This window comes from Arthrobacter sp. MP_M4, assembly GCF_035984855.1.
Lineage (GTDB): Bacteria > Actinomycetota > Actinomycetes > Actinomycetales > Micrococcaceae > Arthrobacter.
Map to the genome: position 1 here is coordinate 57,672 of NZ_JAXCHX010000007.1, position 56,403 is coordinate 114,074.

General features: G+C 66.7%; 53 protein-coding genes and 1 tRNA gene (2 of these 54 running past the window's edge). 20 read left to right on the forward strand and 34 right to left on the reverse strand.

Going from position 1 to position 56,403, the window contains the following annotated elements; all coding sequences use genetic code 11:
- The 4 genes from RCH15_RS08000 to RCH15_RS08015 all read right to left on the reverse strand — a co-directional run.
- Positions 1–126: the 5' portion of a DUF3054 domain-containing protein gene (locus RCH15_RS08000; RefSeq protein ID WP_326959794.1), read on the reverse strand. 309 nt of this gene lie to the left of the window's left edge; the window shows 126 of its 435 coding nt (coding positions 1–126); it begins with the start codon at positions 124–126; its stop codon lies off the left edge, out of view.
- Between the two features lie 71 nt (positions 127–197).
- A complete protein-coding gene (locus RCH15_RS08005) occupies positions 198–1,217 on the reverse strand; it encodes a phytase (RefSeq protein WP_326959796.1) in 1,020 nt (339 codons plus the stop codon).
- A 293-nt stretch (positions 1,218–1,510) separates the two neighbouring features.
- Positions 1,511–1,852, reverse strand: coding sequence for a LuxR family transcriptional regulator (locus RCH15_RS08010; protein WP_326959798.1), 342 nt, complete (start codon positions 1,850–1,852; stop codon positions 1,511–1,513).
- 120 nt (positions 1,853–1,972) lie between these two features.
- On the reverse strand, positions 1,973–2,887 hold the full coding sequence (locus tag RCH15_RS08015; RefSeq protein ID WP_326959800.1) for an SRPBCC family protein: 915 nt from the start codon (positions 2,885–2,887) through the stop codon (positions 1,973–1,975).
- A gap of 583 nt (positions 2,888–3,470) precedes the next feature.
- Between RCH15_RS08015 and RCH15_RS08020 the strand changes: the two genes are divergently transcribed.
- From RCH15_RS08020 to RCH15_RS08035, 4 genes are all read left to right on the forward strand, one after another.
- Complete coding sequence (locus RCH15_RS08020) at positions 3,471–4,181, forward strand: TetR/AcrR family transcriptional regulator (protein ID WP_326959802.1); 711 nt, start codon at positions 3,471–3,473, stop codon at positions 4,179–4,181.
- 127 nt (positions 4,182–4,308) lie between these two features.
- Entirely contained in the window at positions 4,309–5,562 is a 1,254-nt protein-coding gene (locus tag RCH15_RS08025; protein WP_326959910.1) for an acyl-CoA dehydrogenase family protein, read from the forward strand.
- A gap of 35 nt (positions 5,563–5,597) precedes the next feature.
- Positions 5,598–6,794 carry an acetyl-CoA C-acyltransferase gene (locus RCH15_RS08030; protein WP_326959804.1) on the forward strand — a complete coding sequence of 399 codons (1,197 nt, stop codon included), beginning with the start codon at positions 5,598–5,600 and terminating at the stop codon, positions 6,792–6,794.
- A complete protein-coding gene (locus RCH15_RS08035) occupies positions 6,791–8,383 on the forward strand; it encodes a long-chain-fatty-acid--CoA ligase (protein WP_409017157.1) in 1,593 nt (530 codons plus the stop codon). Before RCH15_RS08030 ends, RCH15_RS08035 begins: the two co-directional genes overlap by 4 nt.
- A gap of 58 nt (positions 8,384–8,441) precedes the next feature.
- On the opposite strand, the gene RCH15_RS08040 is transcribed toward RCH15_RS08035, so the two are convergent.
- Positions 8,442–10,832 (reverse strand): excinuclease ABC subunit UvrA, encoded by a 2,391-nt coding sequence (locus RCH15_RS08040; RefSeq protein ID WP_326959805.1) that lies wholly within the window; start codon positions 10,830–10,832, stop codon positions 8,442–8,444.
- 111 nt (positions 10,833–10,943) lie between these two features.
- On the opposite strand from RCH15_RS08040, the gene RCH15_RS08045 reads away from it, so the two are divergent.
- Genes RCH15_RS08045 through RCH15_RS08065 form a run of 5 tightly spaced genes read left to right on the forward strand, consistent with a single transcriptional unit; the run spans position 10,944 to position 15,763 of the window.
- Positions 10,944–12,164, forward strand: a complete 1,221-nt coding sequence (locus tag RCH15_RS08045) for a type III polyketide synthase (protein ID WP_326959807.1) — start codon at positions 10,944–10,946, stop codon at positions 12,162–12,164.
- A 48-nt stretch (positions 12,165–12,212) separates the two neighbouring features.
- On the forward strand, positions 12,213–12,884 hold the full coding sequence (locus RCH15_RS08050; RefSeq protein WP_409017160.1) for a class I SAM-dependent methyltransferase: 672 nt from the start codon (positions 12,213–12,215) through the stop codon (positions 12,882–12,884).
- On the forward strand, positions 12,877–14,046 hold the full coding sequence (locus RCH15_RS08055; protein ID WP_326959811.1) for an FAD-dependent oxidoreductase: 1,170 nt from the start codon (positions 12,877–12,879) through the stop codon (positions 14,044–14,046). Before RCH15_RS08050 ends, RCH15_RS08055 begins: the two co-directional genes overlap by 8 nt.
- A 43-nt stretch (positions 14,047–14,089) precedes the next feature.
- Positions 14,090–15,076, forward strand: coding sequence for a hypothetical protein (locus tag RCH15_RS08060; RefSeq protein ID WP_326959813.1), 987 nt, complete (start codon positions 14,090–14,092; stop codon positions 15,074–15,076).
- A gap of 9 nt (positions 15,077–15,085) precedes the next feature.
- Positions 15,086–15,763 carry a peptide deformylase gene (locus RCH15_RS08065; protein WP_326959815.1) on the forward strand — a complete coding sequence of 226 codons (678 nt, stop codon included), beginning with the start codon at positions 15,086–15,088 and terminating at the stop codon, positions 15,761–15,763.
- 41 nt (positions 15,764–15,804) lie between these two features.
- On the opposite strand, the gene RCH15_RS08070 is transcribed toward RCH15_RS08065, so the two are convergent.
- Positions 15,805–17,886 carry a S9 family peptidase gene (locus RCH15_RS08070; protein WP_326959817.1) on the reverse strand — a complete coding sequence of 694 codons (2,082 nt, stop codon included), beginning with the start codon at positions 17,884–17,886 and terminating at the stop codon, positions 15,805–15,807.
- A gap of 107 nt (positions 17,887–17,993) precedes the next feature.
- Between RCH15_RS08070 and RCH15_RS08075 the strand changes: the two genes are divergently transcribed.
- The 4 genes from RCH15_RS08075 (at position 17,994) to RCH15_RS08090 (ending at position 21,225) form a co-directional block, all read left to right on the forward strand.
- Entirely contained in the window at positions 17,994–18,863 is an 870-nt protein-coding gene (locus RCH15_RS08075) for a methyltransferase domain-containing protein (protein WP_326959819.1), read from the forward strand.
- Positions 18,864–19,007: 144 nt separating this feature from the next.
- Positions 19,008–19,469 carry an NfeD family protein gene (locus tag RCH15_RS08080; RefSeq protein ID WP_326959821.1) on the forward strand — a complete coding sequence of 154 codons (462 nt, stop codon included), beginning with the start codon at positions 19,008–19,010 and terminating at the stop codon, positions 19,467–19,469.
- A 94-nt stretch (positions 19,470–19,563) separates the two neighbouring features.
- Complete coding sequence (locus RCH15_RS08085) at positions 19,564–20,592, forward strand: SPFH domain-containing protein (protein WP_326959823.1); 1,029 nt, start codon at positions 19,564–19,566, stop codon at positions 20,590–20,592.
- Between the two features lie 285 nt (positions 20,593–20,877).
- Positions 20,878–21,225 (forward strand): RNA polymerase-binding protein RbpA, encoded by a 348-nt coding sequence (locus tag RCH15_RS08090; protein ID WP_024367218.1) that lies wholly within the window; start codon positions 20,878–20,880, stop codon positions 21,223–21,225.
- Between the two features lie 88 nt (positions 21,226–21,313).
- On the opposite strand, the gene RCH15_RS08095 is transcribed toward RCH15_RS08090, so the two are convergent.
- The 18 genes from RCH15_RS08095 to RCH15_RS08180 all read right to left on the reverse strand — a co-directional run bounded on the left by RCH15_RS08095 (position 21,314) and on the right by RCH15_RS08180 (position 42,332).
- Complete coding sequence (locus RCH15_RS08095; protein ID WP_326959825.1) at positions 21,314–22,057, reverse strand: polyprenol monophosphomannose synthase; 744 nt, start codon at positions 22,055–22,057, stop codon at positions 21,314–21,316.
- 436 nt (positions 22,058–22,493) lie between these two features.
- A complete protein-coding gene (locus tag RCH15_RS08100; protein ID WP_326959826.1) occupies positions 22,494–24,146 on the reverse strand; it encodes an amidohydrolase in 1,653 nt (550 codons plus the stop codon).
- 84 nt (positions 24,147–24,230) lie between these two features.
- Complete coding sequence (locus RCH15_RS08105; RefSeq protein WP_326959828.1) at positions 24,231–27,125, reverse strand: DEAD/DEAH box helicase; 2,895 nt, start codon at positions 27,123–27,125, stop codon at positions 24,231–24,233.
- 24 nt (positions 27,126–27,149) lie between these two features.
- Positions 27,150–27,986 carry a twin-arginine translocase subunit TatC gene (tatC, locus tag RCH15_RS08110; protein ID WP_326959830.1) on the reverse strand — a complete coding sequence of 279 codons (837 nt, stop codon included), beginning with the start codon at positions 27,984–27,986 and terminating at the stop codon, positions 27,150–27,152.
- A 6-nt stretch (positions 27,987–27,992) separates the two neighbouring features.
- On the reverse strand, positions 27,993–28,262 hold the full coding sequence (gene tatA, locus RCH15_RS08115) for a Sec-independent protein translocase subunit TatA (RefSeq protein WP_326959832.1): 270 nt from the start codon (positions 28,260–28,262) through the stop codon (positions 27,993–27,995).
- Between the two features lie 36 nt (positions 28,263–28,298).
- Positions 28,299–28,652, reverse strand: a complete 354-nt coding sequence (locus tag RCH15_RS08120) for a hypothetical protein (protein ID WP_326959834.1) — start codon at positions 28,650–28,652, stop codon at positions 28,299–28,301.
- Between the two features lie 26 nt (positions 28,653–28,678).
- Complete coding sequence (locus RCH15_RS08125) at positions 28,679–30,697, reverse strand: helix-turn-helix transcriptional regulator (protein WP_326959836.1); 2,019 nt, start codon at positions 30,695–30,697, stop codon at positions 28,679–28,681.
- A gap of 139 nt (positions 30,698–30,836) precedes the next feature.
- Complete coding sequence (locus RCH15_RS08130; protein WP_326959838.1) at positions 30,837–31,232, reverse strand: FKBP-type peptidyl-prolyl cis-trans isomerase; 396 nt, start codon at positions 31,230–31,232, stop codon at positions 30,837–30,839.
- Positions 31,233–31,273: 41 nt separating this feature from the next.
- The gene (locus RCH15_RS08135) at positions 31,274–32,206 is read right to left on the reverse strand and encodes an FKBP-type peptidyl-prolyl cis-trans isomerase (protein WP_326959840.1); all 933 of its coding nucleotides are present in this window, start codon (positions 32,204–32,206) and stop codon (positions 31,274–31,276) included.
- Between the two features lie 111 nt (positions 32,207–32,317).
- Positions 32,318–33,682: a Pup--protein ligase gene (gene pafA, locus RCH15_RS08140; protein WP_326959842.1), complete on the reverse strand. Its 1,365-nt coding sequence runs from the start codon at positions 33,680–33,682 to the stop codon at positions 32,318–32,320.
- Between the two features lies 1 nt (position 33,683).
- The gene (gene prcA, locus RCH15_RS08145; protein ID WP_326959844.1) at positions 33,684–34,391 is read right to left on the reverse strand and encodes a proteasome subunit alpha; all 708 of its coding nucleotides are present in this window, start codon (positions 34,389–34,391) and stop codon (positions 33,684–33,686) included.
- A gap of 1 nt (position 34,392) precedes the next feature.
- Positions 34,393–35,226 (reverse strand): proteasome subunit beta, encoded by an 834-nt coding sequence (prcB, locus tag RCH15_RS08150; protein WP_326959845.1) that lies wholly within the window; start codon positions 35,224–35,226, stop codon positions 34,393–34,395.
- Between the two features lie 87 nt (positions 35,227–35,313).
- Positions 35,314–35,517: a ubiquitin-like protein Pup gene (locus tag RCH15_RS08155; protein ID WP_211881074.1), complete on the reverse strand. Its 204-nt coding sequence runs from the start codon at positions 35,515–35,517 to the stop codon at positions 35,314–35,316.
- A gap of 90 nt (positions 35,518–35,607) precedes the next feature.
- Positions 35,608–37,218: a depupylase/deamidase Dop gene (gene dop / locus RCH15_RS08160; RefSeq protein WP_326959914.1), complete on the reverse strand. Its 1,611-nt coding sequence runs from the start codon at positions 37,216–37,218 to the stop codon at positions 35,608–35,610.
- Positions 37,219–37,277: 59 nt separating this feature from the next.
- Positions 37,278–39,062, reverse strand: coding sequence for a proteasome ATPase (arc, locus tag RCH15_RS08165; protein ID WP_326959850.1), 1,785 nt, complete (start codon positions 39,060–39,062; stop codon positions 37,278–37,280).
- Between the two features lie 82 nt (positions 39,063–39,144).
- Positions 39,145–40,260, reverse strand: coding sequence for a tRNA (adenine-N1)-methyltransferase (locus RCH15_RS08170; RefSeq protein WP_326959852.1), 1,116 nt, complete (start codon positions 40,258–40,260; stop codon positions 39,145–39,147).
- Between the two features lie 127 nt (positions 40,261–40,387).
- Complete coding sequence (locus RCH15_RS08175) at positions 40,388–41,590, reverse strand: site-2 protease family protein (RefSeq protein WP_326959855.1); 1,203 nt, start codon at positions 41,588–41,590, stop codon at positions 40,388–40,390.
- Positions 41,583–42,332 (reverse strand): HAD family hydrolase, encoded by a 750-nt coding sequence (locus RCH15_RS08180; RefSeq protein ID WP_326959857.1) that lies wholly within the window; start codon positions 42,330–42,332, stop codon positions 41,583–41,585. The genes RCH15_RS08175 and RCH15_RS08180 overlap by 8 nt, the downstream gene beginning before the upstream one ends.
- Positions 42,333–42,462: 130 nt before the next feature.
- Here RCH15_RS08180 and RCH15_RS08185 point away from each other — a divergent pair, with 130 nt between their 5' ends.
- Positions 42,463–43,368, forward strand: coding sequence for a PAC2 family protein (locus RCH15_RS08185; protein ID WP_326959859.1), 906 nt, complete (start codon positions 42,463–42,465; stop codon positions 43,366–43,368).
- 32 nt (positions 43,369–43,400) lie between these two features.
- Here RCH15_RS08185 and mshC read toward each other — a convergent pair whose 3' ends face one another.
- Together mshC and RCH15_RS08195 are read right to left on the reverse strand one after the other, a co-directional pair.
- On the reverse strand, positions 43,401–44,684 hold the full coding sequence (mshC, locus tag RCH15_RS08190; RefSeq protein WP_326959861.1) for a cysteine--1-D-myo-inosityl 2-amino-2-deoxy-alpha-D-glucopyranoside ligase: 1,284 nt from the start codon (positions 44,682–44,684) through the stop codon (positions 43,401–43,403).
- A 15-nt stretch (positions 44,685–44,699) separates the two neighbouring features.
- A complete protein-coding gene (locus tag RCH15_RS08195) occupies positions 44,700–45,533 on the reverse strand; it encodes an undecaprenyl-diphosphate phosphatase (RefSeq protein WP_326959863.1) in 834 nt (277 codons plus the stop codon).
- Between the two features lie 53 nt (positions 45,534–45,586).
- On the opposite strand from RCH15_RS08195, the gene RCH15_RS08200 reads away from it, so the two are divergent.
- Positions 45,587–46,522 (forward strand): aldo/keto reductase, encoded by a 936-nt coding sequence (locus RCH15_RS08200; protein WP_326959865.1) that lies wholly within the window; start codon positions 45,587–45,589, stop codon positions 46,520–46,522.
- Between the two features lie 29 nt (positions 46,523–46,551).
- On the opposite strand, the gene RCH15_RS08205 is transcribed toward RCH15_RS08200, so the two are convergent.
- On the reverse strand, positions 46,552–46,812 hold the full coding sequence (locus RCH15_RS08205) for a hypothetical protein (RefSeq protein ID WP_326959867.1): 261 nt from the start codon (positions 46,810–46,812) through the stop codon (positions 46,552–46,554).
- Positions 46,813–46,851: 39 nt separating this feature from the next.
- On the opposite strand from RCH15_RS08205, the gene RCH15_RS08210 reads away from it, so the two are divergent.
- Positions 46,852–47,085: a DUF5703 family protein gene (locus RCH15_RS08210; protein ID WP_326959869.1), complete on the forward strand. Its 234-nt coding sequence runs from the start codon at positions 46,852–46,854 to the stop codon at positions 47,083–47,085.
- On the opposite strand, the gene RCH15_RS08215 is transcribed toward RCH15_RS08210, so the two are convergent.
- On the reverse strand, positions 47,082–48,245 hold the full coding sequence (locus RCH15_RS08215; RefSeq protein WP_326959871.1) for an acyl-CoA dehydrogenase family protein: 1,164 nt from the start codon (positions 48,243–48,245) through the stop codon (positions 47,082–47,084). The two genes, RCH15_RS08210 and RCH15_RS08215, sit on opposite strands and share 4 nt — an antisense overlap.
- 19 nt (positions 48,246–48,264) lie before the next feature.
- Positions 48,265–49,569 (reverse strand): M20/M25/M40 family metallo-hydrolase, encoded by a 1,305-nt coding sequence (locus RCH15_RS08220; protein ID WP_326959873.1) that lies wholly within the window; start codon positions 49,567–49,569, stop codon positions 48,265–48,267.
- Positions 49,570–49,732: 163 nt separating this feature from the next.
- Here RCH15_RS08220 and RCH15_RS08225 point away from each other — a divergent pair.
- Both RCH15_RS08225 and RCH15_RS08230 read left to right on the forward strand, forming a co-directional pair.
- Positions 49,733–49,815: transfer RNA gene (locus RCH15_RS08225), tRNA-Leu, on the forward strand.
- Positions 49,816–49,969: 154 nt separating this feature from the next.
- Complete coding sequence (locus RCH15_RS08230) at positions 49,970–50,452, forward strand: SRPBCC family protein (protein ID WP_326959875.1); 483 nt, start codon at positions 49,970–49,972, stop codon at positions 50,450–50,452.
- A 385-nt stretch (positions 50,453–50,837) separates the two neighbouring features.
- Here the strand turns inward: RCH15_RS08230 and RCH15_RS08235 are convergent, their stop codons facing one another.
- From RCH15_RS08235 to RCH15_RS08255, 5 genes are all read right to left on the reverse strand, one after another.
- Entirely contained in the window at positions 50,838–51,149 is a 312-nt protein-coding gene (locus RCH15_RS08235) for a hypothetical protein (RefSeq protein WP_326959877.1), read from the reverse strand.
- A 151-nt stretch (positions 51,150–51,300) separates the two neighbouring features.
- Entirely contained in the window at positions 51,301–52,044 is a 744-nt protein-coding gene (locus RCH15_RS08240; protein WP_326959879.1) for an NUDIX hydrolase, read from the reverse strand.
- On the reverse strand, positions 52,041–53,150 hold the full coding sequence (locus tag RCH15_RS08245; RefSeq protein ID WP_326959881.1) for an AAA family ATPase: 1,110 nt from the start codon (positions 53,148–53,150) through the stop codon (positions 52,041–52,043). Before RCH15_RS08245 ends, RCH15_RS08240 begins: the two co-directional genes overlap by 4 nt.
- A 1-nt stretch (position 53,151) precedes the next feature.
- Positions 53,152–53,838, reverse strand: coding sequence for a nicotinamide riboside transporter PnuC (pnuC, locus tag RCH15_RS08250; RefSeq protein ID WP_326959882.1), 687 nt, complete (start codon positions 53,836–53,838; stop codon positions 53,152–53,154).
- 205 nt (positions 53,839–54,043) lie between these two features.
- A complete protein-coding gene (locus RCH15_RS08255) occupies positions 54,044–54,814 on the reverse strand; it encodes a FadR/GntR family transcriptional regulator (RefSeq protein WP_326959884.1) in 771 nt (256 codons plus the stop codon).
- Positions 54,815–54,903: 89 nt separating this feature from the next.
- Between RCH15_RS08255 and RCH15_RS08260 the strand changes: the two genes are divergently transcribed.
- Both RCH15_RS08260 and RCH15_RS08265 read left to right on the forward strand, forming a co-directional pair.
- Positions 54,904–55,806, forward strand: a complete 903-nt coding sequence (locus RCH15_RS08260; RefSeq protein WP_326959886.1) for a proline iminopeptidase-family hydrolase — start codon at positions 54,904–54,906, stop codon at positions 55,804–55,806.
- A 32-nt stretch (positions 55,807–55,838) separates the two neighbouring features.
- Positions 55,839–56,403 carry the beginning of an APC family permease gene (locus RCH15_RS08265; RefSeq protein ID WP_326959888.1) on the forward strand. It continues 869 nt past the right edge of the window, so the window shows 565 of its 1,434 coding nt (coding positions 1–565); its start codon is at positions 55,839–55,841; the stop codon falls past the right edge of the window.

Below are 56,403 nucleotides of genomic sequence, written 5' to 3' on the forward strand. Positions count from 1 at the left end.
GCCGATCGCCGCGAACAGGACGATCAGCGCGGCGTCGGCACACGCAGCCAGCACCGCGGACCGGCGGGCCGCGGCTCCTGATCCATGGCCGGTGGCGGGGGGGTGCGGGGGAGTGGCGGGATGCATATCTCAAGCCTAGCCGGGCTGCCGGACGAAACGGATCGGGCTGCCGGACGCGCCGGTTCGGCGGGGCCGGCTCAGCGGAGAACCGCGCTGAGGGGGACGTACTTGAGATTGGACGTCGCGCCGCCGGAGTTCGATTCGTCATGCACTACCAGCAGGCCCTGCTCGAACTGTGGCCCGGCGTTCCGGGCGGTGACGTCCAACCCGTCCGTTCCAGTCACGGCGTCGACTGATCCGGTACCGGACACCTCGAAGGTCTTGAGGAACGCGTTGTTTCCGGAGCGGTTGTAGATGGCGATGGTGGAGTTTCCCTGGCTGGACACGAAGAGGCAACCGGCTCCGTCCGGACCGTACGTGAGGCTCATGCCCTCAATGTCTGCTTTCAACCTGCCTGCCCCCACAGTGTCGACCGAAGAGCGGGCCGCCCCCGCGTCCGGTTCCGCTCCGTACTTCCAGATCCCGACGTCCTCCTGGCCGACGTAGAGGTACCCAAGGTCATCGTCAGCGACGCAGCTTTCGGTGATGCTGCTGATCGGCAGTGTCCGGACGAGGGTGGCATCCACCTTGCCGGCGCCGACGTCCGCCAACTCAAATTGCTGGATCGAGCCCGGACCATTGGGCGTCACAAAAGCGAAGAACTTGCCGCTGGCCTTGCTGTGGTACATGCAGAACCCATAGTTGGGCGCCACGGTCCCGATGCTGCGGGCGGCGACCGGCGACAGGGTCCTGGTTGTGGTGTCCAGGGACCAGAGTGCCACCGTGTTGTCGGAGCGGTTGTTCCCGCCGACCAGAACAATCGTGGACCCCGATGACGGGAACCCGGCTCGCAGGTCCACGTTGCCGATCATGCCGTCCGGCCTGAACTGGAGAAGGTGTCCGCCCATATCGAAGACAGCGATGCCGCCGCCCGAGCGTGCTTTGTTGTCGGCAATGACCACGCTGTTCGCCGGCGCCGCTGGATCGATCCAGACAGCGGAGTCGTCGGCGATGTCGCCGGATCCCGCAAAGTCATCGGTTTCTCGGACCGCCGCTGCGATGGGACCGGCGGGAGCGGCGCCTGCAGGCGGGTCCGTCCGGGAGAGTGACGAGTCCATTCCCGGGACTGCATGCTCCGGCCGGGAGGCGGCCGGGCCTGGCCCGCACCCGAGTAGGGCCAGCCCGGTCAAAGCGGCAAGGGCAAGCAGGGCGGCCGCGGGTCGGCGATGGTGGGTCATGGCTCGCTCCGGCTAAGTTCGGGACGGTACCTGCCTGAGGCTGGCGTCCTGGGAGTATGCGGGCCGGAATACTCCGCTGTCAAGCATCGGCGAGCGCCCGGCGGAGACAGCCCGCCGGAACGGGTTAGCTGCCCCGACGTCCCGGATGTGAAGTCTCACCCGCCGGCCCACTCCTACTTGGACGGGTCGGACCCGGCCGCGGGCTTTGCTTTGGACGCCTTGCTGCGCCGCCAGGCGATGGCCGCAGCGCCCGCTGCGAGGATGACCGCCGCGATGATCACATACGGCGCGTAGTCCACGCGGGTCTCCTTCGCGGCCGGCGTTTCACCGGTCCCCGGATCCACGGGACCGGGCGTCGATGCTGACTCCGTGGGGGTGGCGGAGGCGGCGGTGGCCCCACCGGAAAGCAAGGAAGCGACGGGCCCCTGCGGGACGGCACTTGCTGCGGCCGCGGGCAGCAGGAGCGCTGCAAGGAGTGTGAGTGTGGCAAGGATCTGTTTCAAGGGCATCGGCATGGGATTTCCTAAGTTTTTTACGGGCGGCGCGCACAGTATGGGGGACCGTGCCGCCCGGCAAGCGGCCGGGCGGCACGGCACCAGGCGGCACGGCACCAGGCGGCACAGTGCGGATCCGGGTCAGTGCTGGCCCAGGGCTCCGGGTGCCGGGGGAATGGTGCCGGGTCCGCTGTTGGTGCCAGCCGCGCGGTCGGCTTCGCTCGCCGCGTCGCTTGCGGCTGTCCCATCCGAGTCGCCGTCAATGTCGACGAGTCCGTTCGTCTGGTCGAAAGGCTTGGCATCGGCGCGGCCAACTGTCCCAGTCCCGGGGTGTGCAGGATCTTCCATGCCCTCGGCGGGAAAGACGCTGCCGGTGGTGCCTGTGGGCGGCAGGGTGGACGTGGACGCAGCTCTCACGGGAGCGGTTGCCGGCTCGGCAGGCTCCTCGGTGGATTCCTTGTTCCCTGTCGCGGCCGCAACCCCGGCCACGGCCGCCGCCGCGAGGCCGACCCCGGCCATCACTTTGCCGGACACCCCGGCCTTGCCGCTGTCGCCGCGGGATCCGGCCGCCGCATCAATGTCCGCCGTACCGGCCGCGGCGCCGCCGCCTACCGTTCCGCGCCAGGCGCCGGTGGCGTAACCCTCAGCTTCGATGAAAGCTTTGAACCGGTTGAGGTCGCCCTCGGCCTGCTTCTCCACGATGTGCAACTTGTCGCCGACCTTCTCCAGCACTCCTTCGGGCTCGTACTCCAGGGCCAGCTGCACGGAGGTCTGGCCGCCGCCGAGGTCCTCGAACGTGACTGAGCCCGCATTGGTAGCACCCTCTGTGGCGGCCCAAGCAACTTTGTGGTCCGGAATCTGCTCCAAAATGGAGGCCTGCCATTTCCGGCGAACCCCGGCGATTTCCGCGACCCACTCAAGGCGGTTGTCGCTGAGCTGCTGGACGCTCTTGATTCCACCCATGAACTGGGGGAAGTCCTCGAACTGCGTCCACTGGTTGTAGGCCACGCTGACGGGAACATTAACCAGGACTCGTTTTTCAACCCTTGTGCTCACTGTGTCTCCTTTGACTGGATTCGGGATTCTGACGACCGGTGAACAGATCATCAGTGTACTTACTATATCCGTGGGTGGTCATTCAGGCCAGAGTCACTGCGCCGGCCCGGAACGGCCGGACCGGCAGGGGAGCGGAGCCTCCTGCAGCCCGGAGGGCGCAGGCGGGAACAGGGTGCCTGGGCTCCGCGACGGTGGCTTGCCGGAATTCCGCTCGCACCGGCTGGTTTCCCAGCAGCGCGTAAACCCCGGCTCCCAGGACATCCCCGAGGATGAACAGGTAAAGGAGCCGGCCCCGTGATTCTCCGCTTCAGTTGTGACTTCGCTGGTTTGGCGGCAGTGTCCCTGGCGCAAGCCCAGGTGGTGCCGCGGCGCCAGATCGTGTCGGGCTTTGTCAACGCATATGGGGCGTACGGGCACTTCAGGCGCGGAGTGCGTAGCACCCGAACCTGATCCGCCAATCCCGCCCACATTACTTTTACTTTACATAATGTTGATTATCGGCGTTTTGAAGCAGAGCTGATAGGGGCTGACAGGCGCAGCGCAATTACGGTCCCGCACCGGCGGTTGTGTTAGATTTCGGCCCATGATCCCGCGCCCCGCAAACCACGACGCCGACAGGCCAAGTGCCGCTGCCATCGGGTTGCTGGCCGAACGGGGCTATGACGCCACATCCGTGGAGGAACTCGCGGACGCTGCTGGAATGAGCCGCAGTACTTTCTTCAGAAAATTCGGTTCCAAGGAAGACGTCGTCTTTGCCGACCACGAGCGCATTCTCGGACTGGTCACCGAGCGCCTTGCGGAGTCGACGCAGGAACCGCTCGCGGCCATCGAGGACGCTGCCCTGCTGGTCTTCAACCACCACCTGCGGAACCGCGAAACCTCCCGCGCCCGGCATGGACTCATGCTGGCCGTTCCGGCTCTCCGGGACCGTGAGTTGGTCACCTCGCACCGGTACGAGCGCGCCTTCCTCCTCCATTTAATGGACAGGCTGCCCGACGGCGCGCACCGTGAACACAAGGCGGTGGCCTTCGCTGCAGCTACCGTCGCCGTCCACAACGCCTTTCTCCGCCAGTGGCTCCGCACCCCGCCGGACAGCACAGAAAATGACACCGCCAACCGGACCAGATCCGCGGCCCTGGCGGTCGAACTGCGCGCCATCTCCGACCTGTTCCGGTCCGCGCTGCTCGGCACCGCACCCTCCGCCCGGGCTGCGCCGTCCGTCGTCGTGACAGTACTGGCAGCCGGCGCCGACCGGGAAGCGGTCGTCCAGGCCGTCCGCGACGCACTCCCCTGATCCCCCGCCAGTCTGCTGACACTTAGTTTCTTGACGTGGAACTGCGTTTCAGTGCATTCTTAGGGGGTGTGCTGTGAGCCACGCCACGCGTGGTGCGCCGCCCGCCCCCGAGATCAAGGACACTGACATGACGACGACGTCGCCCGATACCGGGTTCACCGCCGACACTCCGGCCCCGTTTCCCGCCGGGACGGTGGAGCCCGGGTACATCCTCACCGAGGCCCTGGGCACCGATCCCGCCGCCGTTTTTGCTTCCATCGGCGAGGAGGACCGGCAGTACTGGAACCGGGCCCGGAACTTCGTCCAGGACGAGGTTCTTCCCGTGATCGACGGCTACTGGGAACGCGCGGAGTATCCGGTGCACCTGCTCAGACGCCTGGGCGACCTGGATCTGCTGCGGGACGGTGTCCCGGTGGACGGGTGCGCCGGGATGAGCAGGATGGCCGCCGGGCTGGTGACCATGGAAATCAGCCGCGGTGACGGCTCGGTGGCGACCATGATCGCTGTCCAGGGCGGCTTGGCCTTGCGGTCCATCGCGGAGTGCGGGTCCGCCGCGCAGAAGGACCGCTGGCTCCCGGCCATCGCTGCGGGCCAGGAGTTCGCTGCGTTTGCCTTGACCGAGCCCACACATGGTTCGGACGCCGTGGCTCTGGAGTCCACGGCCACCGGCACGGCCGGGGGCTTCCTGCTCAACGGCGAGAAGAAATGGATCGGCAACGGCTCCGTAGGCGGCGTCAGCGTGGTGTGGGCCCGCGGCGCGGACGGTCAGGTCCACGGATACCTGGTCCCGCAGGACTCCCCCGGCTACACCGCCACCAAAATCGAGGGCAAGCTGGCCCTGCGCGCCATCTGGCAGGCGCACATCCGGCTGGAGAATGTCTTTGTTCCGGAAGAGAACGTCCTTCCCGGGGCGCAGTCGTTCAAGGACACCGCGCGCGTTCTGCTGGCCACCCGGCTGGGTGTGGCCTGGTCCGCCGTCGGACACGCCACCGCATGCTACGAAACAGCGGTGCAATACGCCCTGCAGCGCCACCAGTTCGGCCGGCCGCTGGCCGCCTCCCAGATCGTCCAGGAACGGCTTGCCCGGATGCTCAGCGAACTGGGAACCATGCAGCTGATGGTGGTCCAGATGACCCGCCTCGACGAGGAAGGCAACCTCACACCCGAACAAGCCTCGCTGGCCAAGTACACCTGCACCCGCATCGCCCGGACCATCGCCTCCAATGCCCGGGACCTGCTCGGCGGCAACGGCATCCTGCTGGCGAACCGCGTCGCCCGGCATCTCGCCGATATCGAGGCGATCCACACCTACGAAGGCACCGAAACGATGCAGGCCCTCATCATCGGCCGCGGCATCACCGGAATCTCCGCGTTCGCGTGAGTTCCGCCGAGCGCCACAACCAGACAGGACTTATTGTGAACCAAGACGCCAACATCCCCGTCATCCTTGGCGGCGCCCGCACGCCGTTCGGACGCTTCCGCGGCGGCCTCACGCCGTTCTCCTCCAGCGAACTGGGTGCCCACGCCATCCGGGCCGCGCTGGAACGGACCGGAGTGGCCCCGGAACAAATCGGCGCCGTCATCGTGGGCCAGGTCATCCAGGCCGGCGCCGGCCAAGGACCCGCCCGCCAGGCCAGCCTGGCCGCGGGCATCGGCTGGGATGTGCCCACCGTGACCATCAACAAGCTCTGCCTGTCCGGCCTCACGGCCGTCATTGACGCCGCCCGGATGATCCGGGCCGGGGAAGCGGACTTCATCATCGCGGCCGGCCAGGAATCGATGACCAACGCCCCCCACCTCGTCCCCGGGCTCCGCGCCGGCGTCGTCATCGGCGATGCTCCGATGCTGGACTCCTTGAACCACGACGGTTTGCAGGATCCGGTGAGCGGCGCGCTCATGGGCGCGGCCACCGACGCCGGCAACGCCGAGCGCGGCATTGCCCGCGCCGAACAGGACGCGGTCGCCGCCCGCTCCCACCAGCGTTCCGCAGCGGCCCGCGCCGCCGGGGTGCTCGCAGAAGAGATCGCGCCGATCCAGGTGCCCCAGCGCAAGGGTCCGGCAGTAACCCTCGAACACGATGAGGGTATCCGCCCCGACACCACCGAAGAATCCCTGGCGCAACTCCGCCCGGCGTTCTCGAAAGAGGACACGGCAACCATTACCGCCGGTTCATCCTCCCCGCTCTCCGACGGCGCTGCAGCGCTGGTGATCGCCAGCAAAGCGGCGGCCGAGGCGGCAGGGCTCGAGTGGATCGCCGAAATCGGCGCGCATGGCCAGACAGCGGGGCCCGATGGTTCCCTGCATTCCCAGCCCGCCCGCGCGATCGAACGCGCCCTCAAACTGGAAGGACTCACCGCCCAGGAGCTCGATCTCATCGAGATCAACGAAGCCTTCGCGTCGGTCCTCATCCAGTCCGCCAACGACCTCGGAATCGCCGTCGACGACGTCAACGCCGAAGGCGGCGCCATCGCCCTCGGGCACCCGGTCGGAGCCTCGGGCGCCCGACTCGTCCTGCACCAGGCGCTGGCGCTCAAACGCCGCGGCGGCGGCACCGGCGTCGTCGCCCTCTGCGGCGGCGGCGGCCAGGGCGACGCCCTGATCCTCAAAGCATGACCCTCCCAACGAAGAAGCAGGCCATGACCACCACCAGCACCACAGACTTCGGAACCATCTCCGTAGCAGCCATCCTGGCCGAATCCGCTCGAAGGACGCCGGACAGCACGGCATTGATCGTCGGCGACGATGACATCACCTACGCGAACCTCTGGGATGAAACCCGCGCCTACGCCGGGGCTTTGCGGTCACGTGGCATCGGCCCCGGCGACGCCGTCGCCGTCCTGATCCCCAACGTTCCGGACTTCGCCCGGGTGTACTACGCCATCCTGGCGTTGGGCGCCGTCGTGGTTCCGGTCCACGCCCTGCTGAAGGCCCGCGAAATCGACTACGTGCTCCAGGACAGCGGCGCACGGATGCTGATCTGCGCCGCCCCCCTGTTGACAGAGGGCGCCGCAGGTGCCCAAGGCACGGGGATCGACGTCCTGACCGTGATGGCGCCCGACGACGGCGGCCTGCCGCGGCTCGAAGCCGAAGCCGCGGCGTCCGCCCCCATCGACACCTACATTCCCTGCCACCCCTCCGATACGGCCACCATCCTTTACACCTCCGGCACCACCGGCAAACCCAAGGGCGCCCTCGGCACGCACTTCGCCCTGGTGGAACAGACGTCCGTCCTGCTGACGAGCGTCATGGATTTCAAACCCGGCGACGTGCTCTTCGGCGGTCTGCCGCTCTTCCACACCTTCGGCCAGACAGTGGTCCTCAACGCGGGACTGCGGGCAGGTGCCACCGTCGTCCTGATGCCCCGCTTCAGCGGTGAGGGCGCCCTGCAGCTGATGGATCGGCACAACGTGAACATCTTCCTGGGGGTGCCGACCATGTACGTGGCGCTTCTGGAAGCAGCCAAAACCTCGCAGGTCCGTCCCTCCGCCCTGCGCTACGGCATCTCCGGCGGAGCGTCACTCCCCCTGGCCGTCATGGAAAAATTCCTCGACGTCTTCGGCATCGATATCCACGAAGGATACGGCCTGACCGAAACGTCGCCCGTCGCCGCGTTCAACCACGTGGGCACACCCCCGCGCCCCGGAACGATAGGGACCGCCATCTGGGGTGTCGACATTGAAATCGCCCGGGCCGAAACCGTGGAAAGCATCGAACTGCTGCCCCGCGGCGAACTCGGCGAGCTGGTCATCCGCGGACACCTCCTCATGAAGGGCTACCTCAACCGGCCGGAGGCCACCGCCGAGGCGATCGTCGACGGCTGGTTCCGCACCGGAGACCTTGGCACCAAGGACGGGGACGGCTACCTGCGGATCGTGGACCGCAAGAAGGACATGATCATCCGCAACGGGTACAACGTTTACCCCCGGGAAGTGGAGGAAATCCTCCTGACCCACCCGCAGGTGGTCAGCGCCGCCGTCTACGGGGTTCCACACGAGGTCCATGGCCAGGAAGTCGCCGCAGCGATCGTGCTGGACGCGGGAGCCACCGCCACCGATGCCGAGCTGATCGCCTTCGCCAGCGCGCAACTGGCAGCCTACAAATACCCGCGGATCATCCGGCTGCTCAGCGAGCTCCCCCTCGGGCCAAGCGGAAAAATCCTCAAGCGGAACCTGGCCGCCGAACCCGCCGGGGCGGAGGCCTAACTCCCGCCGGGCCCGCCGGCGCACTGCTGGCCGGGCCCGCCGGCGCACTGCTGGCCGGTCACCGCTGAACGTAGGCTGCGAGGTGCTGGCCGGTGAGCGTGGACTGCGCGGCGACGAGGCTGGCCGGGGTACCTTCGTAAACGATCCGGCCGCCGTCGTGCCCGGCGCCCGGGCCGAGGTCGATGATCCAGTCCGCGTGCGCCATGACGGCCTGGTGGTGTTCGATGACGATGACCGACTTGCCCGACTCCACCAGACGGTCGAGAAGGCCCAGCAGGTTCCGGACATCCGCCAGGTGCAGGCCGGTGGTGGGCTCGTCGAGGACATACACCTCACCCTTCTCCGCCATCTGGGTGGCGAGCTTCACGCGCTGCCGCTCGCCGCCGGAAAGGGTGGTGAGCGGCTGACCGAGCGTGAGGTAGCCGAGTCCCACGTCCACAAGCCGGTCGAGGATCCTGTGCGCCGCCGGCGTCTTCGCCTCGCCGGTGCCAAAAAACGCCTCGGCCTCGGTCATCGACATGGCCAGCACGTCGGCGATGTCGCGGCCGGCCAGCTTGTACTCCAGGACCGACGCCATAAACCTCCGGCCCTCGCAGTCCTCGCAGGTGGACTCGACGGTGGCCATGACGCCCAGCTCGGTGAAGATGACACCCGCGCCGTTGCAGGTGGGACAGGCGCCTTCGGAGTTGGAGCTGAACAGCGCCGGCTTCACGCCGTTGGCCTTGCCGAACGCCTTGCGGATCGGCTCCAGAAGGCCCGTGTAGGTCGCCGGATTGCTGCGCCGGGACCCCTTGATGGCGCCCTGGTCGATCACCACTACGCCGTTCCGGCCCGCAACGGAGCCGTGGATCAGTGAGCTCTTGCCCGAGCCGGCGACACCGGTGACCACGCACAGCACGCCGAGGGGGATATCGACGTCGACGTCCTTCAGGTTGTGCGCTGAGGCGCCGCGCACCTGAAGCATCCCGGTGGGCGTGCGCACTGCGTCCTTGACCGCGGCCCGGTCATCGAGGTGGCGGCCGGTAATGGTGCCACTGCCCCGCAGATCCAGCACGCTTCCTTCGAAGCAGACGCGGCCGCCTTCGGTGCCGGCGCCGGGACCAAGGTCGACGACGTGGTCAGCGATGGCGATGGTCTCCGGCTTGTGCTCGACGACGAGCACGGTGTTTCCCTTGTCCCGCAATTGCAGCAGCAGCTGGTTCATCCGCTCGATGTCGTGCGGGTGCAGGCCGATCGTCGGTTCGTCGAAGACGTATGTAATGTCGGTGAGGGATGAACCCAGATGCCGGATCATCTTGGTCCGCTGGGCCTCTCCCCCGGACAGCGTGCCCGCCGGCCGGTCCAGTGAAAGGTAGCCCAGCCCGATTTCGGTGAACGACTCGAGCAGGTGCCGCAGGCCCTTGAGCAGGGGGGCGACTGACGGCTCGTTGAGTGCACGGACCCAGAGGGCCAGATCGCTGATCTGCATCTCGCACAGTTCAGCGATATTCCTGCCCTGGATTTTCGAGGACCTGGCTTCCGGGCTGAGCCGCGTCCCGTTGCATTCGGGGCAGGCCTGGAACGTGATGGCGCGGTCGACGAACGCGCGGATATGCGGCTGCATCGCGTCGACATCCTTGGACAGCATCGACTTCTGGATCTTCGGAATCAAGCCCTCATACGTCAGGTTGATGCCCTCGACCTTGATCTTGGTCGGCTCCTTGTAGAGCAGGTCATCCAATTCCTTTTTGGTGTATTTGGCGATCGGCTTGTCCATGTCGAAGCCCGCACCGCTGAAGATCCGGCCGTACCACCCGTCCATGCTGTAGCCGGGAACCGTCAGGGCACCCCCGGCGAGCGACTTGGTGGCATCGTAGAGCGCCGTGAGGTCGAAGTCGGAGACCGCGCCCATGCCCTCGCACCGCGGACACATGCCGCCCAGGTAGACGGCGTTCTGGACGACGCTTTTCTCCACCCTGCCGCTCTTTTCCGTGCTCATGACCCCGCTCGCCTTCCGGGTGGGCACGTTAAAGGAGAACGCCGTGGGCGGACCCACCCGCGGCGAACCCAGCCGGCTGAAGAGGATCCGGAGCATCGCGTTGGCGTCCGTGGCCGTGCCGACCGTGGAGCGGGGATTCGCGCCCATCCGCTCCTGGTCGACGATGATCGCGGTCGTCAGCCCCTCCAGGAAGTCGACGTCGGGCCGTGCCAGGTTGGGCATGAAGCCCTGCACAAACGCGCTGTAGGTTTCGTTGATCATCCGCTGCGACTCCGCGGCGATCGTCGCGAACACCAGCGAGCTCTTGCCTGAGCCGGAGACGCCGGTGAACACCGTCAGCCGGCGCTTCGGGATTTCCACAGTGACATCTTTGAGATTGTTCTCCCGGGCACCGACCACCCGAAGGAAATCGTGGGTGTCGGCAACATGCCGCGATGGTGACTGCGTCTGCGGCTTCGTGGCCATACTCATCTTCTCTCCCTCTGCACCGGCGGCTCGTGGTGCCTAAATCTAACCAGCTTAGGACCCGGATTTGCGACCGCATACATTTGTCTTCTGTGCCGGCCTCAATGAGAATGAACCATGACGGTCTACGTGAGGTCCCTGGAAACTGCTGTCCCCGCTACGGTACTGATTCAATCGGAGGCCCGGGATGTGTTTGCGGCCCAGCCGGGGCTCACCCGGCTCGGAACCCGCCTGATCAGCACATGTTTTGATTCCGCCGCGATCGACACCCGCCACACCGCCGTGGAGGAGCTGACCAAGGATCAAACCACGGACAATCCGAAATTCTTCGACGCCGGAACGGGGCTCCTGCTCAGCCCAAGCACCAAGGTTCGCAACGAAATCTTCGCGGTGGAGGCCACGAAACTCTTCGTCGAAGCGGCCCGGAAGGCCCTTGAGGCCTGCCCGGGGCTCCCCCCAACCAGCATCACGCACCTCATCACTGTCTCCTGCACCGGGTTTTTCAACCCCGGTCCGGACTACAAAATCGTCCGTGCACTTGGCCTGAATCCGTCCGTGCAGCGGTACCACCTGGGATTCATGGGCTGCTACGCCGCGTTCCCGGCACTGCGGGCAGCCAAATCCTTCTGCGAGGCTGACCCGGACGCGGTGGTCCTGGTGGTCAGCGCCGAGCTTTGCTCACTGCACGTGCGGACCTCCAACGACCCTGACACGATCATGGGATCCGCGTTGTTTGCCGATGGCGCCGCTGCCGCCGTCATCACTGCCCGCGAGGACGCCGGAGAACCGGCGCTGTTGCAGCTGGACCACTTCGAGACCGTGCTGACTCCGGTCGGCGAGGAATCCATGGCCTGGAACATCGGCGACGAGGGTTTTGAAATGGTCCTCGGCAACTACGTCCCGCACATCATCGATGACCACATCATCAGCGCCCTGGAACCGCTGCTCTCCCGCGACGACGCTCTCCGGGGACAGCCCTACAGCGACATCCGGCACTGGGCCATCCACCCGGGCGGCCGGAGCATCCTGGACAAGGTCCAGTCCCGGCTGGAGCTGAGCGATGAGCAGCTGATCCCCGCCCGGGAGACCCTGCGGAACTTCGGCAATATGAGCAGCGCCACCGTGCTGTTCGTACTCAAGCGCATCCTGGACCTGCCGCCGGCAGCGGACAGCGACGGCGGCGAACGGATTTGTTCGATGGCGTTCGGGCCCGGGCTGACGGTGGAATCCGCGTTGTTCACCAAGCTCGGCAGCCCGCTCGGCGAGGGGCGGCCGGTGTTGACCGGGAACGCGGCCGCTGACTTCCGGTCCGCGCAGCCTGCGTCAGCGCTGGCGTGAGCCCCGGTGCTCCTACTGCGCAAACGTGCGGCGCACGCCGTCGAGGAAATGGACCTGCCCGGCTGCGACCCGGACCGGCTGGACCGCACCTACGCCCAGTTCGCCCTGGTTAACCGCGCAGTCTCGGGTTGGCGCGGCATCTACCGCCGCCAAATCCGGCCACGCCTGCGCCGAGGCCCCGCCACCCTGCTGGACATCGGCTGCGGCGGCGGCGACGTGCCGGTAATGCTCTCCCGCTGGGCGGCCACGGACGGGCTCCGCCTGCACATCACAGCCATCGATCCTGATCCCCGGGCCAGCCGCTTCGCTGCGGAGCGGCATGCCGGAACCGGCGTAACGTTCCGCCGGTCCACGGCGGCTGAGCTGGCCGGCGAGAGCCTCAGCTTCGACCTGGTGGTGTCCAACCATGTGCTGCACCATCTGGGCCAGGCGGAACTTCCCGGGTTCCTGGCCGAGTCCGCGGCGTTGTGCCGCGGGACAGTCATTCACAGCGACCTGCGCCGCAGCCCGGCCGCGTACGCCCTATTCTTCGCCGGCTCCTGGCCCTTTACCGGTTCCTACATCAGGCAGGACGGGCTGACCTCCATCCGCCGCAGCTACACCGCTGCGGAACTCCGGACCGTTGCTCCGCCTGGGTGGCGGGTCGAACCCCGGGCTCCCTTCCGCAACCTGCTGGTGCTCACCAAGGACGCCGGGGCCGAGGCAGACCAAGGTGATTGACGTCCTGGTGATCGGCGGCGGCCCGGTAGGACTGTTCATGGCGGCATTGCTGCTCCAGGGGGGTGCCAGCGTCCGGATCCTGGAACGACGGACTGCACCCGAACTGCATTCCCGGGCCATCGGCATTCACCCTCCGGCGCTTGAAGCGCTCGAGGGAACCGGCGTGGCGCAGGCCCTGGTCGATGAAGGAGTACCCATCCGGTGTGGCGTCGCCGTTGCCGGCGGCAGGACCCTGGCACGCATGTCCTTCGCCGGCGTTTCGGACAGTTACCCGTTCGTCCTCGCCCTGCCGCAGTCCAGGACCGCAGCCCACCTCGAAGACCGCGTCCGCCAGCTGGACCCTGAGGCCCTGCACCGCGGTGTCCAGGTCGCCGGCCTGCACGCCGGTGCCGGCCAGGTCACCGCGGAAGCGACGAAGGCCGCTGAGACAGTCCGGTATACGGCGTCCATCGTCATCGCCGCCGACGGTGTCAGGTCCACCGTCCGCGGCCAGCTCGGAACAGCAGTACGGGCGAGGGATTATCCGGAAACCTACCTGATGGGCGATTTCGCCGACACCACAGGATTTGGTCCGGACGCGGCGCTGTTCCTGGAAAGCGGGGGCATCGTGGAGTCCTTCCCGCTGCCGGGGTCGCGGCGGCGCTGGGTGGTACGCCTTGCAGACGCCGGGAACCCGCTGGACGCCGGAAACGTAGCGGACACCGAAGTGACGGATGACGCCATCGGGCTCGCAGACCTGATTCGACGGCGGACAGGAATCGACGTCGATGCCTCGGGGAACACCATGCTGAGCCGTTTCGGCGCGCGCTCCCGGTTGGTTGACAGGATGGTGGCCGGCCGGATCGTGCTGATCGGTGATGCGGCCCACGAGATCAGCCCGATCGGTGGCCAGGGCATGAACCTGGGCTGGCTCGACGCCGTTGCCCTGGCGCCGCTCGTTCTCTCGGCGCTCGGCGGAGCAAACGTGGCGGCGGACCTGCGGGCCTTCGAGGCTGCCCGCACGCGAGCGGCCGACCGGGCAGCCCGTCAGGCCGAAATCAACATGGCGCTGGGGCGGCCGCTGCCGGCAGCACCCTGGTCGCTGCGCAACCGTGCGCTCGCTGCGGCCGCTTCGGTCCCCGCTGTCAACGGCTTCGTGGCCCGCCGGTTCACCATGCACTGACGCGGCCGGCCGGGGGGATTCCGGCCGGGAATACACTGGGCTCATGGGCTCCCTTTCCGCCCCGCTGCGCCCGTTGGCCGGCGGACCCCGATCCGTCCGGCCGGGCAGAGTTGCCGCGGCCACGGCAGCCCTGGCCCTGACCGTGTCCTGCAGCGCCGGACCCTCCGGTGCCGGCGCCCCGCCTGCCCCAGTGTCGGGGCCGCCGGCAGCAGCGTCGGGGCCGCCGGCAGCAGCGGCGCCGGTGGCCCCGGTCACCGCCGAGATCAATCAGCTCCGCGACAACTACAGCCGCCAAATCATTGCCGTCCAGCTGACGAACAACACCGCCGGCCCGGTGACGGTCCTCAGCGCAGCCGTGGCCAGTCCGCTCTTCTCCGGGACCATCGAGTGGCACGCGGCACCGGGCGGGACTGAGCTTCCGCCGGGCCAGACCAAGATCCTGCCGGCCCAGCTGCGGACACCCGTGTGCAGCCCGCCGGCAACACCGACGGACCCGGGGGCAACGGTGGCGTTCCGGCTGGCCGGGGACAGCGGTGCCGGACCCGCGGTGACGGTGCGGGCCCCTGATCCTTTTGGCGTGATGAGCCGGAACAACACGGAAATGTGCCTCGCGCAGGCTGTGGCCGAGGTCGCGGATATCCGGCTGTTGCCCGAGTTGGAGGTCCCTGCCGGTGCGCACAGCGCCGTCCTCACCCTGTCCATCACGCCGCGGCCCGGCACCGGTACCCCCGCGGCAACGCAAAGCCTGACACTTGCCCGGATCGACGGGACCACTCTCCTCGACGAGGACCCGGAGGTGCCCTGGCCGCGGTCCGTCTCGGTCCGTGCCGGGGATGCCGCCCTGCGGGTCCGTCTGGGGATCAGGCCCGCACGTTGCGATCCCCACGCCATAGCGGACGACAAAGTGGGCACGTTGTTGCCCCTCAGGGTCTCCGCGGGCGGCCGGGACGGGATCCTGAAAATCGACGCCGGCGCACTCCTGCGCGGTCGCATCTACGATTTCCTCACAACGGCCTGCGGACGCCAGTAGTCTGTTTCCATGCCTTCGATTGCCACGCCCTCCCACGCCAAGCCGACGGACTTCAGTGCCGCCCGCATCCAGGAAGCCGTTCAGCAGCTCCTGGCGGGCGGGGAACTCCCCGCCATTGTCCAGGCGGGGCATCCTGTGCTCCGGCAGATCGCCGCGCCGTACGACGGGCAACTCAGCGACGCCGAACTCTCCCAGTTCATTGACCTGTTGCGCCGGGTGATGCACAAAGCGCCCGGCGTGGGCCTGGCGGCGCCCCAGCTGGGGGTACCGTTGCAGCTGGCAGTGCTGGAAGACCAGTACGACGTCGATCCTGCCGTCGCGACGGTGCGCGGGCGGGATCCGCTGCCGTTCTTCGCCATGCTCAACCCGGGCTACCAGCCCCAGGGTGGTTCCACTGCGGCGTTCTACGAAGGGTGCCTGTCCCTGGCCGGGCTCCAGGCCGCCGTCACCCGGCCCGCCCAGGTGCTGCTGGATTTCACCGCTCCCGACGGGAGCCCGCAGCAGCGGGAATTCCGCGGCTGGCAAGCGCGGATCGTCCAGCACGAAACCGACCACCTGCACGGCATTCTTTACCTGGACCGCTCCGAGCTGCGCTCCCTCACCACCAATGCAGAGTATTCGGCCCGCTGGGCGCACCCCGACATCAGCCTCGCCCGGCAGGAACTCGGGTTCCTGCCGGGCCGGTAGGGCCGGTGATCACGCCGGACCTGCGGTGCCAGCGGCGGCTCTTAGGCCCGAGCCGCGGGTGCCGGGTTGGCGGCCGTCGGAAGGTACCGGGCCCACCACTGCAGGATCCGGTCGAAGCGCTGCTTGCGGTGGTGCGGTGTCCCGCTGCGCGAAAGTTCATGGTTCTCTCCCGGAAAGACCAGGAACGCAGCCTGAACCCCCAGCTGTTTGAGCGCGGTGAAGTAGCGCTGGCCCTGCTCCACCGGGCACCGGAGATCCTCCTCGCTGTGAATGATGAGGGAGGGGGTGCGCACCTGGTCCACGCGGGCCATCGGGCTTTGGGCTGCCATGAGTTCGGCCGTGCCGCCGGTATATTCCCCGCCGAAGAACCAGCCGATGTCTGAGGACCCCGTAAAGCTCACGGGATCGAGAAAACCGCGTTCCACGATCGCGGCCCGAAAGCGGTGGTCGTGGCTGATGGTCCAGGCGGTGAGGTAGCCGCCATAGGAGCCCCCCATGATGCCGAGCGCGCCGGGGTCGAGCTCGTCGTCGGCGGTCAGCGCGCCGTCGAGGAACGCCAGGACGTCCTGCATGTCCAGGGTTCCCATCTTCTCCTTGATGGACCGTCCATGGTCCTGTCCGTAACCTGCAGAACCACGGGGGTTGCACATCAGGACCGCATAGCCGGCGTCGGCATAGACCTGGGCTTCGTCGAAAAGGGCCCCGGTGAACTGGGCGAACGGGCCGCCGTGGATGTTCAGCAGGACCGGGTGCGGGCCCTCGCCCGGTGGCTTCACGAGCCAGCCGTGGACGGAATAGCCGTCGGTGGACGGAATGGTGAGCTCTAGCGGTTCCAGAATGCCGGCCCCGGACCGCAGCGGTGCGGAGAAGTCCGTCAGGAGCCGGAGCTGCCCGTTTTCCAGCATTGCCACATCGCCGGCTGTGGACGCGTCTGCGAAACTGACCGCAAGCGAACCCCCGTTCGCGGCGGCGCCGGTGACTACGCGGCTGCCATGGACCAGTACCCGGTGGTCCCCCAGGGCGCTGAATTCGATCAGCTCGACCGTTCCCCGGGCGTTGTTCAGCAGCAGGGCCGAGTCCGGGCCCGCCAGTTCAAGCCTGCCGTCGCAGCTCAGGTCCATGGTCTGAACGTCACTGAGCAGCGTCGCGTCGCCACCGCCGGCAGGCATCTTGTACAAGGCGGTGTTGCGTGCCACGAAGTCCTGCCCCGAGCGTCCGAGGTCCTGGGCGAGGAAGAACAGCCACTTCCCGTCGTGTGACTGGCGCGCAGCGTGGACTGTCTGCCTGCCGGTGTTCGCCGGCGCGAGGAGCACCGGATCCGCGCCCCCGGTGCTTTCTCCCGCCGCTCCGCCGACCGGAAGACGGTAGATGCCGCTTGCCAGATCGGCGTCGCTGCCCTCGTGCAGGGCGGCGGTGAAGTACACGGACCGCCCGTCGGTCCCGAAGCTCGCGCCGGTATGGTCGGTGGCTGCGGTGGTCAGCTGCTCTGCGGCGGGCAGCAGGGACCCGGCTGCCCCGTCAGTGCTCCCGTCGGAGGCAACTGCGGCGGCGCGGTCTTTCACAGCGCGTCCCCGCGGGGGGACCCTGGGTTCGGCACCGAGCTCCGGTACGTCGACGACGAAGAGCTGGGCCGGTTTGTCGGCCGTGTACCCGACACCGTTCATCCGGTACTTGTAGTCGGTGATCAGCCGGGCGTCCTCGCTGCCGGCGCCGACCCCGTCGATGCTGCCGTAGCGGCCGGCCGCCGGGATCCGGGCGGCATAAACGACGCGCCGGGAGTCGGGGGACCACGCAAACTCGAGCACGCCCAGCGGTGCGTCGGTGACCGGCTGCGGCTCCCCGCCGCCGGCCTCCACAATGTGCAGCTGCGGCTTGCCGCCGGCGGTGGCACGCAGGAATGCGAGCACGAGCCCGTCCGGCGAGAAGTCCGGGGCCGTGTCGCGGAAACCGCGGGTCAGCCGGCGCGGCGCACGCCCCGGGTCCAGCGGCACGGTCCACAACTGGCCTACGTACGCATCCGCGTCGAAGTCAGGCCTGGTCACGGAGACCACGGCGCGCCGGCCGTCCGGATGCACGGCGGGGGTGGACACGGAATTCAGCAGGGGCAAATGATCGGATTTCACGTGTGCGAGCCTAACCCCAGTTTCTGCGGCAGTGAAATAGCTCACGTCAACGGGTCTGCGGCGCCGACCGGGGCCACAGACATCACGCCGAGCCTAGGATGGACAGTATGCCACCCGCCCGCGCTTCTTCGCTGCTGTGCCCGGTCTGCCGGGCCCGTCTCACCCCGAGCGGGACACGGACGCTGGGGTGCCCTGCCGGCCACAGTTTTGATGCCGCCAAACAGGGGTACTTTAACTTGCTGGTGGGAAAAGGCACCGTCTTTGAAGCAGATACGGCCGACATGGTGGCGGCACGCTTCGACTTCCTCTCCGCCGGCCATTACCGCCCGCTCGCGGACGCCGTGGCCGACTGCGCAGTCCGGGCCCTCGCCGGTGGCACTCCGGACACGCCGCAGACAGTGCTGGACGCGGGCACCGGAACAGGACACTACCTCCGCGAGGTCCTGGACCAGGCGGCGCGGGAAGCGGCCCCTGTACAGGCGGTCGGCCTGGATATCTCGAAATACGCTCTTCGCCGGGCCGCGAAACTGAACCCCGAAGCCGTGAACCTCGTCAGTGACGTGTGGCAGCCGCTGCCGTTGGCCGACAGCGCTGTCGACGTCGTCACCGTCGTCTTTGCCCCGCGCAACGCCGGTGAGTTCGCCAGGGTGCTGCGGCCGGGCGGCCGGTTGATAGTCGTCACACCGCGGCCGGGCCACCTTCAGGAGGTGGCTGGCCGGGCCGGCATGCTCGGGATCGATCCGGCCAAGGAGGAGCGGCTCGCGGCGTCGCTGGGCGGTTCTTTCTCTCCGGCTTCCACCGAGGACCTTGATGTCCCGCTCCGGCTCGCCCCGGAGGATGTCACCCGGCTGGCTCTCATGGGCCCGGCCGGGCACCATCTGGACCGGACCACGCTGGCGACGCTCGCCGCCGGACTTCCCCCGCTGACAGCCGTGACGGCCCGGTTCCGGATCGGCGTTTTCCGGCCGCTGGGCTGACCGCCGGCTGACCCGGTGGTAACGACTTGGGTACATTCAACAACGGCTGTCCGCTTCCCTCGGCGGCGGGTGCCGTTCGGTTTAGGATGGAGTCACGGTTACTGAGGGCCTGAGCACGCAGACCCCGGGGGCGAAGGGGAAAAGATGTTGGAATGGCTGCCTGAAAACTGGTGGGCGTTGTGGCTCACGGCGTTCCTGGTGTTCGCCGTAGTCGAAATGCTCACCCTCGACCTGTTCTTCATCATGCTGGGCGGCGGAGCCCTCGCCGGGCTGGTCGCGTCCTTCGCCGGCGCCGACCTCGGCCTGCAAATCGTCGCCTTCTGCGTCGTGTCCTTGCTGATGATCGGTTTCATCCGGCCCGTGGCCCTCAAGCACCTCCACAAGGGCCCCGCCGACAGCCGCAGCAACATCGAGCGGCTGATTGGTGAATCCGCCCTCGTCATGGAATCAGTCAGCGCCAACGGCGGCCTGGTCAAGATCGGCGGTGACGTTTGGAGCGCCCGGTCAGAGAACGGCGTCCTGGCACCCGGCCAGCATGCGATCGTCAGCGCCATCGACGGCGCCACCGCCGTCGTTGCCCAGCAGCCCGAAACCGCCATCCAGTAGCCCGCACAGGAATTCCGGCCGCCGGTACCGGCGCCGGGGACGGCGGGACACCGCCGCACACCATAGCAAGACCAAGCTGGGGAATAGGTGATGTATGGATATCGCAGTCGCAATCGTGCTGCTGGTGCTCGTCGCGTTCGTGATAATCGTCTTGGTCCGGTCCGTGCGGATTGTCCCGCAGGCCCGCGCCGGCGTCGTCGAACGGCTCGGCAAGTACCAGCGGACGCTGAACCCCGGCCTCACGATTCTGATTCCGTTCGTGGACCGGCTGCTGCCGCTGCTGGACCTCCGCGAACAGGTGGTGTCCTTCCCGCCTCAGCCGGTCATCACGGAGGACAACCTCGTGGTCTCGATCGACACTGTGGTGTACTTCCAGGTAACGGACGCGCGTGCGGCCACGTACGAGATCGCCAACTACATCCAGGCGGTCGAGCAGCTCACCACGACGACGCTCCGAAACGTCGTCGGTGGCCTGAACCTCGAAGAGGCTCTGACCTCACGCGACCAGATCAATGGCCAGCTCCGCGGCGTGCTGGATGAAGCGACCGGCCGCTGGGGCATCCGCGTTTCCCGGGTGGAGCTCAAAGCCATTGATCCGCCCCACTCCATTCAGGATTCGATGGAGAAGCAGATGCGCGCTGAACGTGACCGCCGCGCCGCCATCCTGACCGCGGAAGGCACCAAGCAGTCCGCCATCCTCACCGCCGAAGGCCAGCGGCAGTCCTCGATCCTCAAGGCGGAAGGTGACGCCAAAGCGGCGATTCTGCGGGCCGACGGCGAGGCCCAGGCCATCCAGAAGGTCTTCGATGCGATCCACAAGGGCAACCCCGACCAGAAACTCCTCGCATACCAGTACCTGCAGACCCTCCCCAAGATCGCGGAAGGCTCCGCGAACAAGTTGTGGATCATCCCGAGTGAAGTCGGCGAGGCGCTCAAAGGAATCGGCAATGCGCTGGGCGGCAGCAAGGACGGCCAGCTCAACGACGGGCTCTTTGGGCCCGGCTCCGACGCGGCGGCGGAGCCCGCGGCCACCCCTCCGGCGGCTCCCGCGGCCGCCCCTGTCAGCACCAAGCCAATCAGCACCAACCCCGCGGCGGGCATCGGCGTTCAGCCGCAGGCCTAGCCGCTGGGCCTTCTGAGGGAGGCGTCCGCCTGGCGGGCGCCTCCCTTTGCGTTGCCCGCGACCGGGCAGGCTTTACCCGCGGCGGTTCGTTCCCGTATAGTTGAGTATTTGTCCGGCTGGTTCAGTCCGGCGGAACATTTAAGCTTCGCAAAGCGTTTTATCCAGTGACGATACATCCGGTGTGGGTTCCGTGAGACGGCGCGATGCAGACAGTTGTCCGGCGCGGCCTTACGGCCCCCGGCGAACGCAGGGCGTGACCCTGCGAACCGAATAGAGGGAGAAAAGATGAGCGATCGCAGCCTGCGGGGTATGCGCTTGGGCGCACAGAGCATGGAAACCGAATCCGGCGTTGAGCCGGCCCCGCGCCAGCGTGTCGAGTACCGTTGCGCGGATGGCGAGCAGGTGTTCGTGACCTTCTCTTCGGAAGCCGAAATCCCTCCGGTATGGGTATCCAAAACCGGCAAGGAAGCCTTGCTCGTCGACGGCGAACGCCCTGTGAACCTCAATGAAAAGGCAGTCCGCACGCACTGGGACATGCTTCTTGAGCGTCGTTCGCTGCCCGAGCTGGAGCAGATTCTCGAGGACCGCCTGACCATCCTGCGTGAACGCCGCGGCGAACGCCGTTCGGCCTAGGGCCACAGCCGCCGCCACAGCAAGAAAGGGCCGGATCCGCATTCCCACGACGGGAAGCGGATCCGGCCCTTTGCGTGGGCCGTCCGGGCTAGGATTTCTTGCGGTTGAGTTTCCCGGCGAGGGTGCTCCAGCGGGCAGCCAGTCCCCACTTCGTCACGTTGACCATGGCCTCGACCACGATGTTGCCGCTCATCTTTGAAGCGCCGAGCTCGCGCTCAACGAAGGTGATGGGGCGTTCGACGATTGTCAGCCCCAGCTTCGCTACACGCCACGCCAGATCCACCTGGAAACCGTAGCCGACCGAGTCGACGGCGTCGAGGTTCAGTTTCTCCAGAGTGCTCCGGCGGAACGCCCGGAAGCCCCCGGTGACGTCCTTGATCTGCAGGCCCAAAAGAAGCCGGGCGTAAGTGCTGCCGACCCGGGAGATGGCCTGCCGGTACAGCGGCCAGTTGACGACGCTGCCGCCGGGCACCCAGCGGGAGCCCATGGCAAGGTCGGCGCCCTGCTCGACAGCCTCCAGCAACTGGGGAAGCTGTTCCGGCTGGTGCGAACCGTCGGCGTCCATCTCGACAAGGACGTCGTAACCGGCGTCGAGACCCCACCTGAATCCGGCGATGTAGGCGGCGCCGAGGCCGGCCTTACCTGCGCGGTGCAGGACGTGGACCTGGCTGTCCTCAGCGGCGAAGCGGTCCGCCAGCTGCCCGGTGCCGTCGGGGCTATTGTCATCCACCACCAGAACGTCGGAGTGCGGCACGGCAGTGCGCAGGCGCCCGAGGGTCTTGGGCAACGATTCCAGCTCGTTGTAGGTCGGGATAATCGTGAGGACACGCACAGCGGGGCCTTTCCTTGAAGGGAGCGGTCGAACGCCGGGCGGTCAGTGAAGCGACACCGGGCGCAACTCTCCATTATAGGCAATCGCCGGACCCGTTGAGCCCACGTGGTCTCCGGGCAGGTCCACCCGCTTCGGGCCAGTTCCGGCAGCCAGCGGAAAGCGCCGCCGGAACCGTTTTCTGCTGCGAAGTGGACCCGCCCCCTGGGGGTACCCATGGCCACGACCAAGACGAGTTGCCGCGATGGTGGCAACTCCAAATGACCGGGGGACGTCCGGAGGAAGCGTCGTCCGCAAACCCTCCGTTGAGCCTCAATGCTACGGGGAGGCCATGATCTGTCAACCGCTCCGTGACCTGCCGATTCTCCTATTGCTGCAGGTCAGGGCGGCATCCACCCGGTTGAAGTTTCGGGGCCGACCTCGCAGGCCCGGCCCCTGGTCAGGCCCGGAGCGAGCCGCTGGCGAACAATTCCCGGCCGTCCCGGACGGTCTGCAGGCAGGCCGGATCGGTGCCGGTATCCAGGGCAGGCAGCAGCGGCGTGCGGGCGCGGGGGTCGGTGCTCCAGGACTGGACCCGGCCGTCGGCTACCTGGACCATGAGCTCCTCCACTTCCCATACGGCGAAACTGGCGGGAGCGCCGGGCACCAGCTGGCCGGCCATCGGGTTCCGGTACCGGGCAGCCCGCCAGCCAGCCCGGGTGTGGCCGAGGAACGCCGCACGGGCCGAGATCTGCTCCGCGGGGTTGTTGTGCTGCAGGCAGGCCCGGACGCTGTCCCAGGGCCGCAAGGGCGTAACCGGGCTGTCGCTGCCAAAGCAAACCGGGACTCCGGCGGCGTAAATGGAGGCGAAGGGGTTCATGCCACCGCGCCGGGACCCAAGGCGCCGGGCGTAGAGACCGTCCGCACTCCCCCAGGCCGCATCAAAGCCCGGCTGGGCGCTGACCGTCACGGAGTAGCTGGCGAGCCTGCGGATGGATTCGGCGTCGGCGAGTTCGACGTGTTCCAGGCGGTGGCCGGCGGATCTGACTTTCTGTTCTCCGACTTCTGCCGCAGCCAGGTCGAGGGCGTCGAGCGCGGCATCCAGTCCGGCGTCGCCAATCACATGGAATCCGGCCTGGACGCCCAGCAGCGAGCACGCGGCGAGGTGGGCCGCGGCCTCCGCCACGGACAGGTACAGGCTGCCGCGCTCCCCTGGGGCGTCGCTGTAGTCCGCGCGCAGGGCCGCGGTCCGCGAACCGATCGAGCCGTCCATGTTGAGGTCACCGGCAAGGCCGAGCACTGGAACACCCAGGCCGTCGAGAATGGACCGGGCATGATCTGCCGACGTGGCCAGCTCGCCCCAGTACGGCAGAATCTCCGGGACCGCGGCCGGTCCTGTGTTCCAGGCGGAGGCCAGCTGAAGGTCCTCGACGCTGCCGATATGCGGCGCCGCCATTTCGGCAAGGGCCACATAGCCGTTGGCTGCCGCTTCGGCGAGGGCCAGCTGCTGGTATCCGCGCAGCGCCGCGGCGGGCAGGCGGCGGGCCGCGAGCCGGGCAGCGGTGTGCGCGGCACGTTTGACCTGGCTGCCGGCACCGGAGCCGTCGACGCCGTCCAGATCTGCGCCCGCCGCCAGTGAGGAGGACACCAGGGCCGAGTGCACGTCAACCCGGGAGAGGTAGACGTTCCGTCCGCCGGCCGCGCGTTCGAGTTCCTCCCGGGATGGCAGCGCCGGGTCCGGCCACCGGGTCTCGTCCCAGCCGTGGCCCAGGACGGTGCCGCCCGCGCTGGAGCCGGAGGCGCTGGCGACGGCGTCGAGCAGTTCCCCGGCAGAACGCACACCGGCGAGCTGCAGCGAGTCCAGCGAAATGCCCGTCTCGGTCAGGTGGACATGGGAATCCACGAAGCCGGGGGCGAGCAGCGCACCGTGAAGGTCAATGACTTCCATGGAGGCGTCGGCGATTGAGGTGGCAGCCTGCTCGGAACCGACCCAGGCAACGGTGTCGCCGTCGACCAGCATGGCCGTGGCGAAGGGGTCCGCGGCGGTGTAGACCGAACCGTTCCGGTACAGCGTTACCTTGCGGGGCGCGGGGGTGGCCGGGAAATCGGTCATGGCTCTGGGACTCCTTGCAACTGGCGCCCGGCACAGGCCGGACGGATCGGACGACGGTGGGGACGGGCCGGGTGGCCGGGGCGGTCACGCCACGGAGGAGTAAGCGACGACGCCGCGCTTAATCAGTGTGATCGCGTCCCCGCAGAGCCGCGAGACCCGCGGGTCCAGCGTCGGGATTTTCGCGAGCTGGTCCAGCAGGTCAATGACCTGCTTCACCCACCGGACGAAATCGCCGGCCGCCAGGTCTGTGCCGCTGAGGACGTCCTGCAGGTGCCGGCCCCTGGCCCACTTGAAGATCGGCCAGACCAGGCCGAGCTCGGGTTCTCCGGTCAGCGGCAGCTTGTTGGCTTCCTCAACATCTTCCAGCGCGGACCATTCAGAGACCACGATGTCGACAGCCGATTCCAGCGAGACGCTCGGCATCTTGGGCCGGAGCCCGCGTTCCTCGCGTTTGGCCTGGTAAACCAGGACACTGGCCAGGGCCGCGACCTCCGCGGCGTCGAGGTCGCTGAACGCGCCCAGCCGCAGGGACTGCGAGATCAGCAGGTCCTTTTCGCCGTAGATCCGGCGCAGCCGTTGACCGTCGGGGCTGATGGTCAGCGCTCCGGCGTCGGACGTTTCCAGGTAGCCGTAGCTGGAGAGCACACCGCACACCCGGTCGAAGGTCTTGGCGATGGTGTTGGTGCGTCCCTGGATATTGCGCACCAGACCGTCGGTTTCCTGGCGGAGTTTCCAGTAGCGTTCGGACCAGCGCGCGTGGTCCTCCCGTTCGCTGCAGCCGTGGCATGGGTGGGCGCGGAGCTGGCGGCGCAGCTCGGCGATCCGTTTTTCCTGATCAGGCTGGGCAGCGGCGCGGCCGAAGTCCTCGTTCCGGCTCGGCGGGGCGGGGGGCCGGTTTTCCCGGAGGGCGTTCCGGACCGATGACGCCAGATCGCGTCGCGACTTGGGCACCTTGGCGTTGAAGGATTTGGGGATCCTGACCCGAGTGATGGGGGTCAGCGGCCCCTCCACGTCCTGGGTTCCGATCCGCCGCAGCTGATTGTCCAGCGTCATGACGGCGGGCCGGGGCTCGCGGGAGTGGTGGTCGGAGCTCAGGACGACGGCGAGTCCGGGCGCCCGGCCGGTCGGAACATCCACCACATCGCCGGGCAGCAACCGGCTCAGGGAGTCCTCGGTGACGGATTTCCTGGCCCGGGAACTGGTTTGGGAGGCGTTCTTCTCGGCGTCGGAAAGTGCCCGCCGGATCCGGGAATAGTCGGTAAAGTCGCCGAGGTGGCAGTTCATCGCCTTGCTGAACCCGGCCAGGGACTCCTCGCGGCTGCGCACTTGCTTTGCCAGCCCCACCACTGAGCGGTCCGCCTGGAACTGGGCGAAGGAGGATTCGAGGATCTCGCGGGCCCTGGGCCGGCCGAACTGCGCCAGCAGGTTGATGGACATGTTGTAGGTGGGCCTGAAACTGGAATTCAGCGGATACGTCCGCCGCGAAGCGAGGCCGGCCACGGCCGCGGGGTCGGTGCCGGGCTGCCATAGGACCACGGCGTGGCCCTCGACGTCGATCCCGCGCCTGCCCGCTCGTCCGGTCAGCTGCGTGTACTCCCCCGCAGTGATGTTGACGTGCGCTTCACCGTTGAACTTGTCCAGTTTTTCCAGCACGACGGACCGTGCAGGCATATTGACGCCGAGCGCCAGGGTTTCCGTCGCAAACACGGCCTTGACGAGCCCGTCAACGAAGAGCTTCTCCACCACTTCCTTGAAGGTGGGCAGCATTCCGGCATGGTGTGCTGCGAGCCCGCGGAGCAGCCCGTCGCGCCAGCTCCAGAAGCCCAGGACGTCCAGGTCGTCAGGGGGGATGTCCTGGGCCGCCTCGTCAACCCGCCGGGCGATGATGAGCTGTTCCTGCTCGGTGGTCAGCCACAGACCCGCAGCAACGCACTGGGCGACGGCGGCGTCGCAGCCGGCGCGGGAAAAGATGAAGGTGATGGCCGGCAGGAAGTCCTGCCGGTCCAGGCTGGCGATGACCTGGGGACGGCTGGCCTTCCGGACGGGGCTGCGCGGGCCGCCTTGGGGGACCTCGTCGCGCCTGCCGCTCTGGCGCCGCTGGTTCCGGCCACCGTGCCCGAACCGGCCGCGGAAGTTCATTTGGCTTTCGGCACGGGCCATCGAGAGCAGCTCGGGGTTCACCTCGAAGTCCGGCCGGGTATCGACGGCAGCGGAAACTGCGCCGGCGGCTGCCGCCACCGCTGCCGCCTCACCGGCCGGGGCGATCTCATCGAAGCTGGTGTCGCCTGCGAAGAGATCCACGATCTTCCGGCCCACCATGACGTGCTGCCACAGCGGCACGGGGCGGTGCTCGGAGACGATGACGTCGGTCTGGCCGCGGACGGTGTCCAGCCAGGCGCCGAATTCCTCGGCGTTGGAAACGGTGGCGCTCAGCGAGGCCACCTGGACCTCGGTGGGTAAGTGGATGATGACTTCCTCCCAGACGGCGCCGCGGAAGCGGTCGGCCAGGTAGTGGACTTCATCCATGACGACGTAGCCGAGATCGCCCAGCGTGCTGGAGTCGGCGTAGAGCATGTTCCGGAGCACCTCGGTGGTCATCACCACCACCGGAGCATCACCGTTGATGCTGGTGTCGCCGGTCAGCAGCCCCACCCGGTCGGCACCGTACTTGTCAGCCAGCTCCGAATACTTCTGGTTGGACAATGCCTTGATCGGGGTGGTGTAGAACGCCTTGAGTCCGCGCTGCAGAGCCAGATAGACGGCGAACTCCCCCACGATGGTCTTGCCGGCGCCTGTGGGGGCAGCCACCAGGACGCCGCGCCCGCCCTGCAGGGACAGACAGGCCTCGCGCTGGAAGTCATCGAGTTCGAACGCCAGGGTACGGATGAAACCGCCCAGGTGCGTCTTGGCTTCTGCGGCCCGTTCGGCGCTGGCTCGGTAACGTTCAGACGGCGATTCCGGCCCGGGTAGTGAGGACATGCTTCCAGCCTAATGCGCCGGGAGCTAGAGATTCTCCAGCTCTGCGCCGGGAGTCGCCTGGTCCGCGGTCGCCTCGGTCTCGGCAGCGCGTTTGATGGCGCGGCGGTCCCGGCGGCGGTCGTTGAGCAGGCACAGGCCGATGGCGGCGAAGAAGAGCAGGAGCATGGGCCCGGCAAGGTAGAACATACTCATGGCGTCGGCTCCGGGCGCGGCCATGGCGGCGAACAGGCAGACCAGGAAGACGGTGATGCGCCAGCTCTTGACGAGTTGCTTGCCCTTGACGATTCCCACCAGGTTCAGCCCGACGAGGACCACGGGCAGCAGGAAAGCGATGCCGAAGGCCAGCAGGAGCCGGAGTACGAAGGACAGGTACACCTGGGCGCTGATGAAGTTGGAGCCGCCGGAGGGAGTGAAATCGGTGAGCACCCGCACGGCGTTGGGAAGCACCAGCCAGGCCAGCAGGACACCGCCCACGAACAGCGGCACGGCGGCAGCCACGAACGACAGGGCGATCCGGCGTTCCTTTTTGTGCAGGCCGGGCACGATGAACGCCCACAGCTGGTACAGCCACACCGGGCTGGCAAGGATCAGGCCCAGGAACACCGACACCTGGATCATCAAGTCAAACGAACTCGCGACGCCGTCGAAGTTGAGCGTCGCCTGGCGGCCTTCGTGGGTATTGAGGTCCGTGATCGGTTTGATCAGCGCAGCGAGCATCGGTTGGTAGACGAGGAACCCGACGACGGTTCCCAGTACGACGGCTATCGCGGACTTGAAGAGGCGGTTCCGCAGTTCCTTGAGGTGATCGAGGAGCGCCATCCTCCCCTCGGGGTTCGACCGGCGGCCCATGGTTACTGCCATGCGGTGTTAGGCGCGGTTCGGCGGCGGAACGTCGGTTCCGTCAGAGGCGCGGGTTTCCGCCCCGGCGGACTTCGGGTGGTTCACAACCCGGCCCACGACGGGCTCGGCGCCGTCGGGAGTGTCCGTGGCGCCGTCCTTTTTCATTTCCCGGACTTCCGACTTAAAGATACGCATGGACTGGCCCAGGCTGCGGGCCATGCCGGGCAGCTTCGGTGCAGCGAAAAGCACCAATGCCAGAACGATGATGATGATGAGATGCCAGCCTTCAAGCCTCATGACAGGAGGTCCTTTCGTTTGAGTTCAATCCTACGTCTAACTGATTTCGATGTCGTTCAGCCGCTGGGGCTGGCCGCGGCCCCTTTTGCGCTGGACGCGGCGCTGACGGCGGTTCTCCTGGCGGGCGGATTTGCCTGCGCGGTAATCATGCCCCATCTGCACGGGTGAGGCGAAAACCGCGGATCCGGGTTCCTGCTCTGTGCCCCGGCCGGCCTGGCTCTCCAGCTCCGCGCCGGGCGACGGCAGGGTGGAGAACCGCTCCTCCGCCGCGCCGAGTTCTTTGACCGTGGCCATGAAGTTCCGGAACAACCGGACCCCGAGCACGAGGAAGAACAGCAGGGACAGCGCAACGAGCGCTATCCAGATTACGATCCAGGACCACCAAGGCATGCTGAGTAGTCTATCCGCCGCACCGGCTACGCATCGTATTGGGCCAGCGCAGCGGCGAGCCAGTCGCGGGAAGCGGCAGCGGGCGCGTCCGGCGCCAGGATGCGTGCCGTCCCGCCGTGCTGGGCCACGAACATCGGCAGCCAGTCGGTGCTGCCGAAGCGGATCTCGGCCAGCAGCCCGCCCTCGGGCAAGGTGGCCGTTCGCTCCGCATAGTATTCATCGGCCAGGCCGGCGCCCCGGCGGGTGAGTTCCACTATCACGACGGTGTCGTCGTCGTTGGGGGTGAACAGCTTGACCGGGACGCTGCCGTCCGCCGATGCCGGCGCCGAGACGGGCAGGCCGTTGGGTTCCAGGGTTTCGATCCGGTCCAGCCGGAAGTTCCGCAGGGCCCGGGCGGAATGGCAGTAAGCCTCGAGGTACCAGGTGTTGTCCAGGGAGTAAAGCCTCAGCGGATCAATGTCACGGTCGGAGACCGTGTCCCGGAGCGGCGAGAAGTAACGCAACCGCAACTGCGCCCCGGTCCTGATGGCTTCGCGGGCCGTTGCCAGCGCCGCGGAATTGCTGGGTCCCACTTCGGGCCCGGACAGGGCGGCAGCTTTAAGGCCTTCCTCCCCCGCCGCCGCCATGAGCTTGAGGGTGACGGATTCCAGCGCGCTGCCCTCGGCCAGTTCGGGGAGTCCATTGAGCGTTTCCAGCCCGGTCAGGAGGGCGCAAGCCTCCTCCACGGTGAAGCGCACGGGACGGGTCAGGTCGAGGTCCTGGCTGATGGTGACGTGGTCGTCGTCCCACTGGATGTCCAGCAGGTCATCCGGGTACCCCTCCGGCAGGCCTGAGCAGATCAGGATGCGCAGGTCCGCTTCCAGCTCACTGCGGGTAATGCCGAACTTAGCCGCAACTTCGCTGATGTGCAGGCCCTGGTTGTGCACCAAAAACGGGACCAGCTGCAGCATGCGGCTCAGCTGGTCCTCGGACGTCCGCTTGCGGCCGTGGCGCGGCGTCCCCGGAGGTCCAGCGGCTGCCGGGGAGGACACCGCCGGGAAGCTAATCGGCGGGACGGGCGCGGCGGCGAAGTCAGCGGCAGCGGACAGCCGCCGGCGCACCGAGGTGACGAGCTCGGGCGGGGACACCACCCGGATCCGGGGCCCGTAGGAGGCGAGTTCCTCCGCGAGAGTCTCGGCGTCCCGGTATGGCACGCTAAGCCGGTCCCGGCCCGGTGCGGGCTGTCCGGCGCCAGACTCGGGGACCGGGTCAGGGAGAGCACGTTTTCGGAGCCCGCGCAGGCTGCCGGCCTGCACGTCAATGACGGCAGCCAGGACCGGCAGTTCGGCGAGGCCGGCAAGTTCCGCCCGTACGTTGAAGTCGGCGGGAGGGACGAAGCTCTCCTTCGCGAGGACGGTCACGGCGGAAGTGAGGCGGGAGAGCCGGAAGAACCGCTTGTGGCCGCGGTCCCTGTCGTGGGCGACGAGGTACCACTGGCCGAAGCGGCTCCCCAGCCCCCAGGGCTCCACGTGCCGGGTCTCCTCCTTGCCCGTGCTGCCGGCGAGGTAGCGGAAGCTGACGGGGTGCTGGGCGTGCATGGCGGCAACGAGGTCCTCGAAGGCCTGGCCCGCGGGCCGGATCCGCGGCTGGAGGCCGCCCGGGAGTTCAGTGTCAGCCAGTCCACCGGACGCCTGGAGCTTGCGTACCGCGTTCTGGGCGGCGGAGCCCAGGGCAGCATGTTCCCAGAGTTGGGCGGCGAGCATGAGCACGGTGCACTCTGCCGGGCTGAGGCTGACGTCGGGAAGGCGGTTGGATTCCTTGCCGATCCGGTAGCGGGTGGTGGCCGGGTCATCCGAACCCCAGCCGGTGTCCATCACGGTCTCGACCTCGAATCCGAACCGCCGCAACTCGGATTTGTCGCGTTCGAACATCCGGCCGAAGGCGGTGTCGGTGCTGGTGGTGTCGTGGTAGACCTTCTCGCGCAGCTCGCCGCGGCGCAGGCCGTAGGTGGTGTTAAGCAGGGCAATGAGCAGGTTCAGGAGGCGTTCGGTACGTGAGGTTGACACCCCGCAAGGGTACTAAAGTCCCTGCCTGAAACCGACAAAAGCGCGGTAACAGCCGGAAGAACTTTTCCGATTGTTACCGCGCTCAGTGTCGGGTGACGCACTGGTGGTGGGCCCGCGCCCGCCGGGTTCCCTGTCCGCGTTAGCGGACGGCGACGAGGTCGACGACGAAGATGAGGGCCTCGTTCGGGCCGATCGCCCCGCCGGCGCCGCGCGGGCCGTAGGCCAGCTCGGAGGGAATTTCCAGGCGGCGGCGGCCGCCCACCTTCATGCCCAGCAGGCCCTGGTCCCAGCCCTGGATGACCTGGCCGACGCCGACGCGGAAGTCGAGCGGTGCGCCGCGGCCCCAGGAGGCGTCGAACTCTTCGCCGGTGGACCAGGCCACGCCAACGTAGTGGGTGGAGACGGTGTCGCCGGCCTTGGCTTCAGCGCCGTCGCCCGCAATCAGGTCGGTGATGACCAGCTCGGTGGGAACGGCGCCCTCGGGGAAATCAATTTCCGGCTTCTGGCGGTCAATGTTTCGCTGTCCAAATGACATGGTTGCTCCTTCTTGCGTGGCTGTGGAATTTTTTGCGGTGGTTACTTGACGCCGAGGATGTCGACGACGAAGACGAGGTCGCCCTTCGCGTCGCCCTTGCCTTCTTCGCCGTAGGCGAGGTCCTTCGGGACCACCAGAAGGACGCGGGAGCCGACCGTCTTGCCGGCCAGGCCCTGGGTCCAGCCCTTGATGACGCCGCTGAGCGGGAAGGTGGCCTTCTTGCCGCTGTCGAAGCTGGAATCGAAGACCTTGCCGCCGGCGAGGGCAACGCCTACGTAGTTGACGGTAATGGTATCGGATTCCTTGACCACTTGGCCGTTGCCCTTGATGAGGTCCTGGGACACGAGTGCGGTCGGGGCGGCGACGCCGTCGACGGAGATTTCCGGAATGCCCTTGTCATTGTCCTTGACCGTCGGCAGGCCGGCCGGCGGGGTGACGGCCTCACCTTCGGGCTTGTCCAGGACCGGGGCCGCATCCTTGGCTGAGACGACTTTGACGACGAGCAGCTGGGTCGGCTTTGCCTCTGCGCCTTCCGCGGCCGCGTTGCCGGGAACGGCAAGGGCCAGGAGCGAGCCGGTCTTCGCGCCGACGAAGGCGTTGTAAATCACGCCGCTGCTGGTCTTAAGCTCGTCGTTCAGTTCGAGCTCTTCGGGATCATTCGGGAAGGTGTCTTCCAGGGTGGAGCCGTCTTTGCCGCTGAGGGCGACGATGGAGATCGAGGCGACCTGGTTTGCCTTGACCCGGTCGCCGTCGCCCTCCGTGACCACCTTGACAGTGGGTTCAGTGACCTCGAGCGGCTTGGTGAAATCAACACCGGGTGCCTTCTTGTCGCCGTTCTCCGTCAGCTTGAGGGAGTCCAGCTTGGCGGTATCGCCGGCGGACTGGCTGGTGGGCTCTGGAGCGGCTGGCTCCCCGCCGCCGCAGGCGGTCAGGAGCAGCAGCCCGGGAAGAAGAATTGCTAATAGTCGGCGCACGTAGGAACTTTCGTCGGGGCAGGATGGACGCTTTGCCGGGCATAGGCCAGCAGCAAAGCAAGCGTTGGCCGCAGAACGGCACCCCTCCAGAATAACGCGGAAAGCTGGGTGTCAGCCCATAGAGTTCAGCAAAGCGTCCACCCGCTCGTCCACGCTGCGGAACGGGTCCTTGCACAACAGGGTCTGGTGGGCGCGGTCATTGAGCTTCAAATGCACCCAGTCCACGGTGTAGTCGCGGCCCAGTTCCTGCGCGCGCCGGACAAAGTCGCCGCGAAGTTTGGCGCGGGTGGTCTGCGGCGGCGCATCCACTGCGTCCTTGACGGCGGTGTCATCGACCACCCGGCGGACCGCCCCGCGGGACTGCAACAGGTAGTACAGCCCACGGGTCCGGGAAATGTCATGGTAGGTCAGGTCAAGCTGGGCGATCCGCGGCGCGTCCAGCCCCAGGTTGTGCCGCTCGCGGTAGTTGTCCATGAGTTTCTTCTTGATCGCCCAGTCCACTTCCGTGTCGATCCTGCTGGTGTCCCCGCTCTCGATCGCGTCAAGGGTGCGCTCCCAGAGGTCCAGGATCAGCGGGACATGGGCGTTATGGGCCCCCTGCTCCGCGACGAACGCCGTGACTTTGGCCAGGTATTCGCGTTGGATTTCCAGGGCGGTGAGCTGCCGGCCGTTGGCAAGACGGACCAGTACCCGGCCGCTGAGGTCGTGGGAGATTTCCCGGATGCTGCGGATCGGGTTCTCCATCCGCATGTCGCGCATGATCACCCCCGCCTCGATCATCCGCAGGATCAGATCCACGGTTCCGACCTTGAGCAGGGCCGTCGTCTCGGACATGTTGGAGTCGCCCACGATCACGTGGAGCCGGCGGTAGAACTCTGCGTCCGCGTGCGGCTCGTCGCGGGTGTTGATGATGGGACGGGACCGGGTGGTGGCGGAGGAGACGCCCTCCCAGATGTGGTCGGCGCGCTGGGAAAACGCAAACGTGGCCCCGTGGGGGGTCTTGAGGATTTTGCCGGCCCCGGCGATCAGCTGCCGGGTCACGAGGAACGGAATGAGAATCTCAGCAAGCCGGGAGAACTCGCCGCGCCGCGGAATCAGGTAGTTTTCATGGCTGCCGTAGGAGTTCCCGGCGGAGTCCGTGTTGTTCTTAAACAGGTAGACGGTGCCGTTGAAGCCCTCGGCCGCGAGCCGTTCCTGTGCCTCGTCGACGAGGTCGTCCAGGATGAGTTCCCCGGCCCGGTCGTGCGCGACCAACTGGGCGAGGTCGTCGCATTCCGCGGTGGCGTACTCCGGGTGGGATCCGACGTCGAGGTACAGCCTGGAGCCGTTGGTCAGGAAGACGTTGGAGGATCTCCCCCAGCTGACCACTTTACGGAACAGGTAGCGGGCCACCTCCTCCGGGGCGAGCGGGCGGGACTCAGGGCTCGAATAGGAAATTCCGAACTCCGTTTCGATGCCGAAAATGCGCTTGTCCATCTCAGTTCTCCCTTCCCAGCGAAGCGGTGATGTCGGCGTCGTCGAGCCTGCGGAAAGCGCGGCGCGTACCTCTGTTGCTTTCGGAACCGCGGTCCAGCACCGCCACTTCCACCGCCGACGCCGGCAGGGTGTCGGCTTCCTTGTCCGCGACGAGCCCGGCCAGGGCAAGCCTGATGGCACTGGCAAAGTCGAGTTCGCCCTGCCAGCCCGCGGCCACGGCCTCGGACACCTTGTCCGCCTGGCCTCCCATCACAATGAAGCCTTTCTCATCCGCGATCGAACCGTCGAAGGTCAGGCGGTAGAGGTGGTCCTCGTCCGGGGAGGTGCCGACCTCGGCCACGGCGAGTTCGACTTCGAAGGGCTTCTGTTCCGCCGTGAACACCGCACCGAGGCTTTGGGCGTAGACGCTCGCGAGGCCCCGGGCGGTGACGTCCTCCCGGTCGTAGGAGTAGCCGCGGACGTCCGCGTAGCGCACCCCGGCCTGGCGGAGGCTTTCAAATTCGTTGTACTTGCCCACGGCGGCAAACGCGATCTTGTCGTAGATCTCACCGATTTTATGCAGCGAGGGCGACGGGTTTTCGGCCACGAGGGCAATCCCTTCACGGCAGCTGATGACCACCACGGACCGGCCGCGCGCGATGCCTTTCCGCGCGAAATCCGCGCGGTCCTTCATGAGTTGTTCCGGCGACACGTAGAACTGCTGGGTCATCTCAGGCCTCCCGCTGGGCCACGGCCCTGGATTCAATGATGGTGCCGGCGACTGCCGCGAGCTCACGCTCCGGGACGCGGTAGGCACCCGTCCTGTTAACGATGTAGACCACCGGCCAGAGCTGCCGCACGGGGTCGGGGCCGCCGGTCGCGGAGTCGTCGTCGGCGGCGTCGTAGAGCGCCTCGACGGCGACGGCCACGGCGTCGGATTCCGGCAGGTTCGGCCGCCACAGCTTCTTCAGCGCGCCGCGCGCGAACATCGAGCCGGACCCCACGGTGTGGTGCTCCTGTTCCTCATACCGTCCGCCCGTGACGTCGTAGGAGAACAGCCGGCCCATTCCTGCCGGACGGTCGAAGCCCGCGAAGAGCGGCACGACGGCGAGCCCCTGCATGGCCATCGGGAGATTGCTGCGGATCATGGCGCCGAGCCGGTTGGCTTTGCCATCGAGGCTGAGCAGGGTGCCTTCGATTTTCTCGTAGTGCTCCAGTTCGACCTGGAAAAGCCGGGTGATGTCCAAGGCGATTCCGGCGGTCCCGGCGATGCCCAGCACGGAGTATTGGTCCGCGGGGAAGACTTTCTCGATGTGCCGGCTGGCGATGACGTTGCCCATGGTGGCGCGCCGGTCCCCCGCCATCAGCACCCCGCCCGCGTAGGTCAGGGCGACGATAGTGGTTCCGTGGGGCGCCTGCAGAGCCACCCCGGGGCCGCCCGTCTGGACGAGCTGGCCGGTCGCGTGCTGTCCGAACGGCAATAAATCGGGGCGCTGGCGCTGCAGATGTTCGGTGAAGGAGGACGTGGCGTTGGCTGCTACCTGGTTGGCGGTGGTTTCCTGCACTGGTGCACTCCCTCAACGTAGTGAATCAACGACTTCCGGCCCTCAGCCCCGTCCCGGCGCGACCCCTGGGCGGTGGTGTCCGGCCCGCTACTGGCCGCCCTTTTGGACAAAGGCACGGACAAACTCTTCGGCGTTGGACTCCAGAACACCGTCGATTTCATCCAGCAGGTCATCGACGCCCTGGGTGGCGGCCGACGCCTGTGCCTCCGCGGGTGCGGGCGGCGCGGCGGGAACGTCCTCGTCAACTTCGGTGTCGCGCGACTGCGGCTGCTGCTGCTCCTGGCCTGCCATTGCTTTCTCCTTCTGTCCGCCCCTCCTTCGCGAGGGACTTCCTGTAAGCCATATTGCCACGCCCGGAGCCCTTGCGGGGGCTCTTTGGTCCTAGGACGCGGGTGGGAGTCCGAGCAGTTCCGAAAGGAACCCCCCGGCGTCGCGGTGCCGGGCGAAAAGTGGGCCGGTGAGGGCCTCTGTTCCGCGCAGGGGTTCGCGGGTGGGGACCCGCTGCAACCTGCCGCGGCCGGGCACATCGAAGATCACGGAGTCCCAGCTGGCTCCCACCACGTCTGCTCCGAAACGGCTGACGCAGCGGCCCCGGAAATAGGCCCGGGTGTCCGACGGCGGTTCCGTCACGGCGCGCTGGACAGCGCCGTCGTCGACGATCCGCTGCATCCGGTCCCGGGCGAGGAGGCGGTGGTAGAGCCCCTTTTCAGGCCGGATGTCCGCCCATTGCAGGTCCACGAGGCCCAGCCGCGCGTGGCCCCAGTCCAGTCCGTCGCGGTCCCGGTAACCTTCCAGCAGCGAGAGTTTGGCCAGCCATTCCACCGAGGACGCGGCGGCTGCCCGGTCGCTACCCAGGGACGTCAGCGTCGAGGACCAGCGTTCGAGCACATCGTGGGTGTGGCCGTCACCGTCCACGGCGTCGGCGACGCCGGTGTCCTGGGCGTGCTTCGCGGCCGCTTCGAAGTAGATCCACTGCAGGTCAAGGGCGGTGATCCGCCGTCCGTCGTGCAGCCGCAGGGTGGCTACGAGGTCGGTGTCGTGGCTGACCGCCTGCAGCGCCGCGACCGGCTCATGGACTTCGAGTCTGGGGGCCAGGCCGGCCTCAATCAGACTCAGCACCAGCGCGGTGGCGCCGAACTTGAGGTAGTTGGAAACCTGGCTGAGGTTGGCGTCGCCGATGATGACGTGCAGCCGACGGTACTTGTCCGCAGTCGCATGGGGTTCATCGCGGGTGTTGATGATGGGCCGCCGGATCGTGGTTTCCAGGCCCACCTCGGTTTCGAAGAAGTCCGCCCGCTGGCTGATCTGGTAGCCGGGGCGGGAACCGTCCTGTTTCATGCCGACCCGTCCGGCACCGCAGATGATTTGCCGGGTGATGAAGAACGGGGTCAGACCGCGGACGATCTCGCCGAACGGGACGGTGCGGGGCATCAGGTAATTCTCGTGCGACCCGTAGGACACCGACTTGTTGTCGGTGTTGTTCTTGTACAGGTTGATCGGGGGCAGGTCCGGGTCGGCGGCCAGCCGTCGCACCGCGGCCAGGGCCACGAGGTCTCCGGCGGCGTCCCAGGCGACGGCGTCGCGCGGGTTGGTCACTTCCGGGCTGGAGTACTCGGGGTGGGCGTGGTCCACATAGAGCCGGGCTCCGTTGCCGAGCACCATGTTCATCAGCAGGCTGCCGGATTCGTCCTCGCCGTCGGCCTCAAGTTCCTGCCGGCCGTAAGCGAGCGCAATGGCTTCGGCATCGAGGACGGGCGGCTGGTCCGTCAGCTGGTCCGGGTCGGCGTGGCTGCGCTCCAGGGTCCAGCCACGGGCGTCATGCAGCGGCTCCTCGTCGGTGTAATCCCAGCGGGTTTCGGCTCCGCCGGCGGCGCGCTGGCGCGTCACCTGGGCGTAGGCCTGAATCACCCGGGCGGACATCATGGTGGCGTTCGCCCCAGGGGCGGAGGGCGCGTGGATGCCGTACTCGGTCTCGGAGCCCATCACCCGCATGGCTCCGCCGACGGGAAGCCCGCCGGAAACACCGGCGGGCTTCCCGGGCACAGCCGACGTCACAGGTACTGGCCCGTGCTCGGCATCGTCTCGATGGATTTGCCGGGCTCCTGCCCCGCCTTGCCCTGGACGATGGTGCGGATGTACGTGATGCGCTCGCCCTTCTTACCGGAGATCCGTGCCCAGTCGTCCGGGTTGGTGGTGTTGGGCATGTCCTCGTGTTCGCGGAACTCGTCGACGACGGCGCGGAGCAGGTGGTCGATCCGGATGCCCCGCTGGCCCACGGTGAGCAGGTCCTTGATGGCGTACTTCTTGGCCCGGTCCACCACGTTCTGCACCACGGCGCCGGAATTGAAGTCCTTGAAGTAGAGCATTTCGGTGTCGCCGTTGGCGTAGGTGACCTCGAGGTATTCGTTGGACTTGTCGGTGGAGTACATGGCCTCGACCGTGCGCTGGACCATCGCGTCCACGGTGGCCTGGACGTCGCCCTGGTGCTCGGCGAGATCCGACTCGTGGAAGGGAAGGTCGGCGGTGATGTACTTGTTGAAGATGTCCGCCGCGGCTTCGGCATCGGGGCGGTGGATCTTGACCTTCACGTCCAGGCGGCCCGGCCGCAGGATCGCCGGGTCGATCATGTCCTCACGGTTGGAGGCGCCGATCACGATCACGTTGTCGAGCCGCTCGACGCCGTCGATCTCGCTGAGCAGCTGCGGCACAATGGTCGTTTCGACGTCGGAGGAAATGCCGGTGCCCCGGGTGCGGAACAGGGAATCCATTTCGTCAAAGAAGACCACCACCGGGCTGCCCTCGGAGGCCTTTTCCCGGGCACGGGCGAAAATCAACCGGATGTGGCGTTCCGTCTCACCGACGTACTTGTCCAGCAGTTCCGGTCCTTTGATGTTCAGGAAGTAGCTCTTCATGTCCGTTTTGCCGGTGCGCTCGGCGGCGCGGGCTGCAAGGGAATTCGCCACTGCCTTGGCGATGAGCGTTTTGCCGCAGCCGGGCGGGCCGTAGAGCAGGATGCCTTTGGGTGCTTTGAGGCCGTGTTCGCGGTACAGGTCCGGGTGCAGGAAAGGCAGTTCCACGGCGTCGCGGATCTGTTCGATCTGCGGGCCCAGGCCGCCGATGTCCTGGTAGGTGATGTCCGGAACTTCCTCGAGGACAAGGTTTTCCACCTCCGAACGCGGGATCTTCTCAAGCGCGTACCCCGTGCGTGAATCGATGGAGAGGGCATCGCCCACCCGGAGTTTTTGTGCGAGCAGAGCCCCGGAGAGCCGGATGACGCGCTCCTCGTCCGCCCGCCCCACCACCAGGGCGCGGTCGGTGCCCAGCAGTTCCTTCAGCGTGACAAGGTCCCCGGCCCGTTCGTACCCCAGCCCGGCGACCACCATGAGTGCCTCGTTCAGGAGAACTTCCTGGCCGGCGGCCAGCTGGTTCATGTTCACCAGCGGGCTGATCCCTACGCGCATTTTCCGGCCGGCGTTGAAGATGTCCACCGATTCCTCGGTGGCGGCCTGCCCGCCGTTGCCGGCGGAGGACTGGCGTTTCGGGTTCAGCTGCAGCACGGTGCCGAAGCTGTACGGCGGCTGGCCCTCCTGGTCGAGTGCGCTCTTGAGCCGCAGGATCTCCGCTTTAGCGGTCTCCAGCATCGCCACCAGCTTGGAGTTGTTCTGCGTGGCGGCGGCGAGCTGACGGTCAATATGCCGGAGCTTGTCCCGGAGGATATTGACCTGCCGTTCCGCCACGGACAGTTCAGTGGCCGGATAGCGGTCCCCGCCGGTGGCGTGCCCCTGCCCTGCGTCCTCTGCCGGAGTCAGGCCCGGATCAGTGTTCGGAGTCTCCATCGTGCATCAGCCCCTTCCTACGCGTCTATTAAGACATTAGCCCCAAGAAGCAAGGTGACGGGGAAGACTTCCGAAATACGGACTACTTCGTAATGTCCGGATCGTCCTTGACGTGGGTCCCCGCTATGGCGTCCCGGGCTGCCCGGCGGAGCTTCTTGTCCGAGACGGCCCGCTCCCCCACAGCCCCGGGTGTCCAGGCGTTGACGTCCTCTTCGTTGAAGTCGGTCTTGGACGGGCGGCGCTTCACGGAGATGCCCGTGACACCGTCGGCCAGCCGCCGGGTGACCAGCAGGAAGCCGGTATGCGCGACCATCCTGTGGTCCGGGCGCACTGCCAGGCCCTCAAGGTGCCAGCCACGGACCATGGACTCCCAGGCGTCGGGCTCGGTGAAGCGGCCGTCGGCGCGGATGGCCTCCGCGGTCCGGGACAGCTGCGTCACAGTGGCGACATAGTTGATCCACACGCCGCCCGGTGCCAGGACTGTGGCCACGGCGTCCAGGCACTCCCACGGGGCGAGCATGTCCAAGACCACGCGGTCCACGGAGCCGGGTTCTTCGGTGCGGAGCACCTGCTCCTGGAAGTCGCCAAGGGTGATCTGCCAGGCCGGGTGCGGACCGCCAAAGATTGTTTCGACGTTGCCGCGGGCGATGTCGGCGAATTCCTCCCGGCGCTCGAAGGAGTGCAGGTAGCCGTTGTCGCCCACCGCGCGGAGCAGCGAGATGGAGAGGGCGCCGGAGCCGACTCCGGCCTCGACGACGCGGGCGCCCGGGAAGATGTCAGCCATGGTGACGATCTGGCCCGCGTCCTTGGGGTAGACCACCGCCGCGCCGCGGGGCATGGAGAGAACGAAGTCCGACAGCAGGGGCCGCAGGGTCTGGTACTGCTGTCCGACGTTGTTGACCACCACGGAGCCGTCCGGCTTGCCGATGATCTCGTCGTGGTTCAGGAAGCCGCGGTGGGTGTGGAATGCGCCGCCCACTTCCAGGCTGATGGTGTTCATCCGGCCGCGTTCGTCGGTGAGCTGCACGCGTTCGCCTTCCCGGAAAGGTCCGCGGCGGCGGGCCGCCCCGACGGGGGCGGCAGCACGGGCCACGCCCGTTGCGGGAGCCGGAGCGGTGCCGGGTGTGGTGTCGACGGCTGCGGCGTCGGTTGTTACGGCGTCGTCCGGGCTGGTGCTCGCGGCGGTGTCGCTGCTCATGTAAATAGTCCTCGCTCCTGGAAAGCTGTGTGGCCGCGGATGTCGCCGGCGCTCCGGCTGCTGGTGCCTGGGGCGGTGAACCCCGTGCTGGAAGTGCTGGCGGGCAATACACGACCGGCAGGTAACTCTACCGGCTTTGGCCGAACATCCGCTTGCCGGTCCCCGGAACCTTGCCGGTGAGAGCACCCAGGACAGCGGATTGCCGGAGCAGCCCGGTAATGGTTCCGGCCCGGTCCACAACGGCGTATTCGGCGCCGTCGAGCTTGGCCAGGTACTGGATGAGTTCCTCCCCCTTGGACCACGAGGGAACATAGGCCCCCGCGCCCAGGGCGTAGGACACGGCTGTGAGAGGCGTGGAAGCGGCGGCGTCTGCGGGCACCGTGGCGACCGCACCGCCGTCGACCACGGCAACCGGGTGCCCGTCCGGACGGTAGAGCACGACGGCGGGAGCAGCCCCCGTGCCGGGGTCCGGGGCCAGCGCCAGCAGGTCAGCGACGGTGCCCCACTCCGGGAGGCCCACGGCCGGTTCGGCGAGTGCCCCGGCTTCCACGAGTGGAAGACGTCCCCGGAGCCGCGCCTGCTGGATGGACGCGGAGGCGCCCATCCAGAGGAAGCTGCCAACAAGGGCCGTAATAAGCATCAGCGAAATGTCGGGCCGGGTGCCCCTGAGCAACGGCAGCGCCACAAACCAGGCCACCAGGGCGATCACGATGATCCGGCCGCCCCAGCCGGCCGCCACGGTGCCCTTTTCCTGGCTGCCGGTCAGCTTCCAGACGGCGGATTCGACCAGCCGGCCACCGTCCAGCGGCAGTCCGGGCAAAACGTTGAAGACGCCGATCAGGAGATTGGCCCAGACGAAGATGTTGGCCAGGATGCCCGCGACCCCGGTCAGGTCCGCTCCGGTCAGCAGAAGCCAGCCGGCAGCGGCGAGGACGAAGTTGGCGGCCGGGCCCGCCATTGCGACGAGGACGGACCGGCCGGGAGAGGCGGTGAAACTCTCGAACTGGGTGTGGCCGCCCCACAGGTTCAGGACAATTTTCTCGCTGGGCCAGCCGTACATTTTGGCGGTCAGCGCATGGGCGAGTTCATGAACCAGGACCGAAATCAACAGTAAAACCGCGTAAGCAAACGCCACCAGGTAGGCCGCGGCGCCCAGCCGGGGGTAGTCCCCCTGCAATACCGGGCCGTAGACGATCACCGTGAACGCGGCAATGATGAACCACGAGTACGCGAGGATCACCGGGACGCCGCCGATGCGTCCCAGCGCGATCCCCTCCTTGCGGCCCTGTTTCTGTGGATCCCGGCGGCCGCGGGTGTCGGTGTCAGTCATGAGCCGGTTCCAGCGCCGCACTGCGGTCCGTCCCGAAGGTGGCGTCCGGGAATTCGTGGCGCAAGGCGACGAGTTCTTCGAGGTCGGACACGGTGCGCCCGGCCAGGGTCTCCCACACGGCGTGGCGGGGATTATGCGGTAGCGGCATGATGTGCGGAATGGCGACGGTCAGGACGCCGGAGGCGACGGCGGCGGCCACTCCGGGCCCGGAATCCTCCAAGGCGATGCAGTGATGAAGGCCCAGTCCGGGGTCTTGCTCCTGGAGAAGTTCAACCGCCTTGAGGTAGGCCTCGGGATGCGGTTTGCCCTGCGCGACGGTGTCGCCCGTGATCAGGAAATCGAAGTAGGGCCTGGGCAGGCTTGCCACGATTTCGCGGGCCAGCGGAGCCTCGGACATGGTCACGAGGGCACAACGGATGCCCGCGGTGTGGAGTTCCTCCAGCAGTTCGCGTGCCCCCGGGCGCCAAGGCACGGCGGTTCGGACCTGGCTGATGACATGGGCTGTGAGGATGTCGATGATTTCCCGGCGTTCCAGTTTCACGCCGGCGTCCTGGAGGATGCCCGCGGAGAAGACCAGGGACTGGCCCACCAGCTGCATGGCTTTTTCGTGGGACCATTGCCCGCCGTGTGCGGCAACCAGGGCATGTTCGGCCTCGATCCAGTACGGCTCGGTGTCAACAATGGTGCCGTCCATGTCCCAGAGCGCGGCTTTGAGAAGGGGCTGGGGAACTGAGGATTGCATGCTTGCCAGTCTACGGTGCGGTCCTGTACGTCCCCGGGGAGTACGCCTTGGGCGAATATGGCCGCCGGGCCCGCGATTCCCGGCGCTTCATTGCCTGCGGGGGCCGGGTGCTTGGACGTAGGGTGAGGAGATGAATAGCTTCGAGGTAGACCCCGTGGAAACGGGCGACGTGCCCGGGCCGGAACGGCTGCTGCAGCCCGTACCCGAGGGCCGGCGCATCACGGTGATGCTCGCGGCCTTCGAGGGCTGGAATGACGCCGGCGAGGCTGCGAGCGATGCCCTGCGCTACCTGAACAAGCTTTGGGGCGGCAAAAAGGTCGGTTCGGTTGACGCCGATGAGTACTATGACTTCCAGTTCACCCGGCCCACGATCCGCCGCACCACCTCGGGAGAACGGAAAATTAAGTGGCCGTCAACCCGCATCTACAAGGCCAGTGCTCCCGGCTCCAATGTGGATGTCATCTTTGTTCAAGGCACGGAGCCGTCCTATAAGTGGCGGGCCTACACCGCGGAGCTGCTGGTTCACGCCGAAGCACTCCACGTTGACTACGTGATCCTGGTGGGGGCGCTCCTCGCTGACGTGCCGCACAGCCGGCCCATTCCGGTGAGTACGTCCACGGACGATGCTGCCCTGCGCGAGCGGATGGACCTGGAGGCCTCACAGTACGAGGGTCCCGTTGGGATCGTCGGGGTCCTTGCCGAGGTGGCGCTGCTCGCCGGGCTGCCGACGGTCTCCCTCTGGGCTGCCGTGCCGCATTATGTGGCGCAGGCGCCCTCTCCCAAGGCGCAGCTGGCGCTGCTGCACCGGATCGAGGAATTGCTGCAGGTTCCCCTCGACACCCAGGACCTCGTGGAGGAGTCGGACGCCTGGGAACGCGGAGTTGACGAACTTGCCACCGAGGACCCCGAGATCGCGGCGTATGTGCGCCAGCTCGAGGAGGCGAAGGATACTGCCGACCTCCCGGAGGCCAGCGGCGAGTCCATCGCCCGGGAGTTCGAGCGTTATCTCAAGCGCCGCGGGAAAGACAAGCCCTAGTCGGCAACGCCCAGGGCAGCTGCCCTCCTGCGTTAGAGCTCGACGCCGAGGAGGGCGTTGACTGCATCCCCGGCCAGGGCGGCGTCCGCCGCGGACCGGGCGTGGCCGGCGTCGAGCGCCGACCTGGCCCAGCCGTCCATGGCGGCGACAGCGCCGGGCGCGTTAAGGTCATTCGACAATTCAGCCCGCAGGCGCGGGATCAGTTCTGCGGCTGACCCTTCCGGGGCCACTGCGACGGCGGCCCGCCACGTACGGAGCCGTTCCTTGGCTTCGGCGAATCCGGCGTCCGTCCAGGACCAGTCGCTGCGGTAGTGGTGGGCGAGGATGGCGAGCCGGATCGCGGCCGGCTCCTCGCCGGCTGCGCGGAGCCTTGAGACCAGGACCAGGTTTCCCTTGGACTTGCTCATCTTCTCGCCGTCGAGGCCTACCATTCCGGCGTGTGCGTAGTGCTGGGCCAGCGGTATCCCGGTCAGGGAGTAGGCATGCCCGGCGCCCATCTCGTGGTGCGGGAAAATCAGATCCGAGCCGCCGCCCTGGACGGTGAACGGGGCCGGGAGGTACTTCTGGGCGATGACCGTGCATTCGATGTGCCAGCCGGGCCGTCCCTCGCCCAGTTCGCCGCCCGGCCAGCTCGGTTCACCCTCCCGGGCGACCCGCCAGAGCAGCGGGTCCAGGGCCTGCCGTTTGCCGGACCGGCCGGGGTCGCCGCCACGTTCCGCGAACAGTTCCAGCATTTCGGCGTGGGAAAGCCCGGAGACGGCCCCCAGACTCCAGGCGTCCGCGGCTTCGATGGTGTGCTTGCTGGCGGCCTCGACGTCGTAGTAGACGTCCCCGTCGGGTTCGCCCGCTGTGGTGCCGGCGACGCGGTACGCCAGGCCGCGGCGGACGAGCGATTCTATGGCGGGGACGATCAGCGGGATTGCTTCGACGGCGCCCACATAGTGGTCCGGGGCCAGCACGTTGAGCGCTTCCATGTCCGTGTGGAAGAGTTCGATCTGGCTGGCGGCGAGGTCGCGCCAGTCCACGCCGGTGGCCGTGGCCCGCTCCAGCAGAGGGTCGTCGACGTCGGTGACGTTCTGGACGTAGGACACCTGCTGGCGGCCGTCCCGCCAGGCGCGGTTGAGCAGGTCAAACGCGACGTAACTGGCCGCGTGGCCCATGTGGGTGGCGTCGTACGGGGTGATGCCGCAGACGTACATTGATTGTTCGCCCGCTGCCCCGAGCGTGACGACGCTGCCGGCGGCGGTGTCGAAGAGGCGGAGGGCAGCCATGCTGCCCGGGAGTTGGGGTACGGGGCGGGAGATCCAAGACTTCACAGCCCAAGCCTAGTGCTAGGCGCTGATGACGTTGAAACCGAGCAGCAGGTACAGGGCCAGCCCCAAGAGAATCCGGTACCAGACGAACAGCCGGTAGCTGTGGGTGGAGACGTACTTCAGGAACCAGCCGATGATGATGTACCCCACCACAAAGGCGATGGCTGTGGCGAGGGCCGTCTCCGGGAGGCTGTAAGGACCGGTGATGCCGTCCTTGGAGACCACCTTATAGAGCTGGTAAAGACCGCTGCCAAAGACGGCGGGGATGGCCAGCAGGAAGGAGTACCGGGCCGCTGCTTCGCGGGTGTAACCCATCAGCAGTCCGGCGGTGATGGTGCCGCCGGACCGGGAGACGCCAGGGATCAGGGACATGGCCTGGGCCAGGCCGTACAGGATGCCGTGCTTGTAGGTCAGCTGCGTCAGGTCGCGTTCCTGGCGTCCCACGGCGTCGGCGACGGCGAGGATCATGCCAAAGACAATCAGCATGGTGGCGACGAGCCAGAGGCTGCGGAGGACGGACTCGATCTGGTCCTGGAACAGCAGACCCAGCACGATGATGGGCAGGCTGCCAAGGATCACCAGCCAGCCCATGCGGGCGTCCGGGGCATTCCGGGGGACTTTTCCGGCAAGGGAGCGGGCCCATGCCCTGACAATCCGCACGATGTCACGCCAGAAGTACACAATGACGGCAGTTTCCGTGCCGAGTTGGGTGATGGCCGTGAATGCGGCGCCGGGGTCCGCTGCGGTGGGCAGGAACGAGCCGACGATCCGCAGATGGGCGCTCGAGGAGATGGGGAGGAATTCTGTCAGTCCCTGCACAAGGCCCAGAAAGGCCGCTTCAAACCAGTTCACGGTTATAGACCCTACGTCATGAAGGTTTCTGCAATCCCCGTAAGCTAACTGACATGCAGCAGCGATATGTCGGCAACAGCGGTTTGCGGGTGTCCTCTTTGTCTCTCGGCACCATGTCCTGGGCGCGGGAAACAGACGAGCAGGACGCTTCCACACTGCTCCGCACCTTTCTCGACGGCGGCGGGAGCCTCGTCGACACAGCAGCGTCCTACGCGGATGGCCAGGCCGAGGCGATGCTGGGCGGAATGCTCGGTGACGTGGTGGCACGCTCGGAAGTGGTCATCGCCACGAAAGCCGGGCTGACGGCCTCGGATGGCCGGCGTAACGTCGACACCTCCCGCAACGGGATGCTCTCCGGTTTGGATGCGAGCCTTGCCCGGCTGGGCACCGACTATGTCGATGTGTGGTTCGCCCAGGCCTGGGACCCCAACGTGCCGCTGGAGGAAACCCTGTCCGCGTTGGAATTCGCCGTCCGCTCGGGCCGCGCACGCTACGCGGGTGTCTCCAATTTCAACGGCTGGCAGACGGCTAAGGCAGCCGCGGTGGCTGGTTTTCCGCTGGTCGCGAACCAGTCGGAATATTCCCTGCTGCGCCGTTTGCCCGAGATCGAACTCGTTCCCGCCATCGAGGATGCCGGCCTGGGCCTGATGGCCTGGGGCCCGCTGGGGCGCGGGGTGCTGAGCGGTAAGTACCGCGGGCACATCCCCGCGGATTCCCGCGCAGCCCAGGCGGGGTTGGCCGGGTACGTGGAGCGGTACTTGTCTGGTTCCGCTTCCAGCGTCGCGGAGGCCGTTGCGATGGCTGCGAAGGGACTGGGCCGAACCCCGGTGGACGTTGCCCTGAGTTGGTTACTGACCCAGCCGGGGGTTGCGACTGCGGTGGTGGGCCCGCGCACGCCCGTGCAACTCAAAGAAATCTTGGCTGCCACCCTGGCGCCGCTTCCCGCTCAAATTGCCCAAGCCCTTGAGGATGTTTCCGACCCCGCCTAGCGGCCCTCGGCCCGGCATGCCTGCTGGGCCTAGTCCCGGAGGATTTCGAGGTCTTCCTCGTCGTCGACGTCCTCGTCGTCCTCGTCGTCGTCTTCGATGATCCCCAGCCCGGTCACCTCGCCGTACGCCTCATAGAGTGCGTCCTCATAAACTTCAAAGGCCTCAGCAACCGTGAAAAACGCGGCCTCGACTGCCGGGTCTTCTTCCCCCCTGCGGGACGACACAGCCGCGAGGTGTTCTTCCAGGGCCGCCGTCAGCGTTTCAAGCGCGACACGCGGATCGATGCTCATGACTTCACGTTAGCCGCAAAAAGGAGAAAATGGAGAGCAATGAAAGAACATTTTCCCAGCAGTTCAGTCCGTCGGGAGCGGGACTACGCGAAGCAGTACGAGTACCTCGTACTGACCGTGAGTCCTGAAGACTCCCTCCCTGAAGCGCGCCGCCGTCTGGTTGAACACTCCGAGTATGGCAAGTGGGAACTGCAGCGCAGTGTGCTGTACCTGGGCGGCGGCCGCCGCTTCTGGCTCCGCCGCCGGGTGACACAGGTCCAGCGGACCGTTTAGGACGTTTCGAGCGGCCCCAGCCAGGCGTTCGCCACGGTGTTATGCGCCGATTCGTCGTCCGAGGGATGGAACATTCCTGCCAGTACATCGCGGTACAGCCGTTCAAGTTCGGAACCGCGGAAGTAGCTCGATCCCCCGGAGACCCGGATAGCAAGGTCCACCACCGTGCGTGCAGTCTCAGTCGCACAGACCTTGAGTCCCACCAGCTTCGGGAACCACTGCCCGCCATGGGCGGCCAGAGCATCGACGTCCGCAGCCACGCTGGAAAGGTGCGGGTACAGCGCGTCCATTGCCATGGCCGCATCGGCGACCTTCCACCGGGTGTCCGGGTCCTGGGCGTAGCTTTTCCCACCGTTCTTGAAAGAGGTCCGCCGCTTGACCGCCTCCACCCCCAGGGTGAGGGCCCGTTCTCCGATGCCGGTGTAGACAGCCGCGAGAAGTGTCTCGAAGCAGGCGAAGATGGCGAAAATCAGCGGATCCGCGTTCGGGCCCACAGGCAGTTTCCGGAAGATGCGCGCGGCCGGCACCACCGCACCGTTCAGGACGGTGGTATGTGACTGGCTTGCCCGCATGCCGAGGGTGTCCCAGTCGGGAAGGATTTCGTACCCGGGGGTGTCCCTGGTGATAAAACCATGGACCAGTTGCCCGCCCCCGTTTCCGGCGGAGGTGTCCTTGCCGAAGATTCCCAGCCGGGTCCAGGCCGGCGAGAGGCTGGTGAAGATTTTACGGCCGGAGAAGGCGTAGCCGCCGTCAGGCTGCGGTACGGCCGCAGTGCGGGAATCGAACAGAACGGAGTCGTTCCCCGCCTCCGAGTTCCCGAAAGCGAAAATTTCCCCCTGCCCAGCCTCGCGGAGGACAAAGCCGAGCGACGCGTCGCCCCGTGCCGCCAGGACATGGGCGACGCCGGTCCAGACGAGATGCATGTTGATGGCCAGGGCGGTGGCGGGAGCGGCCGTCGCGAGGCGGCGCTGGAGCTGCACGGCGGCCGCGAGCCCGAGTCCCAGGCCGCCGTCGGACGCCGGAACAAAGATCTTCAGGTAGCCGGCTGCGGACAGCTCCGCCAGATCCTCATGGAAGAAGGTGTTGTCCCGGTCGTAGCCGGCAGCGCGGCCGCGGATCCGTTCCAGCAGGGCGTCGGGCAGGATGTCCTCAGGGCGCATGGATTCCGTGTCTCCGGACTCAGTAGTTGGTGAGCAGGGTATCGAGCACCCGTGCGCCGAATTTCAGCGACTCGGTGGGAACCCGCTCGTCCACACCGTGGAACATCCCGGTGAAGTCCAGTTCGTCCGGCAATTGCAGCGGCGCGAAGCCGTAACCGGTGATGCCGAGCCGGCTCAGGGACTTGTTGTCCGTGCCGCCGGAGAGGGTGTACGGCAGTACCTTGGCGCCCGGGTCCTGGGAATGCAGCGCGTCGATCATGGAGTCCACCAGGTTGCCGGCGAACGGAACCTCCAAGGACACGTCGTTGTGAACGTAGCTCACATCCACGCCCGTGCCGGCGAGTTCGCGGACGGTTTCCAGGACCTGCTGTTCCTGGCCGGGAAGGGTGCGGCAGTCGATCAGGGCCTCGGCAGATTCGGGGATGACGTTGTGCTTGTAGCCGCCCTTGAGCAGGGTGGGATTGGTGGTGTTCTGCAGCGTAGCCCCGACGAAGCGTGCCACGGTGCCCAGCTCTTTCAGGATCTTGTCCGGATCATCGGGATCAAATTCCACGCCGGTGAGTTCCGTGACGCCGTCAAGGAATTGCCGGGTGGTGGGCGTCAACTCCACCGGCCAGCGGTATTCGCCGATCCGTGAGACGGCACTGGCGAGCCTGGTGACGGCATTGTCTGTGTTGATCTGCGAGCCGTGCCCTGCTCGGCCGTGGGCGACGAGCCGGAGCCAGGAGAGGCCTTTCTCGGCGGTCTGGAGCAGGTAGGTGCGCTGGCCGCCGATGGTGGCGGAGAAGCCGCCCACTTCGGAAATAGCCTCGGTGGCACCGTCGAACAGTTCGGGCCGCTTTTCGATGGCATACCGGGCCCCGTAGGTGCCGCCGGCTTCCTCATCGGCGAAGAAGGCGAAAATCAGGTCCCGCTTGGGCTTGCGCCCGGTGCGGGCGAAGTTCCGCAGGACGGCAAGGATCATGGCGTCCATGTCCTTCATGTCCACGGCGCCGCGGCCCCAGATCATGCCGTCCTTGAGTTCCGCGCCGAAGGGATCCACCGACCACTGATCGCGCAGCGCGGGAACCACATCCAGATGCCCGTGGACCACCAGGGCGCTGGCGGACGGGTCCTCGCCGGCAAGCCTGGTCACCACACTGGCGCGGCCCGGGGCGGACTCGAAGATTTCAGCGTCCAGTCCTACTTCCGTCATCAGCCCCGCGGTGTATTCGGCGGCTGCCCGCTCTCCCGGGCCGGAGCCATCCCCATAGTTGGAGGTGTCGATCCGGATGAGTTCCTGGCAGATCCTGACGACTTCGTCCTCGGGCCTGATGTCAGTCATGTCTCGCTCCTCGTGGCGTCGGGTCGGTTGCTCGCTTCAGCCTACCCACATGTCCCGCCGGGCCCCGATTATTTGTTTCCGGAAACTTCATGCTAGAGTCTTTCTCGCTGCTTCGGAGAAAACCGAAACGCTGAAAGGCGAAAAGGTTCACCGGATACCACCTGCGCGGGTGGCGGAATGGCAGACGCGCTAGCTTGAGGTGCTAGTCCTCGAAAGGGGGTGGGGGTTCAAGTCCCCCTCCGCGCACAAAGAAAAAACCCCTGGAATCCACGGATTCCGGGGGTTTTTTGTGTCTACACCCGCGCGGGACCCGCCGCGCCGGCCTCGGCAGAACTTTGTCCCGCCAGCTCGCAGCCCGCGGAAACAGCGACGCTGTGGGACCCCGGATAGGCTGAGAACCATGCCACAGGTCCGCGCCGAACGATTTATCCGCCTCGACCCCGAGACTGCTTTTGCGCTATCCCAGTCCACCGGAGACTTCCGGCTCAAATGGGACCCGTTCATCTCAGCGCAGGGCTGGCTCGACGGCGCACCCGCCGCCGGCAAAGGCGTCCGCACCCGGACCGTGTCCCGCATGGGCCTGGTCATGGTCAGTGAATACGTTTCCTTCAGGCCCCCGAAGAATGTCGGCATGACCATGGTTGCCGGGCCCTGGTTTTTTGAGAAGTTCGGCGGTGGGTGGCGCTTCGCTCCGGACGGCAGCGGAACCCGCGCTGTCTGGAAATATACGTTCACTTGCCGCCCGGCCTGGTTGCGTCCCATCGCAGAGCCGATCGGCGCCTGGCTGTTGGGCAAGGAGATCGAGATACGCATCGAGGCGTTCACCCGTGCGTGCGAGAACCCGGAGCTCATCGAGGAATTCCGGGCGCTCGCGGCGCGCTGAAGGGGCCGGTTTCAGTTCCGCAAACCCGGCCGTACGCCCGACCCGACAACGCACCAACCCCACCCCCCGGATCCGCGTTGCCGCCGCCAAACCGGACCAGTCCATCAGTGACCGGCTGTATGCGATCGGACCCACGCCGCCGCGCGATGGCTGCGACATTACCTACGGCCTCCTACCGGTCCGGCCTCCGGCACCGCTTTTCACACCGATGAGTGCTTTCTTCCTTCTGATTTCCCGGCCTGCGGCCAGATCCCGGTGACGGGTTCAGGGTGGCCTGCCGGCCCGGACTCGTGCCCGCCAAGAGACAAAAGCCGGCCGCGCGGGCAGCCTGTTCACCACCCGGGACCCCGGAAGACCCCCGGCCCGTCCTCTGCACTTGGTGGACCTAGCCGGTCAGCGAACCCTGACCCTCGCGGGCCATCCCCTCAAAAATCTTCGCTGTTGGCGACGCTGTCATCAGATCCGCCATTACCTCGGGCTTTTCCCACACCTGACCGCGGAGGCGTGCCAGGAAGGCGCTCGCAGCGTCTTTGGATTCATAGTCAAGATGCACGACTACGCTGTTGTGATCGTCGACATCCCGGAGCAGCCGGACAGACCGGGCCCCGGAGGCGGCACGGCCCGCGGGATCAATGTCGAATACTTTCTTGAACATCTCGTAGTCCCGGACCGGATAGCTGATCTGCAGGGTGAACATCGTCGCCCCTTTCCTTCGGCCTGTGTCAGGACCACGATAAGCCGTCACTCGCCGTCCCGGTAGGGCCGTACAGGGCCCGGTACGATGCCGAGATGAATGAGAGCCGGCGCCGCCCGGGCACCAGGAAGATGCAAGCCCCACTGCGTCCGGGTTAGCCCTGCCTCGGCCTGGTCAGCGGAGGATGGATGTGCCTGTCACTGGCGGTGAACAGGGCAGCCGGGGCTCCTGTAGCGGATCTGGACTTCCGGCCGGAGTCTTCCAGTTGGGGAAGCATCTTGCGGGTGAAATTGCCGGCGGACATCGTGGTGTTCCAGACCGCGTCGTAGACGGCGCGCAGTGCCGTCATGGTGAACTCCTTCGGCACCAGCCGGGCAGCGATGGTGGTGTATTCCATTTTTCCCGCCAGCCGGTCCAGCCCGTCGCGGAGGATGATCGCGTGATCGAACGCCAGCGGCTGCTTGAGGACTTCATGCACGGGGTGCCATTCGGCGGCCACGGCATCGGTACCGGCCATCATCGCCGGTAATTGCTGGCCGTCCGTTGCCAGCAGGGCCAAGTGTGCGACGGAAACGACCCGCATGCGCGGATCCCGGTCCGGGGCGCTGTAGGTGGCCAGCTGCTCCAGGTGCACCGGCAGTTGCCGGACTTCGAGACCCGTTTCTTCTGCCAGCTCCCGGTGGGCCGCCTGCTCCGCGGATTCCTGCGGACCGACGAAACCTCCGGGCAGCGCCAGGGTGCCCTTGAAGGGGTGCCCTCCGCGGTGCACCAGCGCCGTGTGCAGTTTCCCGCCGGCGACGGCAAGCACCACCAGGTCCGCTGTCAGGGCGACCGAGGGGTAGTCGCCGGGCTGGTAGGTGCTGAGGAATTGCTTCTCGCTGCCCGCATCGCGGCTCATGCGCTTGCTTCTTCAACGACGGTGCGGCGGGACCAGGGCGGGGAGGTGAAGCTGCTGCGCTGGGCCAGCACAAGGTCAGTTATCTGGATGGCCGTCTTGGCACGGGTGCTTTCGTCTCCGGTCAGCAGGATCCAGGAATGGCCTTCTTCCGTGAGCGTTTCCTTGAACCACTCTGTCATGTCGGCACGGCGGTGCTCGCCCTCCCTCCAGCCGTCGTCTTCGAAGGGCACCTCGACGTGGTCGGTGATCAGGTAGAGATCCCGGGGTGGGAGGTGGTCTGCAGCGTTGTAGGAGCCAAAGCTGCCTTCCCCGAGGTAATACCGCTCCCACAGCGTGGTGGCCAGGGCATCGGTATCGGCGATGACCAGGGGGCTGGCGTCGGCGGCGTTGTTCTCAAGTTCGTTTTGCCGGGCTCCGATGCGGGCGAAGTCCTCGGACGTCCAGACCATGTCAGCCAGCACGGCCTCGGGCTTCCCGGCGCGGAGGGCCTCGAATTTGTCGTAAGTGTACTGCCGGCCGTATTCAGGGACGCCGGCAAGCCGCGGGAATTGTTGCCGGTAGTGCTCCATGAGCTGGCCGGTGAGGGTGGTGGTGCCGGTTGATTCCGCGCCGACGACGATGATGCGGGTCGCCAGTTTCTGGCGGGCGGGAGCGATGATGCAGGGCCATGCGGATCCGGGGTCTTCGCGGCACAAGGTTCCGCTGATCGGGTACGTGGCCCGGGACAGGTCAACCAGGACGTGCTCGGCGTCGAAGGCCTTGGCCAGCTGGCCTCCATAGTCCTCGGAGGTGAAGACTGCATCGATACCGGTCACCCCGCGGCTCTTGAGGGCCAGGCGCATCAGTTCGGTCTGGGCCTTCCAGATCTCGGCGGAGAAGTAGTCCTCCGGGCAGTCATTGCGCATCCCCAGGATCTGCACCCCCTCGGCGCCGGCGAACTCCTCCTGGAGCCACTTGGTGCGGTCCGCGACCGTGACGGATTCAAAGCGGTTACCCAGGACCAGGACGGAGAGGTGTTCGGACTGTCCGGCTGCGGTACGGATCAAATGGGTGTGACCGGCGTGGGGCGGGTAAAACTTTCCGATGACCATGGCGTTCTTGAACATCTCAGGCACCTGCAGTAACGGATTGGTTGGAGGAGGTCCCGGGCGTGACGGTTGTCGTTGTCAAAATCCGGCGGGTGCGCTTCCAGTCGAAGAGCCCGTAGACGCAGAGGGCAAGAAAGCCGACGTACAGGATTGCGGTCAACGTCAGGTCCTTGGTGAGGTACAGCGGAATGGAGACGAGGTCGACGACGATCCAGACGTACCAGTGCTGGAGGATCTTCTTGGCTTGCCCGTAGGTGGCGACAAGGGATGCTGCCAGGACAAAGGCGTCCGGCCAGGGGACGGTGGAGTTGGTTTCAGCGGCCAGGACGGCGCCGACGACGCCGGTGGCGGCCAGGGCGGCTGTGACCCCCCAGATGGCTTCCGCGCGGCTGGCGTCCCGGATCCGCAGGTCGTCTCTGCCCGCAGTGTCCTTGTTGCCGCGGGCCCAGTTGAACCAGCCGTAGGCGCCGACGACGCCGAAAACCACCTGCAGCGCCGTGTCACCGTACAGGCCGGCGCCCAGGAACAGGATGATGAATGCCAGGTTGTTCAGAATGCCGACGGGCCAATTCCACACTTTCTGCCGGGCCACCCCGAAGACGCATGCGGCGCCGGTGACGAAGCCAATGAGTTCGATCCAGCTCACGGGGTTGCCGAGGAGGTTGGGAATCGCTGCGGAGTTCATCCAGTTCAACAGGGCATTCATGATGTTCCCTTCATTATTATCAATCTGATAATAATAGGGTAGCAGAGTTATTGTCAGTTTGATAAACAGGCCATCGAACCCAGCCTGCATGCCGCCCCATGGGTGGCCGTGAGGCAATGTCAACTGCTGGGTTTTGTCCTTTCGAACATCTTGTCCGGGACGCCTTCGAACGCGTCGAATTCGGTCCGTGACCTGTCCGCCTGAGTCAGGAGACTCCGCCTGCGCGGGCTCTGTTCAGCGCCGCCTCCAGGAGCTCGATATCGATCCGTGCATGCGTCAGGCCGATCGATCCGGCTTCTGCCGGGCGCTGCAGGCAGATGGCGTCGACGAGCCGTTCATGATCAGCCAGGGCGCGAAGCTCCATCTCGCGCATCCCCTCGGGAAAGCCCCAGAGATGGGCGGGGGCGGCGAGCCCGATCTGGGCCTCGAGCTCCAGAAGGATCCGTGGCAAGGTCACATTGTGGGCCGCTTCGGCAATCGCCATATGCAGCCGCTCATCGGCCTTTTGCGAGGCGCTGCCCGAGTCTGCCGCCCGGTAAGCTTCCAACCGCTCCCGGAGAACAGCAGCATCAGCATCCGTCCGGTTCTCCGCCGCTGCCCGGGCGATCGTCCCGTGTAAATGGACCATGGCCTCGCAGGTGTCGCGCAAGGATTCCCAGCGCGTCGAAAGCGTCCTGTGCACCGATGCACTGGACGCCGTCGTCCACTGTTCCCGGACGAACGAGCCGCCCGCGCGCCCGCGCTGGGTGGACAGCAGACCCTGGTCAACCAACCGGCCGAGGGCCGCACGCACCGTCATCCGGCCCACCTGCAAGGACTTCGCCAGGTCCCGTTCCGAGGGCAGGCGCGCACCCGGCAGATACTCCCCCACGGCGATTGCCGTGATTAGCCGGTCGGTGATTTCATCCGCCCGGGACATGGCGGCCAACGGCACGCCCAGCGCCCCTTCCGGACCGTCGTCTTTGCTCTTGCCCATGGAACCAACCTATCGAAATTTCTTAAAGGTCTTGGAATCAGACCATTTATGGGCGAAGATGATCCTCACCGTCGACTGAAGGATCCCGTGTGACCACACTCACTACCCACAGAATTCCATTCCGCGATTGGGAGACGTGGGCCGCACTGTTTGCCCCGGACGTCCCCGTGCCCGGCGCGCTCCCCCTCATCGTGCTTCACGGAGGCCCGGGCATGGCCCACAACTATCTGAAGAACCTGGCGGAGCTGACGGATACCGGCCGCACGGTCATCCTCTATGACCAGCTGGGTTGCGGAAACAGTACACATCTGCCGCAGGCTCCCGCCGACTTTTGGGTTCCCCGGTTGTTTGTTGAAGAGTTCCATAATCTCCTCGCCCACTTCCGGATCGGTGACTTCCACATCCTGGGACAGTCCTGGGGCGGGATGCTGGGGGCGGAAATTGCGGTGCGCCGGCCACCGGGGCTGGCGAGTCTCTCCATCTGCAACTCACCTGCCTCAATGGAGCTGTGGGCGGAGGCCGCAGCTGATCTCAGGGGCCAGTTGCCCCGGGAGACCCAGGATGCGCTGGTGCGCCATGAGCACGCCGGCACGGTAACGGACCCGGAGTACGTTGCCGCGACCCGGGCCTTCTACGAGCGCCATGTCTGCCGTCTCACGCCTTTTCCCAGTGACCTGGATGAGAGTGAAGCCCAGATGGAAGCCGAGCCCACGGTGTACCACACGATGAACGGCCCTAACGAGTTCCATGTAATCGGGACGCTGCGCAACTGGACCATCATCGAACAACTGCACCGGGTCACGGCCCCCACCCTGGTAGTCGCCGGCGAATACGACGAGGCGGCCCCCGCTACCTGGGCACCCTTCGTCGCCAATATTCCCGATGCCGCCAGTCATGTCTTTCCCGGGGCCAGCCACTGCTCACACCTCGAACAGCCCGAGGCTTTCCGGGCCGTCATCGCCGACCATCTGGCCCGCCACGACCACCCCTAGCACCACAACCAACCCCTCGCAGAAAGATCCCGATGGCAAATTCCACCAGCTCCCCCGAGCTCAGTCCCCAACAGCAACTCGAGGCCTTCGGCTACAAACAGGAGCTGAAACGTTCCGTTTCCACCACGGATCTGCTCGTCTACGGGCTCGTTTTCATGGTGCCCATCGCGCCCTGGGCGATCTTCGGCGTCGTGTACAACGCGGCGGGAGGCATGGTCCCGCTCGTTTATCTCATCGGCCTAGTGGCCATGATCTTCACTGCCCTGGCGTACCAGCAGATGGCAAAGTCCATTCCGCTCGCAGGCTCGGTGTTCTCCTACGTGGGCCGGGGGATCCATCCCACGGCCGGGTTCTTCGCCGGCTGGGCAATCCTGCTGGACTATCTCCTCGTCCCTACTTTGCTGTATGTGTTCGCGGCTGAGTCGATGGTGGGGATCTTCCCCGAGTCGCCGCGCTGGTTGTGGGCGCTGATCTTCGTAGCGGTCAACACCGCCATCAATCTGCTCGGAATCAGCTCGATCAAGCGAATGAACCGGATCTTCCTCGCGATTGAACTCATCTTTGTGGTGATCTTCGTCGTCATCGCCATCAACGCCC

Coding starts and splice junctions, on each gene's coding strand:
- RCH15_RS08005 (WP_326959796.1), bottom strand. CDS start 1,217: ATGGACTCGTCACTCTCCCGGACGGACCCGCCTGCAGGCGCCGCTCCC.
- RCH15_RS08010 (WP_326959798.1), bottom strand. CDS start 1,852: ATGCCGATGCCCTTGAAACAGATCCTTGCCACACTCACACTCCTTGCA.
- RCH15_RS08020 (WP_326959802.1), top strand. CDS start 3,471: ATGATCCCGCGCCCCGCAAACCACGACGCCGACAGGCCAAGTGCCGCT.
- RCH15_RS08025 (WP_326959910.1), top strand. CDS start 4,309: ATGACGACGACGTCGCCCGATACCGGGTTCACCGCCGACACTCCGGCC.
- RCH15_RS08035 (WP_409017157.1), top strand. CDS start 6,791: ATGACCCTCCCAACGAAGAAGCAGGCCATGACCACCACCAGCACCACA.
- RCH15_RS08040 (WP_326959805.1), bottom strand. CDS start 10,832: ATGAGTATGGCCACGAAGCCGCAGACGCAGTCACCATCGCGGCATGTT.
- RCH15_RS08045 (WP_326959807.1), top strand. CDS start 10,944: ATGACGGTCTACGTGAGGTCCCTGGAAACTGCTGTCCCCGCTACGGTA.
- RCH15_RS08050 (WP_409017160.1), top strand. CDS start 12,213: ATGGACCTGCCCGGCTGCGACCCGGACCGGCTGGACCGCACCTACGCC.
- RCH15_RS08060 (WP_326959813.1), top strand. CDS start 14,090: ATGGGCTCCCTTTCCGCCCCGCTGCGCCCGTTGGCCGGCGGACCCCGA.
- RCH15_RS08065 (WP_326959815.1), top strand. CDS start 15,086: ATGCCTTCGATTGCCACGCCCTCCCACGCCAAGCCGACGGACTTCAGT.
- RCH15_RS08075 (WP_326959819.1), top strand. CDS start 17,994: ATGCCACCCGCCCGCGCTTCTTCGCTGCTGTGCCCGGTCTGCCGGGCC.
- RCH15_RS08080 (WP_326959821.1), top strand. CDS start 19,008: ATGTTGGAATGGCTGCCTGAAAACTGGTGGGCGTTGTGGCTCACGGCG.
- RCH15_RS08085 (WP_326959823.1), top strand. CDS start 19,564: ATGGATATCGCAGTCGCAATCGTGCTGCTGGTGCTCGTCGCGTTCGTG.
- RCH15_RS08090 (WP_024367218.1), top strand. CDS start 20,878: ATGAGCGATCGCAGCCTGCGGGGTATGCGCTTGGGCGCACAGAGCATG.
- RCH15_RS08100 (WP_326959826.1), bottom strand. CDS start 24,146: ATGACCGATTTCCCGGCCACCCCCGCGCCCCGCAAGGTAACGCTGTAC.
- RCH15_RS08105 (WP_326959828.1), bottom strand. CDS start 27,125: ATGTCCTCACTACCCGGGCCGGAATCGCCGTCTGAACGTTACCGAGCC.
- tatC (WP_326959830.1), bottom strand. CDS start 27,986: ATGGCAGTAACCATGGGCCGCCGGTCGAACCCCGAGGGGAGGATGGCG.
- tatA (WP_326959832.1), bottom strand. CDS start 28,262: ATGAGGCTTGAAGGCTGGCATCTCATCATCATCATCGTTCTGGCATTG.
- RCH15_RS08120 (WP_326959834.1), bottom strand. CDS start 28,652: ATGCCTTGGTGGTCCTGGATCGTAATCTGGATAGCGCTCGTTGCGCTG.
- RCH15_RS08130 (WP_326959838.1), bottom strand. CDS start 31,232: ATGTCATTTGGACAGCGAAACATTGACCGCCAGAAGCCGGAAATTGAT.
- pafA (WP_326959842.1), bottom strand. CDS start 33,682: ATGGACAAGCGCATTTTCGGCATCGAAACGGAGTTCGGAATTTCCTAT.
- prcA (WP_326959844.1), bottom strand. CDS start 34,391: ATGACCCAGCAGTTCTACGTGTCGCCGGAACAACTCATGAAGGACCGC.
- RCH15_RS08155 (WP_211881074.1), bottom strand. CDS start 35,517: ATGGCAGGCCAGGAGCAGCAGCAGCCGCAGTCGCGCGACACCGAAGTT.
- dop (WP_326959914.1), bottom strand. CDS start 37,218: ATGCGGGTGATGGGCTCCGAGACCGAGTACGGCATCCACGCGCCCTCC.
- arc (WP_326959850.1), bottom strand. CDS start 39,062: ATGGAGACTCCGAACACTGATCCGGGCCTGACTCCGGCAGAGGACGCA.
- RCH15_RS08170 (WP_326959852.1), bottom strand. CDS start 40,260: ATGAGCAGCGACACCGCCGCGAGCACCAGCCCGGACGACGCCGTAACA.
- RCH15_RS08175 (WP_326959855.1), bottom strand. CDS start 41,590: ATGACTGACACCGACACCCGCGGCCGCCGGGATCCACAGAAACAGGGC.
- RCH15_RS08180 (WP_326959857.1), bottom strand. CDS start 42,332: ATGCAATCCTCAGTTCCCCAGCCCCTTCTCAAAGCCGCGCTCTGGGAC.
- RCH15_RS08185 (WP_326959859.1), top strand. CDS start 42,463: ATGAATAGCTTCGAGGTAGACCCCGTGGAAACGGGCGACGTGCCCGGG.
- RCH15_RS08200 (WP_326959865.1), top strand. CDS start 45,587: ATGCAGCAGCGATATGTCGGCAACAGCGGTTTGCGGGTGTCCTCTTTG.
- RCH15_RS08205 (WP_326959867.1), bottom strand. CDS start 46,812: ATGAGCATCGATCCGCGTGTCGCGCTTGAAACGCTGACGGCGGCCCTG.
- RCH15_RS08210 (WP_326959869.1), top strand. CDS start 46,852: ATGAAAGAACATTTTCCCAGCAGTTCAGTCCGTCGGGAGCGGGACTAC.
- RCH15_RS08215 (WP_326959871.1), bottom strand. CDS start 48,245: ATGCGCCCTGAGGACATCCTGCCCGACGCCCTGCTGGAACGGATCCGC.
- RCH15_RS08220 (WP_326959873.1), bottom strand. CDS start 49,569: ATGACTGACATCAGGCCCGAGGACGAAGTCGTCAGGATCTGCCAGGAA.
- RCH15_RS08230 (WP_326959875.1), top strand. CDS start 49,970: ATGCCACAGGTCCGCGCCGAACGATTTATCCGCCTCGACCCCGAGACT.
- RCH15_RS08235 (WP_326959877.1), bottom strand. CDS start 51,149: ATGTTCACCCTGCAGATCAGCTATCCGGTCCGGGACTACGAGATGTTC.
- RCH15_RS08240 (WP_326959879.1), bottom strand. CDS start 52,044: ATGAGCCGCGATGCGGGCAGCGAGAAGCAATTCCTCAGCACCTACCAG.
- RCH15_RS08245 (WP_326959881.1), bottom strand. CDS start 53,150: ATGTTCAAGAACGCCATGGTCATCGGAAAGTTTTACCCGCCCCACGCC.
- pnuC (WP_326959882.1), bottom strand. CDS start 53,838: ATGAATGCCCTGTTGAACTGGATGAACTCCGCAGCGATTCCCAACCTC.
- RCH15_RS08255 (WP_326959884.1), bottom strand. CDS start 54,814: ATGGGCAAGAGCAAAGACGACGGTCCGGAAGGGGCGCTGGGCGTGCCG.